Annotated in this window: 55 protein-coding genes (1 of these 55 only partly in view); 40 read left to right on the top strand and 15 right to left on the bottom strand. The window is 61.7% G+C overall.

Translation table 11 applies throughout. The features are described from left to right. Positions 1-947, top strand: a 947-nt coding sequence (locus tag FEZ60_RS28985; RefSeq protein WP_172937685.1) for a thioesterase domain-containing protein, incomplete at its 5' end; no start/stop codon positions are given. Between the two features lie 8 nt (positions 948-955). Here the strand turns inward: FEZ60_RS28985 and FEZ60_RS28980 are convergent. The 5 genes from FEZ60_RS28980 to FEZ60_RS28960 all read right to left on the bottom strand — a co-directional run bounded on the left by FEZ60_RS28980 (position 956) and on the right by FEZ60_RS28960 (position 6,692). Continuing rightward, a complete protein-coding gene (locus FEZ60_RS28980; protein ID WP_092801692.1) occupies positions 956-2,641 on the bottom strand; it encodes an amidase in 1,686 nt (561 codons plus the stop codon). A 153-nt stretch (positions 2,642-2,794) separates the two neighbouring features. Next, a complete protein-coding gene (locus tag FEZ60_RS28975; RefSeq protein ID WP_230589986.1) occupies positions 2,795-3,763 on the bottom strand; it encodes an alpha/beta hydrolase family protein in 969 nt (322 codons plus the stop codon). 216 nt (positions 3,764-3,979) lie between these two features. Then, positions 3,980-4,843, bottom strand: a complete 864-nt coding sequence (locus FEZ60_RS28970; protein WP_033231548.1) for an ABC transporter permease — start codon at positions 4,841-4,843, stop codon at positions 3,980-3,982. Then, positions 4,843-5,706 (bottom strand): ABC transporter permease, encoded by an 864-nt coding sequence (locus tag FEZ60_RS28965; protein ID WP_033231388.1) that lies wholly within the window; start codon positions 5,704-5,706, stop codon positions 4,843-4,845. The genes FEZ60_RS28970 and FEZ60_RS28965 overlap by 1 nt, the downstream gene beginning before the upstream one ends. Beyond that, positions 5,703-6,692: a daunorubicin resistance protein DrrA family ABC transporter ATP-binding protein gene (locus FEZ60_RS28960; RefSeq protein WP_045070838.1), complete on the bottom strand. Its 990-nt coding sequence runs from the start codon at positions 6,690-6,692 to the stop codon at positions 5,703-5,705. The genes FEZ60_RS28965 and FEZ60_RS28960 overlap by 4 nt, the downstream gene beginning before the upstream one ends. 338 nt (positions 6,693-7,030) lie before the next feature. Between FEZ60_RS28960 and FEZ60_RS28955 the strand changes: the two genes are divergently transcribed. Continuing rightward, on the top strand, positions 7,031-7,882 hold the full coding sequence (locus FEZ60_RS28955) for a glycosyltransferase family 2 protein (RefSeq protein ID WP_033231386.1): 852 nt from the start codon (positions 7,031-7,033) through the stop codon (positions 7,880-7,882). 11 nt (positions 7,883-7,893) lie between these two features. Here the strand turns inward: FEZ60_RS28955 and FEZ60_RS28950 are convergent, their stop codons facing one another. From FEZ60_RS28950 to FEZ60_RS28930, 5 genes are all read right to left on the bottom strand, one after another. Beyond that, the gene (locus FEZ60_RS28950; protein WP_172937684.1) at positions 7,894-8,844 is read right to left on the bottom strand and encodes a diiron oxygenase; all 951 of its coding nucleotides are present in this window, start codon (positions 8,842-8,844) and stop codon (positions 7,894-7,896) included. 9 nt (positions 8,845-8,853) lie between these two features. Then, positions 8,854-9,738, bottom strand: a complete 885-nt coding sequence (locus FEZ60_RS28945) for a prephenate dehydrogenase dimerization domain-containing protein (protein ID WP_172937683.1) — start codon at positions 9,736-9,738, stop codon at positions 8,854-8,856. A 6-nt stretch (positions 9,739-9,744) separates the two neighbouring features. Then, positions 9,745-11,844 (bottom strand): aminodeoxychorismate synthase component I, encoded by a 2,100-nt coding sequence (pabB, locus tag FEZ60_RS28940; protein WP_172937682.1) that lies wholly within the window; start codon positions 11,842-11,844, stop codon positions 9,745-9,747. After that, entirely contained in the window at positions 11,841-12,248 is a 408-nt protein-coding gene (locus FEZ60_RS28935; protein WP_258956865.1) for a chorismate mutase family protein, read from the bottom strand. Before FEZ60_RS28935 ends, pabB begins: the two co-directional genes overlap by 4 nt. A 230-nt stretch (positions 12,249-12,478) precedes the next feature. Then, the gene (locus tag FEZ60_RS28930; RefSeq protein ID WP_172937681.1) at positions 12,479-12,967 is read right to left on the bottom strand and encodes a hotdog fold domain-containing protein; all 489 of its coding nucleotides are present in this window, start codon (positions 12,965-12,967) and stop codon (positions 12,479-12,481) included. Positions 12,968-13,469: 502 nt separating this feature from the next. Between FEZ60_RS28930 and rpsJ the strand changes: the two genes are divergently transcribed. From rpsJ to truA, 32 genes are all read left to right on the top strand, one after another. After that, a complete protein-coding gene (rpsJ, locus tag FEZ60_RS28925) occupies positions 13,470-13,775 on the top strand; it encodes a 30S ribosomal protein S10 (protein ID WP_003938093.1) in 306 nt (101 codons plus the stop codon). Between the two features lie 17 nt (positions 13,776-13,792). Then, complete coding sequence (gene rplC / locus FEZ60_RS28920; RefSeq protein WP_033231381.1) at positions 13,793-14,449, top strand: 50S ribosomal protein L3; 657 nt, start codon at positions 13,793-13,795, stop codon at positions 14,447-14,449. Beyond that, positions 14,446-15,126 carry a 50S ribosomal protein L4 gene (gene rplD, locus FEZ60_RS28915; RefSeq protein WP_033231380.1) on the top strand — a complete coding sequence of 227 codons (681 nt, stop codon included), beginning with the start codon at positions 14,446-14,448 and terminating at the stop codon, positions 15,124-15,126. The genes rplC and rplD overlap by 4 nt, the downstream gene beginning before the upstream one ends. Then, positions 15,123-15,428, top strand: a complete 306-nt coding sequence (gene rplW / locus FEZ60_RS28910) for a 50S ribosomal protein L23 (RefSeq protein WP_033231379.1) — start codon at positions 15,123-15,125, stop codon at positions 15,426-15,428. The genes rplD and rplW overlap by 4 nt, the downstream gene beginning before the upstream one ends. A 39-nt stretch (positions 15,429-15,467) precedes the next feature. Beyond that, positions 15,468-16,304 carry a 50S ribosomal protein L2 gene (rplB, locus tag FEZ60_RS28905; RefSeq protein ID WP_033231378.1) on the top strand — a complete coding sequence of 279 codons (837 nt, stop codon included), beginning with the start codon at positions 15,468-15,470 and terminating at the stop codon, positions 16,302-16,304. A gap of 13 nt (positions 16,305-16,317) precedes the next feature. Beyond that, positions 16,318-16,599: a 30S ribosomal protein S19 gene (rpsS, locus tag FEZ60_RS28900; RefSeq protein WP_003940820.1), complete on the top strand. Its 282-nt coding sequence runs from the start codon at positions 16,318-16,320 to the stop codon at positions 16,597-16,599. Next, the gene (gene rplV, locus FEZ60_RS28895; protein ID WP_033231377.1) at positions 16,596-17,000 is read left to right on the top strand and encodes a 50S ribosomal protein L22; all 405 of its coding nucleotides are present in this window, start codon (positions 16,596-16,598) and stop codon (positions 16,998-17,000) included. Before rpsS ends, rplV begins: the two co-directional genes overlap by 4 nt. Further along, positions 17,000-17,806: a 30S ribosomal protein S3 gene (gene rpsC, locus FEZ60_RS28890; RefSeq protein ID WP_033231376.1), complete on the top strand. Its 807-nt coding sequence runs from the start codon at positions 17,000-17,002 to the stop codon at positions 17,804-17,806. The genes rplV and rpsC overlap by 1 nt, the downstream gene beginning before the upstream one ends. Before the next feature lie 3 nt (positions 17,807-17,809). After that, complete coding sequence (gene rplP, locus FEZ60_RS28885) at positions 17,810-18,226, top strand: 50S ribosomal protein L16 (RefSeq protein ID WP_003940899.1); 417 nt, start codon at positions 17,810-17,812, stop codon at positions 18,224-18,226. Further along, positions 18,226-18,462 carry a 50S ribosomal protein L29 gene (rpmC, locus tag FEZ60_RS28880; RefSeq protein WP_033231375.1) on the top strand — a complete coding sequence of 79 codons (237 nt, stop codon included), beginning with the start codon at positions 18,226-18,228 and terminating at the stop codon, positions 18,460-18,462. The genes rplP and rpmC overlap by 1 nt, the downstream gene beginning before the upstream one ends. After that, positions 18,459-18,740, top strand: coding sequence for a 30S ribosomal protein S17 (gene rpsQ / locus FEZ60_RS28875; protein WP_003941020.1), 282 nt, complete (start codon positions 18,459-18,461; stop codon positions 18,738-18,740). The genes rpmC and rpsQ overlap by 4 nt, the downstream gene beginning before the upstream one ends. A 327-nt stretch (positions 18,741-19,067) precedes the next feature. Beyond that, positions 19,068-19,436, top strand: a complete 369-nt coding sequence (gene rplN, locus FEZ60_RS28870) for a 50S ribosomal protein L14 (RefSeq protein WP_003940951.1) — start codon at positions 19,068-19,070, stop codon at positions 19,434-19,436. Next, on the top strand, positions 19,436-19,753 hold the full coding sequence (rplX, locus tag FEZ60_RS28865; protein ID WP_033231374.1) for a 50S ribosomal protein L24: 318 nt from the start codon (positions 19,436-19,438) through the stop codon (positions 19,751-19,753). Before rplN ends, rplX begins: the two co-directional genes overlap by 1 nt. A 1-nt stretch (position 19,754) precedes the next feature. Further along, the gene (gene rplE / locus FEZ60_RS28860; RefSeq protein WP_033231373.1) at positions 19,755-20,321 is read left to right on the top strand and encodes a 50S ribosomal protein L5; all 567 of its coding nucleotides are present in this window, start codon (positions 19,755-19,757) and stop codon (positions 20,319-20,321) included. 4 nt (positions 20,322-20,325) lie between these two features. Next, positions 20,326-20,511, top strand: a complete 186-nt coding sequence (locus FEZ60_RS28855) for a type Z 30S ribosomal protein S14 (RefSeq protein WP_033231372.1) — start codon at positions 20,326-20,328, stop codon at positions 20,509-20,511. A 301-nt stretch (positions 20,512-20,812) separates the two neighbouring features. Beyond that, complete coding sequence (gene rpsH / locus FEZ60_RS28850) at positions 20,813-21,211, top strand: 30S ribosomal protein S8 (RefSeq protein WP_033231371.1); 399 nt, start codon at positions 20,813-20,815, stop codon at positions 21,209-21,211. 15 nt (positions 21,212-21,226) lie between these two features. After that, complete coding sequence (gene rplF / locus FEZ60_RS28845; RefSeq protein WP_033231370.1) at positions 21,227-21,766, top strand: 50S ribosomal protein L6; 540 nt, start codon at positions 21,227-21,229, stop codon at positions 21,764-21,766. A gap of 1 nt (position 21,767) precedes the next feature. Continuing rightward, positions 21,768-22,175 (top strand): 50S ribosomal protein L18, encoded by a 408-nt coding sequence (gene rplR / locus FEZ60_RS28840; protein WP_033231369.1) that lies wholly within the window; start codon positions 21,768-21,770, stop codon positions 22,173-22,175. 31 nt (positions 22,176-22,206) lie between these two features. Further along, positions 22,207-22,878: a 30S ribosomal protein S5 gene (gene rpsE, locus FEZ60_RS28835; RefSeq protein ID WP_033231368.1), complete on the top strand. Its 672-nt coding sequence runs from the start codon at positions 22,207-22,209 to the stop codon at positions 22,876-22,878. Beyond that, complete coding sequence (rpmD, locus tag FEZ60_RS28830) at positions 22,878-23,057, top strand: 50S ribosomal protein L30 (RefSeq protein ID WP_003940751.1); 180 nt, start codon at positions 22,878-22,880, stop codon at positions 23,055-23,057. Before rpsE ends, rpmD begins: the two co-directional genes overlap by 1 nt. Positions 23,058-23,059: 2 nt before the next feature. Then, positions 23,060-23,503: a 50S ribosomal protein L15 gene (rplO, locus tag FEZ60_RS28825; RefSeq protein ID WP_033231367.1), complete on the top strand. Its 444-nt coding sequence runs from the start codon at positions 23,060-23,062 to the stop codon at positions 23,501-23,503. Positions 23,504-23,742: 239 nt separating this feature from the next. Next, entirely contained in the window at positions 23,743-25,062 is a 1,320-nt protein-coding gene (gene secY / locus FEZ60_RS28820; protein WP_033231366.1) for a preprotein translocase subunit SecY, read from the top strand. After that, positions 25,059-25,604 carry an adenylate kinase gene (locus FEZ60_RS28815; RefSeq protein WP_033231365.1) on the top strand — a complete coding sequence of 182 codons (546 nt, stop codon included), beginning with the start codon at positions 25,059-25,061 and terminating at the stop codon, positions 25,602-25,604. The genes secY and FEZ60_RS28815 overlap by 4 nt, the downstream gene beginning before the upstream one ends. Further along, positions 25,604-26,401 (top strand): type I methionyl aminopeptidase, encoded by a 798-nt coding sequence (gene map, locus FEZ60_RS28810; protein ID WP_033231364.1) that lies wholly within the window; start codon positions 25,604-25,606, stop codon positions 26,399-26,401. The genes FEZ60_RS28815 and map overlap by 1 nt, the downstream gene beginning before the upstream one ends. A 355-nt stretch (positions 26,402-26,756) precedes the next feature. Further along, positions 26,757-26,978 carry a translation initiation factor IF-1 gene (gene infA / locus FEZ60_RS28805; protein WP_003418601.1) on the top strand — a complete coding sequence of 74 codons (222 nt, stop codon included), beginning with the start codon at positions 26,757-26,759 and terminating at the stop codon, positions 26,976-26,978. 90 nt (positions 26,979-27,068) lie between these two features. Continuing rightward, positions 27,069-27,182 (top strand): 50S ribosomal protein L36, encoded by a 114-nt coding sequence (gene rpmJ / locus FEZ60_RS28800; RefSeq protein ID WP_003938068.1) that lies wholly within the window; start codon positions 27,069-27,071, stop codon positions 27,180-27,182. 249 nt (positions 27,183-27,431) lie between these two features. Next, positions 27,432-27,806, top strand: a complete 375-nt coding sequence (rpsM, locus tag FEZ60_RS28795; protein ID WP_033231363.1) for a 30S ribosomal protein S13 — start codon at positions 27,432-27,434, stop codon at positions 27,804-27,806. Next, positions 27,806-28,219, top strand: coding sequence for a 30S ribosomal protein S11 (gene rpsK / locus FEZ60_RS28790; protein WP_003940683.1), 414 nt, complete (start codon positions 27,806-27,808; stop codon positions 28,217-28,219). The genes rpsM and rpsK overlap by 1 nt, the downstream gene beginning before the upstream one ends. A 24-nt stretch (positions 28,220-28,243) precedes the next feature. Continuing rightward, positions 28,244-28,849, top strand: coding sequence for a 30S ribosomal protein S4 (gene rpsD / locus FEZ60_RS28785; RefSeq protein ID WP_033231362.1), 606 nt, complete (start codon positions 28,244-28,246; stop codon positions 28,847-28,849). A 119-nt stretch (positions 28,850-28,968) separates the two neighbouring features. Next, the gene (locus FEZ60_RS28780; RefSeq protein WP_033231361.1) at positions 28,969-30,030 is read left to right on the top strand and encodes a DNA-directed RNA polymerase subunit alpha; all 1,062 of its coding nucleotides are present in this window, start codon (positions 28,969-28,971) and stop codon (positions 30,028-30,030) included. Positions 30,031-30,059: 29 nt separating this feature from the next. Then, positions 30,060-30,608 (top strand): 50S ribosomal protein L17, encoded by a 549-nt coding sequence (gene rplQ / locus FEZ60_RS28775; RefSeq protein WP_033231360.1) that lies wholly within the window; start codon positions 30,060-30,062, stop codon positions 30,606-30,608. 5 nt (positions 30,609-30,613) lie between these two features. Then, on the top strand, positions 30,614-31,498 hold the full coding sequence (gene truA, locus FEZ60_RS28770) for a tRNA pseudouridine(38-40) synthase TruA (RefSeq protein WP_033231359.1): 885 nt from the start codon (positions 30,614-30,616) through the stop codon (positions 31,496-31,498). Between the two features lie 70 nt (positions 31,499-31,568). Here truA and FEZ60_RS28765 read toward each other — a convergent pair whose 3' ends face one another. Next, positions 31,569-32,711 (bottom strand): acyl-CoA dehydrogenase family protein, encoded by a 1,143-nt coding sequence (locus FEZ60_RS28765; RefSeq protein WP_033231358.1) that lies wholly within the window; start codon positions 32,709-32,711, stop codon positions 31,569-31,571. 57 nt (positions 32,712-32,768) lie between these two features. Here FEZ60_RS28765 and FEZ60_RS28760 point away from each other — a divergent pair, with 57 nt between their 5' ends. Together FEZ60_RS28760 and FEZ60_RS28755 are read left to right on the top strand one after the other, a co-directional pair. Further along, complete coding sequence (locus tag FEZ60_RS28760) at positions 32,769-33,362, top strand: TetR/AcrR family transcriptional regulator (RefSeq protein ID WP_172937680.1); 594 nt, start codon at positions 32,769-32,771, stop codon at positions 33,360-33,362. After that, positions 33,359-33,916 (top strand): NAD(P)H-dependent oxidoreductase, encoded by a 558-nt coding sequence (locus FEZ60_RS28755; RefSeq protein ID WP_172937679.1) that lies wholly within the window; start codon positions 33,359-33,361, stop codon positions 33,914-33,916. Before FEZ60_RS28760 ends, FEZ60_RS28755 begins: the two co-directional genes overlap by 4 nt. A 5-nt stretch (positions 33,917-33,921) precedes the next feature. On the opposite strand, the gene eccE is transcribed toward FEZ60_RS28755, so the two are convergent. Next, complete coding sequence (gene eccE, locus FEZ60_RS28750; protein WP_172937678.1) at positions 33,922-35,568, bottom strand: type VII secretion protein EccE; 1,647 nt, start codon at positions 35,566-35,568, stop codon at positions 33,922-33,924. A 62-nt stretch (positions 35,569-35,630) separates the two neighbouring features. Here eccE and eccB point away from each other — a divergent pair, with 62 nt between their 5' ends. Beyond that, positions 35,631-37,094, top strand: coding sequence for a type VII secretion protein EccB (gene eccB / locus FEZ60_RS28745; protein ID WP_172937677.1), 1,464 nt, complete (start codon positions 35,631-35,633; stop codon positions 37,092-37,094). Here eccB and FEZ60_RS28740 read toward each other — a convergent pair. Further along, complete coding sequence (locus FEZ60_RS28740) at positions 37,087-37,737, bottom strand: TetR/AcrR family transcriptional regulator (protein WP_033231353.1); 651 nt, start codon at positions 37,735-37,737, stop codon at positions 37,087-37,089. The two genes, eccB and FEZ60_RS28740, sit on opposite strands and share 8 nt — an antisense overlap. 153 nt (positions 37,738-37,890) lie before the next feature. On the opposite strand from FEZ60_RS28740, the gene FEZ60_RS28735 reads away from it, so the two are divergent. Continuing rightward, complete coding sequence (locus tag FEZ60_RS28735; RefSeq protein WP_172937676.1) at positions 37,891-40,014, top strand: ABC transporter permease; 2,124 nt, start codon at positions 37,891-37,893, stop codon at positions 40,012-40,014. Here the strand turns inward: FEZ60_RS28735 and mycP are convergent. Together mycP and eccD are read right to left on the bottom strand one after the other, a co-directional pair. Then, the gene (mycP, locus tag FEZ60_RS28730) at positions 40,011-41,414 is read right to left on the bottom strand and encodes a type VII secretion-associated serine protease mycosin (RefSeq protein ID WP_052683638.1); all 1,404 of its coding nucleotides are present in this window, start codon (positions 41,412-41,414) and stop codon (positions 40,011-40,013) included. The genes FEZ60_RS28735 and mycP overlap by 4 nt on opposite strands. Positions 41,415-41,431: 17 nt before the next feature. Beyond that, on the bottom strand, positions 41,432-42,898 hold the full coding sequence (gene eccD, locus FEZ60_RS28725) for a type VII secretion integral membrane protein EccD (RefSeq protein ID WP_242484889.1): 1,467 nt from the start codon (positions 42,896-42,898) through the stop codon (positions 41,432-41,434). A gap of 243 nt (positions 42,899-43,141) precedes the next feature. Here eccD and eccCa point away from each other — a divergent pair, with 243 nt between their 5' ends. Both eccCa and FEZ60_RS28715 read left to right on the top strand, forming a co-directional pair. Next, the gene (eccCa, locus tag FEZ60_RS28720) at positions 43,142-47,152 is read left to right on the top strand and encodes a type VII secretion protein EccCa (protein WP_172937675.1); all 4,011 of its coding nucleotides are present in this window, start codon (positions 43,142-43,144) and stop codon (positions 47,150-47,152) included. A 20-nt stretch (positions 47,153-47,172) separates the two neighbouring features. Beyond that, a protein-coding gene (locus FEZ60_RS28715) for a type VII secretion-associated protein (RefSeq protein WP_172937674.1) crosses the window boundary here: on the top strand, positions 47,173-47,870 show its 5' portion. Its footprint extends 802 nt past the window's final position; 698 of the gene's 1,500 nt are visible here — the first part of the coding sequence; its start codon is at positions 47,173-47,175; its stop codon lies beyond the right edge, outside the window.

Below are 47,870 nucleotides of genomic sequence, written 5' to 3'. Positions count from 1 at the left end.
ATGATTTCTTCGAGTTGGGTGGTAACTCCCTCATCGCGATGAAGCTGGCGTCCGAACTGAGTGCATCTGTTGGCGCCGACGTCCCCGTGCGCATGCTGTTCGGTGCATCGACAGTTGAATCCCTCTCTGCCCGAATCGAAGACACACTTCGTGGTAGCGCGCCGTCGTCGAGTCAGGCGCTCGATGTTCTATTGCCGATCCGGGATGCTGGATCGTCCGTACCGGTATTCTTCATCCACCCGATGAGCGGGCTGGCATGGAAAGCCTCCGGCCTGGTTCCTCACCTCGACGCGCAGACGCCGCTCTACGGACTGCAGGCACCGGTGATGACGGAATCGTGGCCTCTGCCCACATCAGTCGACGCATTAGCCGAACGCTACGTTCGCGAGATGCTGAGTGTGACTCCGAGCGGCCCGTTCCACATCGTCGGCTACTCGCTCGGCGGGTTCATCGGACACGCGTGTGCAGTTCTATTGCGCTCGAAGGGGTTCGACGTGAAGCTGGCAATGATCGATCCTCGCGGCACTACCGAAGTCGGGGAAAACCAGGCCCGGGACAACGTCTCCGAACTGGCCGCGGGATGGGGGGTCGACGTCGGGGACACCCTGGATCTCAGTGCGTTGGGTCGGGAAGAGATCGTCGCTCTCGGTCGGTCACTCGATTCCCTGTCGTTCCTCTCCGACGATCAACTCGGGTCTCTGTACGATTTTGCGATCTCAGCGGCCTCGATGATCGACGGATACGAGCCGAGCGTCTTCGACGGTGACGCTGTACTTCTCAGCGCCACCGTGGGAGTCGGTTCGACAATCGAACTTGCCGAGGCCTGGAAGCCCTATGTCAACGGAACTTTGACTGAGACAACAGTCGAGAGTTCGCATCACTCGATGATGGAAACCGATCAGCTCGAGCTGATCGGTCCACGATTGGCGGCGTTCTTCAGGAGCTGATCGGAGCGTTAAGAGGACGTCGGCACAAATCTGAACGAGAAGCCGACGTTCTGCGTGTTTGTCGGGTCAGGTCCCGGGCCAGGTTGGGCAATAACCGACGTCGGTATCTGCCTGGCATTTTGGGTCAGAGGTGGCGCTTCCTGCCAAAAAGGCTGGGCAGCTTGGAGTTCCAACGCAATCTGAATGAGACCGGCTTCGTCCCACATGCGACCACCGAGTTGGACTCCGAACGGAAGTCCGGTCTCCTTCGACCTTCCGGCCGGCGTCGTGACAACCGGAGCGCCTGTGTAGTTGGCCCAGGCGACGTCGGCGGTGACTCCGTCGAACAGTGCGATGCCCGCGACCTCAGAACGCTTACTGCCGTCCACACTGGCGCCTGGTACGAGAATGGCGTCGAGATTCTGCTCGGAGAGCATGCGGTTGTAGTCGTGTTGGTAGCGAAGCCTGTTGTGCGCCAACGTCATGTAGTCGGCGACTGGAACCGCCATCGATGCAAGGGCCTGCCCGACGAAGAGTGCTCGCTCCGGTTTGTACAGTCCGATCCGGTCGGAGAACTGCTGGTGATAATGGCCGGCCTCGGCCATATCTCCGGTCAGTAGTCCTGTCGGATAGGTCGGCATCGTCACGTCGACAAGGGTGCCCCCGAGTGCGACGACGGTGTCGGTGAACGCGGCGAACAGTGTGCCCAACGACGCCGGCAATTTGTCGACACCTTTACGGGGGATGCCGAATCGGCGGCCGGCGAGCGGTGACTGTCCACCCTGAGCTGCCAAGGGGTACCCGTCAGCCGGAACCGGGGGACCGGCAGACGTAGTTGGATCGTTGACGTCGACGCCGGCCATGTAACTGAGCAGCAAGGACGCATCGGCCGCACTTCGGGCCATAGGGCCGGTATGGTCACGCGTCCAGTTGAGGGGGATCGTTCCGTACGTGCTGCAACGTCCGAAAGTCGGCTTGACAGAGGTGATTCCCGTTGCGCTTGCCGGCAAGCGGAGCGATCCGCCAGTGTCGGTTCCAGTTGCCAGCGGACTGAAGCGGGCGGCCAGGACTGCAGCACTGCCGCCCGACGACCCACCCGGTGAGTACTCGGCATTCCAGGGGTTGCCCACTTGTGCTGTCGCCACACCGATGGCGAACTCGTCGCAGTGCGCGTGACCCATCAACACCATGCCCGCGTCACTCAGGCGGCGCCATACAGTCGAGTCACCCGCGGCGATGTTCCCTTCGAGGACGCGACTCGAGGCTGTGACCGGTAATCCCGATACCGCAAACATATCTTTCAGAGCGATCGGCAACCCACAGACCAGTGGTGGCGCTTCACCGTCGCTCGTCCGCCCTGCGGTCGAGAGTCGTTGCGCTGCCTTCTCGGCGGCAGCGTACGCGACCTCCGGATAGATCCGGATCCATGAACCGATTCCACCGTCGTACTCGTGACTGCGTGTCAAGCACGCGTCGAGTAGCTCGCGTGGATGAAGGATGCCTTCCTGGAGCAGACTCGCGGCTTCGGTAGCGCTGAGCAGTGCAGGGTCGGTCGCGTCAATTGTGCTCGGAGCCGGCAATTGACTGTGTCGAGACGCCGAACGAATCGGCGTGGCTGCTGCAGGTTGTACGGCAGCGCCAACTGCAGTGGCACCGGCTACTCCGAGTGCCGTTGCGGCGCCGAGGAAACCACGTCGGGAAATGCCTGTGTTCACAAGAGTTGCCTTCGAAAGTGTTGCTGGGGATGATCAGGAGATTTTGTCAGGTCAGGTAAGCGGAACCGCATCTGACGACAAAGGCCACCTGCTCGGACACTCCACAACGGGAGTGTCGCGAGCAGGTGGCCTTCGAGGTGAATCAGAGGCAAATCAGATTCCGAGCGAACCGGCGATGAACGGCCACGACTTGTGGAGATCGTCCTGCCAGTAACCCCACGAGTGGGTGCCCGTCGGGCGGAAGTCGACCACGGCGGGAATGTTCAGCTCGTACAGGCGCTTGGCCATGTTGGAGGTGCACAGGTTGGTAGCAGCTTCGATGACGCCGCCGACGATGATCTGGTTCTCCAGGTTTGCGCGTCCGTCATTCATGCGAGGGTTGAGGCTCGTGTCGTTCGGGAAGCCGGGAAGACCGTTGCCGGTGCTCATGTAGATCGGAGTTCCGCGGAGCTTTTCGGCGTTGACCAGCGGATCGTGATCGCGCCAGCCCTGACCGTCGAGCGGACCCCACATGTTGGTGACGTCGTCGACTCCGCCGATCCATTCGGTGGTGATTCTGACGAACTGCTGGCCGAGCGGGTCACTGGTCTGAGCGCAGCCACTGTACGCGGCAACCGAGTTGTACAGTCCGGGGTGCTCGATAGCGAGGTTCAGAACAGACGTACCGGACATCGAGATCGCGGACAGTGCCTGTTCGCCGTTGCTGCCCAGTTCCTTGTTCAGGAGTGGAGGCAGTTCCTCGCCGAGGAAGGTCGACCACTTGTTGCGTCCGGCCTTCGGGTCGTCCTGCTCCCAATCCGTGTAATAGGAGAGGCGTCCGCCCACCGGCGTCGCGACATTGACGTTCTTGTCACTGAAGAAGTCGACGACGTCGGTCTGACGCTGCCAGGTCGCGGAGTCTTCGCCACCGCCTGCGCCGTTCAAGAGGTAGAGAATAGGACGTGGTTCGGAATTATCGGCCGGGGTGATGACCTGAATGGGCACCATCTTGTCCATCGACGCAGCGTAGACATTGACGACGAGTTGCCGATCATTGATCTTCTGCACGGACTTGACGTACGAACCGTTCGCGGCCACGTCGGATGCGGAATTGCCCGAGTTGTCGGGAGCGGCTTGTGCAATACCGGCGGTGAACAATGAGCAGGCGATTGCCAGAACTCCGACATGTGTGGCGCGACGCCAGGCTGGTTTCGTGTTTCGCGTCAAGACTTCTTACCTCTCGGTTGAAACGGTTGTCGGAAAAGCGGCGGTCTTTGCTTCCCGATTGGATATGTCGACCCGACCGTCGGATACGTTACGGGACGCCCCCGACTCGGTAGATCGATTTTCATTCAGGCGTTAGTCCGATGCAGCCCGACGGTATCCCTGAATTGCCGGATATATGAATATTGCGATCATTCCGAAGGACCAGGCAAATGTTTTGAGCACAGGTTCGAGAACTGGCCCACCAAGCGACATTCCTCGCATCGCTTCCACTGCTACCGACATCGGTTGTGCTGCGATCACCGGTTGCAACCAGACGGGATACGCCATTGTGGGGACAAAACCACTGTTGAAGAACATCAGCAGTGTGCAAACGATGGAGACGATCTCGACGAGTGGAAGATTGTCCGACACTGTAGCGAGAGCCGTCACCATCACGGCAAATCCGATACCGAAGACAATCGGCAGAAGAAGCATTCCGATCGCGGCAACTGGGCCTTGGTTGAATCGGAAACCCGCGATGAAACCGACTCCGATGATCACGATCGTCGTCACAAGGACACGGATGGCCTCGGCGATCATGCGCCCGACCAACCCCGACGCACGGTGGGCCGGCAGCGTCCAGAAGCGGCTGAGCAATCCGCTGGTCTTCTCGGTCCGTAGCCCGACAGCACTCGCAATGGAACCGAACATCGCGCCGACCAGAATGATCAGCGGAACAGTTCCGTAGATACTCGGCTGACCGGTGGCCGCGCTGATCGAATTTCCGAGGACAACGCGGAACATGATGAGCGTCAGAGCCGGGTACAACAGGGCTTGGATCGCGGTGGATGGATCACGCGCCCAACTGACGAGCAGCCGCCGAGCTTGGATCAGGCTGTGAGTCCACAGAGCCTTCGCGGAGTTTTCCGGCAACGCGGCGTTGGGTTCCGGGAAGTTCAGCGTGCGACCGCGTCGTGGCTCGCTCTGGTCGAGTTTGCTCCTGTCGGTACTTGTCATCATGCCCGCCTTGTACTTGCCCAGTAGGCAAGGGGAGCGCAGACGACCAGCAGTCCCAACGACCACATCACAACCGGGAACATCGTGTGCGACGTGACGCCGCCGTGCGCGAGATCGCGCATCGCGAAGGAGAATTGTGAGACTGGCTGATTGCGCACGAAGGGGCGGATCCACTCGGGAAAGCCCGTCTCAGGAGCGAACCCACACGAGAGCATGCCCAGGATCAGCTGGGGAAGGGTAAGGGCCTGGCTGGTTGCCTGCGGGCTCTTCGAGAGTGAGCCGATAGCGTCGGCGCCCAGTGACAAGCAGGTGCTGAACACCAAAGCCAAGCCGCAGAAGAGCGCTGCCTGGCCAAACCCTTCGGTGAATCGAAAACCGATCGCATGTCCGTAGACGAGTGCGGCCGTCAACGACACCACGGAACGGACGAATCCGCTGCTCATCCGGGACAGCAAGGGGACCGGTCCGTACACCGGCATGGTCTGCATGCGCGAGCTGAATCCGGTGATCTTCTCTTTTGCCGACATCTGCGCGGCCGAAATCGACGTGAAGGCCATCGCCTGCAACACGATGATCGGCATCAGGAACTGCGCGTAGTCGATGCCTTGGAGCTGCATCACGAACTTCAACGGCAGGTAGAAACCCACAGTGAAGATCAGTGGAGCGATGACGGCGATAACCAACTCGTAGCGTCGAACCATCGCCCGCAACGTGCGACCCGTGAGAACCCACCACTGCATGAGCGCCGACGGATTCGGGCGACGGTGACGTCCCACTCGCGTGGCAGCCGGAACCGAGATCTCACGGCGACCGGTCTTCTGCAGCGTCAGGTTCGGGGTTTGGTACTTGGTCGTAGTGGTCATGCAGGCTCACCGGCCTTGCCGGGTTCGGCAGCCTGAGGGCGTCCGGTCAACGAGAGGAAAACATCGTCGAGTGACGGGCGCCGCAGCGCGATGTCGGCAAGAGGAATTCTTGCGTGATCGAGGCGGCGCAATGCTTCGGCAAGCGTCGCGGAACCGCGCGGTGCCGGGATTGCGATCTTTCCGTTGTCCTTGGCGATATCGAAACGGAAGTCCGGCGGAAGTAGGTTGCCCAGAGCGTTGGCCGCGGGGCCGAGCAACTCGGCGGACAGTGGAACGATCTCGCAGAAGCTCGCTCCCGTACGGGCCTTGAGCTGATCTGCGGTTCCCTCGGCGATAACCGAGCCCTTGTCGATCACGATGATGTTGTCGCTGAGAAGGTCGGCTTCCTCGAGGTACTGCGTAGTCAGCAGAACCGTGATGCCTTGTTCCTTCAGCGTTTGAACGAGATTCCACACGCTCTGACGGCTGCGTGGATCCAATCCGGTGGTCGGTTCGTCGAGGAATACGACCTCGGGACGAACGACGAGCCCGCAGGCGATGTCGATGCGACGACGCATACCGCCCGAGTAGTTGGCCACCGTGCGAGCGCCGGCCTCGACCAGGTCGAACTCCTCCAGGAGGTCAGCGGCCCGCTGCTTCGCCGACGCACGATCCAGTCCCATCAACTGTGCAAACAGTTCGATGTTCTCGCGGCCGGTCAGTGCATTGTCGAGTGCCGCGAACTGCCCCGTCATCATGATCGAACGACGAACTTCCGGGGCATTTCGTACCGCGTCGTATCCGGCGATCATCGCGCGTCCGCTGTCGGGGCGGATCAGGGTCGACAGCACCTTGACCGTGGTGGTCTTGCCTGCACCGTTGGGTCCGAGAATGCCGAGAACCGATCCTTTGGGGGCCTGGAAGTTGATACCGCGCAGAGCGTGGACATCTTTGAAGGACTTGTGAACGTCCTCCACGACTACAGCCGCGTCCGTGGGAAAGGGCATCAATTCTCCGCTGTCTACATGGATGTGGTGGGGCTACCTTTGGGTGGCCTGGTTGTGCCGATCCGGCTTGTGGTGAGGCCGGAGGGCGCAGCCGCGGATGACCCACACGGATTGCGGGAACCTTGGTTGTCTATCTCCGAACGCACTGAGCATGTTACCGGAGGTGACACGTGCAACTTTGGCCTCAGACGGGGTGATTCGGTCGCTTTGCCTGGATAAGGCAAGCAAGCACGCAGTTGGGCCAGGACTAATTTGTGTGCCATCGCACACTCGGTTGCTCCGTGTCGGATACCTGACCGCATCGGTCGAATATCGTGCGTGGTGATAGCGTGCCGTCCATGGGCGTCCAGTTGTCGGTTGTTGTTCCGGTGTACAACGAAAAAGAATATCTTTCGGAATGCCTGGAATCCTTGTTGGAACAAGGCGACGATATTTCCGAGATAGTGGTTGTGGACAACAACTCGACCGACGGAACAGCTGAGATAATCAAAGAATTCGAACGGCGGTCGCCGAAGATTCGCTATTTAGTGGAAACTCGGCAAGGTGTTGTTTTTGCCCGAAATCTGGGATTCAATTCAGTGCAGGGAGAATTGATCGGCAGAGTGGATGCCGATACCCGGGTACTACCTGGCTGGGCTCGCGAAATACATGATCTGTTCACGGATCGGGAATTCGATGCCGTCACCGGATTCTCGTTGTTCTACGAATCGCCGTTCGCAACCGCGCAGCGCAACGCAGTTGCAAAGCAGGACAATCTCGGAAATCTCGGTGGCCTCAAAGATGCGCCTTCCCTGACCGGGTCGAATATGGCGATCAGAAAATCTGCTTGGCTGTCCGTGCAGGGATCGGTCAGTGATCGCAAGGATTTCCACGAAGACGTCGATCTGTCGTACTGCCTTCTCGGAAATGGCATGAAAATAGTCCAGAACCTTGCCATGCGAGCAGAAGTGTCCGGGCGCCGCGGGGAAACCGGTCCGATCGAGTTTCTGTCCTACAACAAAGCGTCTATCGCAACACTGAAACACCACGGCGCAATGAACCGTCGACTTCGCTTCATGATTTTCCGTAGTTCGATACTTCACACGGTTCTGTGGCCCGCATATCGCATGTACGACAAGAACACCGACGCAATGTCCGTGAAGCGACTGTTCTTCAGGCCCGCCGCCCGTCAGATGCCGGTCGAGGCCTGAAGGAAGGATCCCTACGGTAGAGGGCGGTCGACACCGAGCGCGTCGTACAATTTTTTGATCCCACTGAAGTCCTGCACGAGTAAGCCGGATTCGGGAGAGTGCTCGACGTCGTCGATCATCCGGTGACCGCCGGCGATGCCCTCGGTATCCATGATCGCCCGCCACGCGCCGAAATCATTGCCGGCAAATGCTGCCATCGCGTCAGCCGCGCCGTCGACGAACCGTCGACGCTCATCCGAGTCGAGAGTGTCGAACACTGAGACAGCCAGAGCGTCGGCGATCGACGCGTGACAAAGTTCGTCGCGATTGTGAAGTCGGACCGTCGCACGATTGACCGGCTGAATGTCCTCACCGTCGATGATCACGTCCAGGTACGAGCTGATCGAGATCTCGGCGACGGTCATATATGCCAGTGCGACCACTGCGTGGGAACGCTCATCGGAGCATTCCGACAGTGCTTGCGCGCGAGCACGCACAGTCAGAACGTCCGGGAGAGACTTCGTCGGCAGCGACCATCCCCGTCCGCGACGGGTCGAGGAACTCGCGTTCAGATGCATCAGCGTGTGGTATTGCTCGTCGACCATGGCCTGATTGACAGCGACCGCGACGGAATCGGCGAACCCGACATCGAACGCGTCCACCGCGAGTAGCTCGAACCCGGGATTCACCACGGACCGCTCGATATCCATGACGTTCTTGTTGAAAGCAATCCAGGCCCACGCGCGGAGTCGTTCTTGCTGCTGCGGCGTGAGAGCCACGTACAGAGGGTGCTGGGCAAACGGCAGCAACGAGTCCGGATAGTCGAGTTTTGTGTGGTCGAAGAGATCGTCCAGATCAGGTTCGGGCTTCTTGACGGCGGCGCGACGAGGCCAGTTCTCGGCAAGTCGGCGCACGATTGCGCTCTCGACGGGATCCTCGGCGTCGAAGCCGGGAAGCGCAGGTGGTGCCACTCGATTGTGCATTGGTCCCTCCTACTCTCGGTTGCGCTCGGCTTCGTGGGAGCCGAGGTCCTCGAAGAGCGTCGCGGCGACCTCGTTCAGTTCCTCCGTCTGATTACCCAGCGCACCGGCCGCCGACGCTACGAGATCCGAAAAGTCGTCGAAATTTCCTGTTGCCGCCTCCAACCGGGCAGCCGCAGCAGTCAACGCTTTGCGCGCAGTCGCGGCATAGGGATTGCCCGATTGAACATCCCAGTACACCTCGGGCTCGCCCGTGACGATTCGGGCAAGCAATGCGGAGAGTGTTCGATGGGGCGGCGGTCCGACATCGAGGGCGAGCTCCGGTGCCACGTCGAGTTCCGTCAACGCCAGACCGAAAGCCAACACCGAAGCATGGGTCAGGGCCTGGGTGGCAGCGGCCAGCCGATCATGACGGTCCGGATCCATGACAGGCGTCGACGCACCCCATGATCTGACCTCGTCGAGGAATTCGCGACACCGGGGGCCGTCGACGTAGGGAACCGCGATGACAGCACGACCACGCGGGCCGAGGGAAGGCCGGAACATCGGGTTGAGTCCGAGGAATTCACCGGCGCGACCGGATTCCTCGACGGCAACGGCAATGCGGGATTTGACCGACAAGGTGTCGACGATCAGCGTGTCGGCGCGTGCGGCACGCGTCAGTGTCGGCAATGCTGCGAGTGCGGTTTGCTCGGCTACGGCCAGGACAATCAGTTCCGCCTGCTCGAGGGCGCCCAGTACCGGCCCGTCGGGGCAGGAGATGTCGCCGACGAGATCGCTGCCGCGCGTCCGGTCCAGAACCGTCACGGATCTGCCGTCGTCGCGCAGGAGATCGACGAACATGGATCCCACCGCGCCGGCGCCACCCACTACGATCACATCACCCTGCGCCGGCATCGTGGGCTACCTTCCTATGCCCTTCTGGTGGCTCGGAGCTACATCGAGTGCGCGGAGCATCGTCGACGCCTTGACCGTTGTCTCGTCGAATTCCTCCTCCGCGTCCGACAGCGCGGTGATAGCGCCGCCGATACCGAAGCTCACTCCGGAAGACGTCGAAACCAGGGAGCGGATAACGATCGACAGATCGGCAGCGCCGCCGAGCGCAAAGTATCCGATCGAGCCGGAATACACTCCGCGAGGACCTGATTCGAGTCGGTCGATGATTTCCATCGTGCGCACTTTGGGTGCGCCCGTCATCGATCCGCCGGGAAACGCCGCTCGAACGCAGTCGACCGCTGACGAGTCGCCGCGCAACATTCCGCGCACCGTCGAGACCATCTGGTGAACGGATGAATACGATTCGATCCCGAACAAACGTGGCACGTGGACGCTTCCCGGAACGCAGACTTTCGCCAGGTCGTTTCGGGTGAGATCAACGATCATCAGATTCTCTGCTCGGTCCTTCTCACTGTCGAGGAGGTCTTGCCGCAGTGCCGCGTCCCGCGCCCGAGTGACGCCACGGGGGCGAGTGCCTTTGATCGGTTTGCTCTCCACCTTGCCGTTGGAATCGACTCGTAGGAATCGTTCCGGAGACGCTGAGATGACCGCAATTCCGGTGAAATCGAGCAGTGCGCTGTAGGGAGTGGGGTTGATTGCGCGCAGATACTCGAATGTGCGCAGGGAGTCGATTGCCCCGTCGACAGCGGCCATATTGGTCAGGCACACCTCGTACGATTCACCGACGCGGATCTGTTCGAGCGCGTCCTCGATCAACGACAGGTACCGAGCCCGGTCGTGACGCAAACGTGCTTGTGCCCAAACGGTTTCGCTGATCAGGGGAACCGGAATTCGCTCCTCGTCAGCGGCGCCGACTGCGGCAAGGACGTTGACGGCATGCGCGAGCCAATCGTCACGATCGTCTGCCTGCTGTGTTTCACGTACCGGCGTTTCACGTAGTCGCAATACATGGGTTCGGCCGGCGGTGTGATCGATGACAATCGCACGATCCGCGAAAACCATTGCCGCGTCGGGCGCCTCGGACGAGTGTGCACGGTGACCACCGGTCTGCGCCTTCAATTCGTATCCGAGGTAGCCGACATATCCGAGGTTGAAGTCCAGTTCCGGATCTGCGGGAATGTAGCGCGTCGCGAGTTGTCCGTCGAGATAGTCGAAAAACGGGACGTGAATGTGCTCGTCAGGCAGCCCCTTTCGCGTCACGGTGAGAACTCCGGTGTCTACGTCGTAGGTGATGAACTCCGCCAACGGGCCGGAAGAGTCGCCCATGATCGTGAACCGCGCATCGGGTTCCGACGTGGCGGCTCGATCGAGCCAGTAAGCGTTGGGTCCTTCGGCGAAGAGAGCGGCGTATGCGGCGGACGGATCCACGGCAAAATCGAGCTGAACCTTGTCGACCTGGTACGACGACGCGGGCCGCAAACTTGGTGCCCGGGGAGTTGGATCCGGGCGCATCACGGACTCGAGAGTTCGGCCGACCGACAGATCGCGGAAGTTCGTGAGCAGTTCCACTCCGAATTCGGTGCTGATCGACTCGGGATGGAACTGAACTCCCCACATCGGCTTCGTCCGATGCCGCACTCCCATGATCACGCCATCCGGCGTCCATGCCGTCCGAACGAACTCGTCGGGAAGATTCTCGACGGCCAGTGAGTGGTAGCGGACTGCACGGAACGGAGAGGGCAGGCCGGCAAATACTCCGGACCCGTCGTGATCGACAAGAGAAATCCGCCCGTGCATGGGTGCCGGCGCGAGTACGACATCAGCGCCGAGCAGCTGACACAGTCCTTGATGTCCGAGGCACACACCGAGAAGGGGGAGCGGACCTTCCTCGATGAACCTGCGGCTGATCCCGAAATCCCGTTTCCGATCCGGTCGACCTGGCCCGGGTGAGATCACCACGTTGTCGAACTCGGCGAGATCGAGGGATTCCCACTCGGCGTCGTTGGTCACCACGGTGGGCACCACGCCGTTGACCTTGGTCAAGAGGGTGAAAAGGTTGTACGTGAACGAGTCGTAATTGTCCACGAGGAGCGTGCGGGAACTCATCTCGTTAATCCTGATCTCGGGCCGACTGATTCCCGCACATTTTCCACGTTGGCTTCCGGCCCGTCGATCACCAGGTCCTCGAGGCGGCATGTTTCCGCGATCAGGAGCTCGTAGAGGGAGCTGAAGAACTCAGGTGACAGGTTGTGCTGGCGGGCGAATTGACGCGCGCGTTCCTGCACGACATGGACGCGAGATGGCTGCATCATCGGAACGTGACTCGTCCGCTTCCACTCGCCGATCTGCAGGCATAACAGGAGTCGTTCACGCACGGTCTCGAGCAGGGTGGCGTCGATGGCGTCGAGTTGGCGCCGGAATTTCTCCAGGTCGTCGCCGGGATTACGGTCGTGGGTCTGCGGGATCTCCCCGTGCGCGTCGGTGCCGGTCGAGTGCTGGAAGTCTGCCACGGTGCCTCCTGCTGCTGCGCTGTCGGAGGCGACGCCTACCCGTGACCGACGCGTTCAGCTGGCGCCGGCCACCGGTACCCCGACCGATCATCGCCGTTCGGGAAGGTGTTCCACCAATCCGGCGACTCGAAACCCTGGACATTCGTTCCTGCGAAGGCCACCTCTCGGTGTCGTGGACGATGTCGATGATCGTGAATCGTCCTGTTGCCCAAATGTATTCGTACTAGTTGTTACTTCTTTGTCACCCAGGTGGTGATTTCGGCGCGGACGACTTCCTGGCCGGCGCGATCGACGATCGTGATCGGCACGACCAACTCGGTGCCGGCGGCGATAGCGCTGAAATCCGGCATGGGTGAAAGTTGTGCCACGGCGCGCAGGCCGGTTTCGGCCTTGGCCAGGTACTCGACGTTCATCGATTTCGGAATCCACCGGTGGGTGCCGGGAACGGTAGCCTCGCACAACATCCCCATTGCGACCTCGGCGAGGTTGCAGGCCGCTATCGCGTGGAAAGTGCCGAGATGGTTGTGTACGCCCCACCACTTCGGGGCTCGCACCTCGCACAGGCCTGGTTCCAAGGTTGTGACGCGGGGGAGAATGGACGCGAAGTAGGGAACGCGCACCGACATGGCAAGTGAGAAGACTGCCTGACCGAAGGTGTTGTCCGGAAGCTTCTGCCAGGCGCGATAGGTGGGAGTCGCGGTACTCGTACTCGAAGTCATGACGCGATCTTACTTGGGAGTAAGATCGTTGTCGCCCACATCACGATCAGAACGTGAGCACCCGGAGTTGAGTAATTCGGACGCCTACGGCATACTAGTCGGGTTGCCTTGTCTGGGACTGGGTCGCTTGCGGCCAAGAGCAGTCAAGGGTGAAGACGTCACGAACAGCGTGTTGGGGTAACCCGCCGATGATCGTGGCCAAGTAAGACGAGATGTAAAGCAAGACGGAAGCAGTACCTACTTTGTGTTCGACTTCGAACACGTCCGGTACACATCAAGCGCCAGATGGTCGAAAGATCATCGGCGCAGGATGAGTGAGAGAGCGACACGCCCGACCGCGTGTACCGGAGAACAATGACAAACGAACAGCGGCAGCGGATCTGGATGCGTCCCGATCGCTTAAGTGTTCGTCGTGTCATCGTCCAGGCAAGGACTGTGCAGACGAGGTAGCTCGAGCCTGACCAGGTGGGCTACGAAACGCGGCAAGAAAAGGACACTAAGCGTGGCGGGACAAAAGATCCGCATCAGGCTCAAGGCCTACGACCACGAGGCGATCGACGCGTCAGCGCGCAAGATCGTCGAGACGGTAACCCGTACGGGTGCCCGCGTCGTTGGACCTGTGCCGTTGCCGACCGAGAAGAACGTATATTGCGTCATCCGCTCGCCGCACAAGTACAAGGACTCGCGCGAGCACTTCGAGATGCGTACTCACAAGCGGCTGATCGACATTCTCGACCCGACGCCGAAGACGGTTGACGCGCTTATGCGCATCGACCTTCCGGCCAGTGTCGACGTGAACATTCAGTGACGGCGGAGACAAAAACAATGACTGATACCAAGATCAAGGGAATCCTGGGCACCAAGCTCGGCATGACCCAGGTCTTCGACGAGAACAACCGGGTTGTCCCGGTCACCGTCGTCAAGGCTGGGCCGAACGTCGTAACCCAGATTCGTACCGAAGAGCGTGACGGCTACACGGCTGTTCAGCTCGCGTTCGGCGCAATCGACCCGCGCAAGGTGAACAAGCCGGTTTCCGGTCAGTTCGCCAAGGCTGGTGTGACCCCGCGTCGCCACGTCGTCGAGTTCCGCGTTGCGGATGCCTCCGACTACGAGGTCGGCCAGGAACTCACCGCTGAGGTCTTCGAGGACGGCGCATTCGTCGACGTCACCGGAACCAGCAAGGGTAAGGGATTCGCCGGAACCATGAAGCGTCACGGCTTCAAGGGACAGGGTGCATCGCACGGTACCCAGGCCGTTCACCGTCGCCCCGGCTCCATCGGCGGCTGTGCAACTCCCGGCCGCGTGTTCAAGGGCATGCGCATGTCCGGACGCATGGGTAGCGACCGCATCACGACGCAGAACCTCTCGGTCCACAAGGTGGATGCCGAGAACGGCCTGCTGCTGATCAAGGGTGCGATCCCCGGCCGCAAGGGCGGCCTCGTGATCGTCAAGAGTGCAGTGAAGGGTGGTGCACGAGCATGACCAGCACCGAGACCAAGTTGACCCTGGACGTCAAGGTCGCCGGCGGCAAGACCAACGGCACCGTCGATCTCCCCGCTGAGATCTTCGACGCTCCGGCCAACATCGCGCTTCTGCATCAGGTTGTCGTCGCGCAGCTCGCCGCTGCTCGTCAGGGAACCCACTCCACCAAGACCCGCGGTGAAGTCCGCGGCGGTGGCAAGAAGCCGTACCGCCAGAAGGGCACCGGCCGCGCACGCCAGGGCTCGACTCGCGCACCTCAGTTCGTCGGTGGCGGAACCGTTCACGGCCCGCAGCCGCGTGACTACAGCCAGCGCACCCCCAAGAAGATGAAGGCAGCCGCTCTCCGCGGAGCCCTCTCTGACCGCGCACGCAACGAGCGCATCCACGTCATCACCGAACTGGTTGCAGGGCAGACGCCTTCGACCAAGAACGCAATCGCGTTCCTCGGCGAGATCTCGGATCGCAAGAAGCTGCTGCTCGTCGTGGGTCGCCAGGATGTAGCCGCTTGGAAGAGCGTGCAGAACCTGGAAGGCGTGCATCCCATTGCACCCGACCAGCTCAACACCTACGACGTGCTCAATGCGGATGACGTCGTGTTCAGCGTCGAGGCGCTCAACGCGTTCATCCACGGGCCCGCCGAGACCGCCCAGGAAGAGAACAAGGAGGAGGCCAAGTGACGACCATCGCTGACCCCCGCGACATCCTGCTGGCACCGGTCATCTCCGAGAAGTCCTACGGACTTATCGAGGAAGGCACCTACACCTTCCTGGTGCACCCGGACTCGAACAAGACGCAGATCAAGATTGCCGTCGAGAAGGTCTTCGGTGTCACTGTGACCAGCGTCAACACCGCCAACCGTCAGGGCAAGCGTAAGCGGACGAAGTTCGGTTACGGAAAGCGCAAGAACACCAAGCGCGCTCTCGTGACTCTCGCCGCCGACAGCAAGCCCATCGAGATCTTCGGAGGACCGGTCGCGTAAGCGCCGGGACTTGACGAGACATAGAGGACGAGAAGACTCATGGCAATCCGTAAGTACAAGCCGACAACACCGGGCCGTCGTGGCTCGAGCGTCTCGGACTTCGCCGAGATCACTCGGTCGACCCCCGAGAAGTCGCTGGTTCGCCCGCTGCACGGCCGTGGTGGCCGTAACGCACACGGTCGTATCACCACCCGTCACAAGGGCGGCGGGCACAAGCGCGCCTACCGACTGATCGATTTCCGTCGCAACGACAAGGACGGAATCCCGGCCAAGGTCGCTCACATCGAGTACGACCCCAACCGCACAGCAAACATCGCACTCCTGCATTACGCAGACGGTGAGAAGCGCTACATCATCGCCCCCAAGGGTCTGGTGCAGGGTTCACCGATCGAGTCCGGTGCAGGCGCCGACATCAAGCCGGGCAACAACCTGCCGCTGCGCAACATCCCGACAGGTACCACCATCCACGGTGTGGAACTGCGTCCCGGCGGCGGAGCCAAGATGGCCCGTTCCGCAGGTGCCAGCATCCAGCTCCTCGGTAAGGAAGGCTCCTACGCCACGCTGCGTATGCCGTCCGGTGAAATCCGTCGCGTCGACGTGCGCTGCCGCGCATCCGTCGGCGAGGTCGGCAACGCCGAGCAGTCGAACATCAACTGGGGCAAGGCCGGCCGTATGCGTTGGAAGGGCAAGCGCCCGACCGTTCGTGGTGTCGTGATGAACCCGGTCGACCACCCGCATGGTGGCGGCGAGGGCAAGACCTCCGGTGGTCGCCACCCGGTCAGCCCGTGGGGTAAGCCGGAAGGCCGTACCCGCAAGAACAAGGCAAGCGACAAGATGATTGTTCGTCGCCGCCGTACCGGCAAGAACAAGCGCTAGGAGGGAGTGAAGGATGCCACGCAGCCTTAAGAAGGGCCCGTTCGTCGATGACCACCTCCTCGCGAAGGTGGATGTACAGAACGAAAAGGGAACCAAGCAGGTCATCAAGACCTGGTCCCGTCGTTCGACCATCATCCCGGACTTCATCGGCCACACGTTTGCGGTTCACGACGGCCGTAAGCATGTCCCCGTGTTCGTTTCCGACTCCATGGTCGGACACAAGCTCGGAGAGTTTGCACCGACCCGTACGTTCAAGGGTCACATCAAGGATGATCGGAAGGCGAAGAGGCGATGAGCAACACCGAAACCGCCAACCCGACTGCCAAGGCAGTAGCGCGCCACGTGCGCGTTACACCGATGAAGGCACGTCGTGTTGTGGACCTGGTCCGCGGGCGCTCGGTTGAAGACGCCCTGAACATTCTGAAGTTCGCGCCGCAGGCAGCGAGCGAGCCGGTCGCCAAGGTGATCGCCTCCGCAGCAGCCAACGCCGAGAACAACCTCGACCTCGACCCGAGCACGCTTGTCGTTGCGACGGCGTTCGTGGACGAGGGCGCGACCCTCAAGCGGTTCCAGCCGCGTGCACAGGGACGTGCGTTCCGTATTCGCAAGCGCACCAGTCACATCACCGTGATCGTGGAGAGCCTGCCGAAGTCCGGAACATCGACCCGTAATCGCCGGAAGGGAAGTGCTCAGTAGTGGGCCAGAAAATCAACCCGCACGGCTTCCGTCTCGGCATCACCACCGACTGGAAGTCTCGCTGGTACGCAGACAAGCAGTACGCGGAGTACGTCAAGGAAGACGTCGCGATCCGTAAGCTCCTCGCCACCGGCATGGAGCGCGCGGGAATCGCGAAGGTCGAGATCGAGCGCACCCGTGACCGTGTTCGCGTGGACATCCACACGGCACGTCCGGGCATCGTCATCGGCCGCCGCGGCGCCGAAGCCGATCGCATCCGTTCCGAGCTCGAGAAGCTGACCGGCAAGCAGGTTCAGCTGAACATCCTCGAGGTCAAGAACGCAGAAGCTGAAGCACAGCTCGTCGCACAGGGTGTGGCCGAGCAGCTCTCGAACCGCGTTGCTTTCCGTCGTGCAATGCGCAAGGCCATTCAGTCGGCCATGCGTCAGCCGAACGTCAAGGGAATTCGCGTTCAGTGCTCCGGTCGTCTCGGCGGCGCCGAGATGTCCCGGTCGGAGTTCTACCGCGAAGGCCGTGTGCCGCTGCACACGCTTCGTGCGGACATCGACTACGGCCTCTACGAGGCCAAGACCACCTTCGGTCGCATCGGCGTCAAGGTCTGGATCTACAAGGGCGACATCGTTGGCGGCAAGCGTGAGCTCGCAGCCACCGCCGCCGCTCCGGCCGGGGATCGCCCGCGCCGCGAGCGTCCGAGCCGTCCCCGTCGTTCCGGCGCAACCGGCACCACCGCGACTAGCACCGAGGCCGGCCGCGCAGCGACCGCAACCGCCGATGCTCCCGCAACTGATCAGAATCAGGAGGGCTGACGCATGTTGATCCCTAGGCGGGTCAAGCACCGCAAGCAGCACCACCCGAGCCGTTCGGGTGCCGCCAAGGGCGGTACCCAGGTGACATTCGGTGACTACGGCATCCAGGCTCTCGAGCCTGCCTACATCACCAACCGGCAGATCGAGTCCGCTCGTATCGCCATGACTCGGCACATCAAGCGTGGCGGCAAGATCTGGATCAACATCTTCCCGGATCGCCCCCTCACGAAGAAGCCGGCCGAAACCCGAATGGGTTCCGGTAAGGGTTCGCCCGAGTGGTGGATTGCCAACGTCAAGCCCGGACGCGTTCTGTTCGAGATGACATACCCCAACGAGGAGATCGCTCGTGAGGCCCTGCGCCGCGCGATGCACAAGCTCCCGTGCAAGTGCCGGATCGTGACCAGAGAGGAGCAGTTCTGATGGCTACTGGAACCCCAGCAGCAGAGCTCCGCGAGCTCAGTGAAGACGAGCTGGTCACCCGGCTCCGCGAAGCGAAGGAAGAACTTTTCAACCTTCGTTTCCAGATGGCCACAGGCCAGATGGACAACAACCGACGACTGCGCACCGTTCGTCACGAGATCGCGCGCATCTACACCGTCCTGCGTGAGCGTGAGCTCGGACTCGCTGTGGGTCCGGATGCAGGTGACGCGGCATGAGTGAGGAAAAAGCAGTGAGCACAGAAGAGCGCGCGAGCCGTAAGGTCCGTGTCGGATACGTAGTTTCCGACAAGATGGAAAAGACGATCGTGGTCGAGCTCGAAGACCGCGTCAAGCACAAGCTCTACGGCAAGATCATCCGCCGTACGACCAAGGTGAAGGCGCATGACGAGAACGGCGTTGCCGGCGTCGGCGACCGCGTTCAGCTGATGGAAACCCGTCCGCTGTCCGCGACGAAGCACTGGCGTCTGGTCGAGGTCCTCGAAAAGGCCAAGTAAGCCTGATCGTGATCTCGAGCTGATCGAGCACAACCGAATGGCCCGCTTCCCGTTGGGGGAGTGGGCCATTCGGCTTTCGGTCAGGAATGCAGATGGTGGGCAAGGTGCGCTGATTTGGTAATCGGTGAACCCTTCCCTACAATAGAACGGTTGCCTGTGGCAGAGGTGTGTCTTCACGTGCGCAGCTCGACCGGTGCTTGCAGTGATCGCCTTCATCGATGAACTTCGGTGGGGCAGCAGCTCAGACACGACGCAGGTGGCAACAATGACCGCGCGCACCGGGTCGGTAATCCGTTGCGCACGAAATTCCAGGTCTAGGGAGATCAAGTGATTCAGCAGGAGTCGCGAGTTCGCGTCGCTGATAACACGGGTGCCAAGGAAATCCTTTGCATCCGCGTTCTCGGCGGTTCGTCACGTCGCTACGCCGGGATCGGTGACGTCATCGTCGCCACCGTCAAGGACGCAATCCCCGGTGGAAACATCAAGAAGGGTGAGGTCGTCAAGGCCGTCATCGTTCGCACGACCAAGGAGCGCCGTCGTCCGGACGGTTCCTACATCAAGTTCGACGAGAACGCAGCAGTGCTCATCAAGGCTGACAGCGATCCCCGTGGAACCCGCATCTTCGGACCCGTCGGCCGTGAGCTGCGCGAGAAGAAGTTCATGAAGATCGTTTCGCTCGCCCCGGAGGTGCTGTGATGAAGGTGCACAAGGGTGACACCGTTCTGGTCATCGCCGGTAAGGACAAGGGCGCGAAGGGCAAGGTCATTCAGGCTTTCCCCGCGACCGACAAGGTCCTCGTCGAAGGCGTGAACCGAATCAAGAAGCACACCGCGGTTTCCGCGAACGAGCGCGGAGCATCCTCCGGCGGCATCGTCACGCAGGAAGCTCCGATCCACGTATCCAACGTTGCAGTCGTCGACTCGGACGGAAACCCCACTCGCGTGGGCTACCGCACCGATGAAGAGACCGGCAAGCGCGTTCGGGTTTCCCGGAAGAACGGGAAGGACATCTGACATGACCTCCACCGAAAACAAGGTCCAGCCGCGCCTCAAGGCACGCTACCGCGCTGAGATCAAGGACGCGCTCAACAGCGAGTTCGACTACGCCAACGTCATGCAGATCCCCGGTGTTGTCAAGGTTGTCGTCAACATGGGCGTCGGCGACGCTGCCCGTGACGCCAAGCTGATCAACGGCGCTGTCCACGACTTGTCTCTCATCACGGGCCAGAAGCCCGAGATCCGTAAGGCACGTAAGTCCATCGCGCAGTTCAAGCTTCGCGAAGGCATGCCCATCGGCGCACGCGTCACCCTCCGTGGAGACCGTATGTGGGAGTTCCTGGACCGCCTCGTGTCTGTCGCGCTGCCCCGTATCCGCGACTTCCGCGGTCTCTCGGGCAACCAGTTCGACGGCAACGGCAACTACACGTTCGGCCTCAACGAGCAGTCGATGTTCCATGAGATCGACGTGGACAAGATCGATCGCCCCCGCGGTATGGACATCACCGTCGTGACCACCGCAACCAACAACGAAGAAGGCCGTGCACTGCTCAAGCACCTCGGCTTCCCGTTCAAGGAGAACTGAGCGCATGGCTAAGAAGGCATTGGTCAACAAGGCCAACAAGAAGCCCAAGTTCGCGGTTCGCGCCTACACCCGCTGCCAGCGCTGCGGTCGCCCGCACGCTGTGTTCCGCAAGTTCGGCCTGTGCCGAATCTGCTTGCGCGAGATGGCACACGCCGGCGAGCTTCCCGGAGTTCGCAAGAGCTCCTGGTGATCTGAGACCTTCGGGTCTTGTCACTTCACGCTTGTGAATGGGCGTGGGTTCCTTCGGGAATCCACGCCCATTCGGCATTTATCGGGTATTTCCCAGATATGGGGACGCGCTGTTTGGACAGGACGGCCAAAGTTCCCTACACTAGAGCGGTTGCCGTGGCTGACGCATGCGTTCAGCTCGGTGCGGTAACTTACGCCGTCTGACATAAGTCGGACGGCCCAGCCGAATTGCTGGAGGCCCACGACCGGACTCGTCCGGTGTTGCATGGGAACCACAGCGAGAAAGGTGTCGAGGTCGACCTATGACCATGACTGACCCCATCGCAGACTTCTTGACGCGTCTGCGCAACGCCAACACGGCGTACCACGATGAGGTGAAGCTTCCCCACTCGAAGATCAAGGCGAACATTGCCGAGATCCTCAAGCGCGAGGGCTACATCTCCGACTTCCGTACCGAAGACGCCGAGGTCGGCAAGACCCTCGTCGTCGATCTGAAGTACGGCCCCAGCCGCGAGCGTAGCCTCGCCGGCGTGCGTCGCGTTTCCAAGCCCGGTCTCCGGGTTTACGCGAAGTCCACCAACCTGCCCAAGGTCCTCGGAGGCCTCGGCGTGGCGATCATCTCCACGTCGTCCGGTCTGCTCACCGATCGCCAGGCGGCCAATCAAGGAGTAGGCGGGGAAGTCCTCGCCTACGTCTGGTAGAGGGAGGCCACCACAATGTCGCGTATTGGAAAGATTCCGGTCAACGTCCCCGCGGGCGTCGACGTTACGATCGCCGGCCAGGACGTCACGGTCAAGGGGCCCAAGGGCACCCTGGCACTGACGATCGCCGAGCCCATCGAGATCGCCAAGGCTGAGGACGGCTCCCTGAGCGTCACTCGCCCCGACGACGAGCGTCGCAGCCGTGCGCTGCACGGTCTGTCGCGGACCTTGGTTGCGAACATCATCACCGGTGTCACCGAGGGTTACACCAAGAAGATGGAAATCCACGGTGTCGGTTACCGCGTGGCGCTGAAGGGCAAGGACCTCGAGTTCGCGCTCGGCTTCAGCCACCCGGTCCCGATCGAGGCTCCCGAAGGCATCACCTTCGTCGTCGAGTCGCCCACCCGGTTCTCGGTGTCAGGCATCGACAAGCAGAAGGTCGGGCAGATCTCGGCCAACATCCGTCGTCTCCGTCGTCCGGACCCGTACAAGGGTAAGGGCGTGCGTTACGAGGGTGAGCAGATCCGCCGCAAGGTCGGAAAGACGGGTAAGTGATATGAGCCAGACTGCAAACCAGAAAGCCAAGCGGATTCCGCTCGGCAAGGATGCGTCCACGAAGCGTCGTCTCTCGAAGACACGTCGTCACTTCCGTCTCCGCAAGAAGGTCTCCGGCACGCCCGAGCGTCCCCGCTTGGTCGTCAACCGGTCCTCACGCCACATCCACGTCCAGCTCGTGGACGACCTGGCAGGCCACACTCTGGCTGCTGCGTCGACCATCGAAGCCGACGTGCGCGTGGCCGAAGGCGACAAGAAGGCTGCGAGCGCGAAGGTCGGTCAGCTGATCGCCGAGCGCGCAAAGGCTGCCGGCGTGGAAGCTGTGGTCTTCGACCACGGCGGACACGGCTACCACGGTCGCATCGCGGCCTTGGCAGACGCAGCTCGCGAAGGCGGGTTGAAGTTCTGATGACCAACATTTTCAACGGAAGGACAGCCTGATGCCGGGACGTCAAAGGCGTGACGGCGGAAGCGGACCCGCCGGACAGAATGGCCCCAACAGCGGCGACAACAGCAACGCTCGTGGGGACAACCGTGGTGGCGGCCGTGACCGTCGCGACGGTGGCCGTGGCGGAAACGCTGCGGAGAAGTCACAGTTCATCGAGCGCGTTGTCACGATCAACCGCGTCTCCAAGGTCGTCAAGGGTGGTCGTCGCTTCAGCTTCACCGCTCTCGTGATCGTCGGAGACGGCAACGGACTGGTCGGCGTCGGCTACGGCAAGGCCAAGGAAGTTCCCGCGGCCATCCAGAAGGGTGTCGAGGAGGCTCGCAAGAGCTTCTTCCGCGTCCCGATGATCGGCAACACCATCACTCACCCCGTTCAGGGTGAGGCTGCTGCCGGCATCGTCATGCTTCGCCCGGCAAGCCCCGGTACCGGTGTTATCGCCGGTGGCGCGGTGCGTGCCGTGCTGGAGTGCGCTGGTATCGCGGACATCCTGTCGAAGTCGCTCGGTAGCGACAACGCCATCAACGTCGTGCACGCGACCGTTGCCGCGCTCAAGGGTCTGCAGCGTCCCGAGGAAGTTGCGGCTCGCCGCGGCCTCACCCTCGAAGAGGTTGCACCCGCCGGCATGCTGCGCGCACGCGCACAGGCTGCTGGGAGTGTGAAGTAATGGCAGATCTCAAGGTCACTCAGATCAAGAGCATCATCGGGACCAAGCAGAACCAGAAGGATTCTCTGCGCACGCTCGGTCTCAAGGGCATCCGTCAGACCGTTGTTCGTGAGGACAACGCACAGAACCGCGGTCTGATCAACGTGGTGCGCCACCTCGTAACAGTTGAGGAGGTCTAACCATGACCATCAAACTGCACCACCTGCGCCCCGCTCCCGGATCCAAGTCCAACAAGATTCGTGTTGGACGCGGCGAGGGCGGCAAGCGTGGTAAGACCGCAGGTCGCGGTACCAAGGGCACCAAGGCACGTAACACCGTGCGCGTGGGCTTCGAGGGTGGACAGATGCCGCTTCACATGCGTCTGCCCAAGCTCAAGGGCTTCAAGAACCCCTTCCGCACCGAGTACCAGGTCGTCAATGTCGGCGACATCGCCCGTCTGTTCCCCGAAGGTGGAGCAATCTCGGTCGAGGATCTCGTTGCCAAGGGCGCAGTCCGCAAGAACCAGCTCGTCAAGGTTCTGGGCGACGGCGAACTGACTGTTGCCGTTCAGGTGACCGTCGACAAGTTCACCGGTTCCGCCAAGGAAAAGATTGCTGCTGCCGGTGGTTCCGCAACCGAGCTGTGAGTAATCACGCGTAGCTAGTCCGATGGCCGCAGCGCAGCATTTGCTGTGCTGCGGCCATCGGCGTCTGTGCTGTTCGTCCCGAAAGTGTGGCCCCGTCGACCGGGTCAGGCACACTGGTTGTATCTTCGGCTTACCCGAGTTTCGTGGTCGGCTCGTTTAGTTCCCATAAATTGACTGTTAGAGTTCTGAAGTTCGGCAGGTCAAAAGATCTGCCCCCAACCGTCGTGCCAGGAGGATCTTTGCTTTCCGCCTTCGTTTCGGCCCTCAGGACACCCGACCTGAGGCGGAAGATCCTATTCACCCTCGGCCTGGTAGCCCTCTACCGGGTCGGCGCAGTGCTTCCGTCACCTGGTGTCGACTACGCCAGAGTGCGTGAGTGCATCGACATAGCTAACTCTGGTGACTCGGCGGGCATCTACTCGCTGATCAACTTGTTCTCCGGTGGTGCGCTACTCCAGTTGTCGGTGTTTGCGATCGGCATCATGCCGTACATCACCGCCAGCATTATCGTTCAGCTGCTGACCGTGGTCATCCCGAAGTTCGAGGAACTTCGCAAGGAGGGCCAGTCGGGTCAGGCCAAGATGACGCAGTACACGCGCTATCTCTCCATCGCTTTGGCTGTGCTTCAGTCGACGGGCATCGTTGCGCTCGCAGCTAGGGGACAGCTACTGCAAGGCTGTGACGACATCATCGCCGACAAGTCGATCTTCGGCTTGATCATTCTTGTCCTGGTCATGACGGCCGGCGCCGCACTCGTCATGTGGTTCGGTGAGCTCATCACCGAACGGGGCGTCGGTAACGGCATGTCGCTCCTCATCTTCGCCGGTATCGCCTCGCGTATCCCGTCCGAAGGCAAGGCCATTCTGGACAGCCGTGGTGGCCTCGTCTTTGCACTCGTCTGCTTTGCAGCGCTCTTGATCATTGCCGGCGTCGTCTTCGTCGAGCAGGGCCAGCGTCGAATTCCCGTCCAGTACGCCAAGCGCATGGTGGGACGCAAGATGTACGGCGGCTCGTCGACGTACCTGCCGCTCAAGGTCAACCAGGCCGGTGTCATCCCGGTGATCTTCGCGTCGTCGCTGCTGTACCTGCCCAACCTGATTGCGCAGCTCACGTCGGCTAGCACTGCGGTCGACCCCAGTTGGTGGCAGCGAATCATCAACACCTACTTGGTCAATCCCGCCAACCCGGTGTACATCCTGATCTACTTCGGTCTTATCGTGTTCTTCACGTACTTCTACGTCGCGATCACCTTCAATCCAGAAGAGCGCGCCGACGAGATGAAGAAGTTCGGTGGATTCATTCCAGGTATCCGTCCCGGTCAGCCGACCGCGGACTATCTCAACTACGTGCTGAGTCGCATCACCCTTCCGGGTGCGATCTACCTTGGCACCATTGCTGTTCTGCCCAATCTGTTCCTCGACATCGGGAATGGCGGCGGCGCGCAGAACCTGCCGTTCGGTGGCACCGCGGTGCTGATCATGGTCAGCGTCGGTCTGGACACCGTGAAGCAGATCGAGAGTCAGCTAATGCAGCGCAACTATGAAGGGTTCCTCAAGTGAGACTTGTCCTCCTTGGTCCTCCCGGTGCCGGCAAGGGCACCCAGGCCGCGATCCTGTCCGAGAAGTTCGGTGTTCCCCATATCTCGACGGGTGACCTCTTCCGAGCCAACATCGGTCAGTCCACCCCGCTCGGCGTGGAAGCGAAGAAGTTCATCGACGCCGGTGAGCTTGTTCCCAGCTCGATCACCAATGACATGGTGAAGGCACGCGTTGCCGAGCCGGACGCCGCCAACGGATTCCTGCTCGACGGATTCCCGCGCTCGGTCGATCAGGCGGAAGCCCTCGAAGGCATCCTGAAGGATCTCGATACGAAGCTCGACGGTGTGCTTTCCTTCGTCGTCGACGAAGACATCGTGGTGGAGCGAATGCTCGCCCGTGGCCGTGCAGACGACACCGAGGACGTGATTCGCAACCGCCTCCGGGTCTACCGCGACGAGACCTCGCCGCTGTTCGACTACTACAAGGACAGCATCGTTTCCGTCGACGCGATCGGCGAGGTCGAAGAAGTCAACGCTCGCGCACTGGCAGCGCTGGGTAAGTAATGGTTTTCGGGCGTAAACGCAAGGTTGTTCCGTTCCGCTCCGCGGGCGAACTCGACGCAATGGCTGCGGCCGGCGCAATCGTGGGTTCGGCGTTGGTGGCGGTACGCGCTGCGGCAAAGCCCGGTGTCAGCACCCTGGAATTGGATGCGGTCGCCGAATCTGTCATCCGCGATGCGGGTGCGGTGCCGTCCTTCCTCGGCTACAACGGTTTCACCGGTTCGATCTGTTCTTCGGTCAACGACCGGGTTGTTCACGGAATCCCGTCGGCGCAGGACGTCCTCGCCGAGGGTGACCTGGTGTCCATCGACTGCGGCGCGATCCTCGAGGGTTGGCACGGAGACTCCGCGTGGACGTTCGGTGTCGGTGAGATCAGTGCAGCCGATCAGGATCTGAGCGAAGCAACTCGATTGTCCATGGAAGCCGGCATTGCGGCGATGATCGCAGGCAACCGTCTGACAGACGTTTCGCACGCCATCGAGCTCGGCACCCAGGCCGCCGAGAAGCTACACGGCCGTTCATACGGAATCGTCGACGGCTACGGCGGTCACGGTATCGGGCGTGAGATGCACATGGATCCGTTCCTGGCCAACGAAGGTGCCCCGGGCAAGGGGCCCGAGTTGGTGATCGGATCTTGCCTGGCAATCGAGCCGATGTTGACGCTCGGGACCACGGATACCGTGATTCTCGATGACGACTGGACTGTGGTGACCACCGACGGTTCGCGTGCTGCTCACTGGGAGCACACTGTTGCTGTCACGGCGGACGGCCCGCGAATTCTGACGCTGCGACCGGAGTAGTTTTCGGCTCCAACGCTCGACAAGTGTTGACAGCAAGAGTGATTCGCTCTTCGAGAAGTCCCGGTCCCGCAAGGGGTCGGGACTTTTTCGGTTGCTGGTTCGGTGGCCGCGGAGGCATGGATTGCCGCCCAGATGCGCTGCCGTAGGGGAGGCGCATTTGGCCTGGTCGTTCTCTTCGCGTAACATAGCTAGGCGGTGCGCCATGCGTGTCGACAGCTTGTGTGTGTAGGACTGCCGCTACGGGGAACAACGCACCGAGTCGATGTAAAAATCATGTCGATGAAGAAACCATTGCGTGCCAATGTAACGGAAGCCGATGCACGAAGCATGCCAAACCAAACGGATCGCGGAGGATATGGCTAAGAAAGACGGGGCCATCGAGGTCGAAGGACGAGTAGTCGAGCCGCTGCCCAATGCGATGTTCCGCATTGAGCTCGAGAATGGCCACAAGGTCCTCGCCCACATCAGCGGAAAGATGCGTCAGCACTACATTCGCATCCTCCCGGAAGATCGCGTTGTCGTAGAGCTCTCGCCCTACGATTTGTCGCGCGGACGCATCGTTTACCGCTACAAGTAACGAACTTCCCGGATCTGACCTGGGTCAGGGAGAAGTACGTCTGCCGGGGTTCGCTTTGGCAGGCTGCGACAAAACAGGAGATCAGAAGACGTGAAGGTTCAGCCGAGCGTCAAGAAGATCTGCGAAAAGTGCAAAGTGATCCGCCGTAACGGTCGGGTCATGGTGATCTGCGAGAACCTGCGTCACAAGCAGCGTCAGGGCTAGATCTAGCTTTTCGAAGATCTGCTTGGCAACAAGCAAAGAAGACCTTCCAGTACCAGCCATTGTTGACGAGACCCCACGCGATCGTTTACCGATCGACAGGGTCGGACAATGGTTCACCCCCGGCACGGAGGCCGGGGCCCCACTGAGTTAGTTGATGAGACCAGCCACGTTCTCGGACGTGGTTACTCGGCAAGAGGCACAGGGGATGGGCTGGGAGCAGACCTCCGCACACCGATAGGAAATGCCAACATGGCACGTCTCTCTGGTGTTGATCTTCCTCGCGAAAAGCGCATGGAGATCGCACTGACATACATCTACGGCATCGGCCGTACCCGCTCCAAGGAAATCCTTGACGCCACCGGCGTCAACCCGGACCTCCGGAGCAAGGACCTCTCGGACGAGGACCTGGCAAAGCTCCGCGAGTACATCGAGGAGTCGCTCAAGGTTGAGGGTGACCTTCGCCGCGAGGTTCAGGCCGACATCCGTCGCAAGATCGAGATCGGCTGCTACCAGGGCCTGCGCCACCGTCGTGGTCTGCCCGTGCGTGGTCAGCGCACCAAGACCAACGCCCGTACCCGTAAGGGTCCGAAGCGCACCATTGCCGGCAAGAAGAAGGCGAAGTAATGCCCCCGAAGTCACGTAGCACCGGTCCGAAGAAGACCCAGAAGACGCGTCGCAGGGATAAGAAGAACATCCCGCACGGCGCCGCTCACATCAAGAGCACCTTCAACAACACCATCGTGTCCATCACGGACCCCGCCGGAAATGTCATTTCCTGGGCGTCTTCGGGACACGTCGGCTTCAAGGGTTCGCGTAAGTCGACTCCCTTCGCCGCTCAGCTTGCTGCTGAGAGCGCTGCCCGCAAGGCGCAGGAGCATGGTGTCAAGAAGGTTGACGTCTTCGTCAAGGGACCGGGTTCGGGTCGCGAGACCGCGATTCGTTCGCTCCAGGCCGCAGGCCTCGAGGTCGGCACCATTTCCGATGTAACTCCCCAGCCGCACAACGGCTGCCGTCCGCCCAAGCGGCGTCGGGTATAAGCGGGAAGGAATAGGTAGAAAATCATGGCACGTTATACCGGACCCATCACCCGCAAGTCGCGTCGTCTGCGCGTCGACCTCGTTGGAGGCGACCAGGCATTCGAGCGTCGCCCGTACCCGCCCGGACAGCACGGCCGCGCGCGTATCAAGGAGAGCGAGTACCTGCTCCAGCTGCAGGAGAAGCAGAAGGCTCGCTTCACCTACGGCGTCATGGAGAAGCAGTTCCGTCTGTACTACAAGGAGGCGAACAACCGCCCCGGTAAGACCGGCGAGAACCTGCTCACCATCCTGGAGTCGCGTCTCGACAACGTCGTGTACCGCGCAGGCCTCGCTCGCACGCGCCGCCAGGCACGTCAGCTGGTCACGCACGGTCACCTTCTCGTGAACAACAAGAAGGTCGACATCCCGAGCTACCGCGTCTCGCAGTACGACATCATCGATGTCAAGGAGAAGTCGCTCGCAACGCTTCCGTTCCAGGTTGCCCGTGAGACCGTCGGCGATCGCCCGGTTCCCGCGTGGCTGCAGGTTGTCGGCTCGCGTCTGCGGATCCTGGTTCACCAGCTTCCCGAGCGTGCGCAGATCGACATTGCTCTGCAGGAACAGCTCATCGTCGAGTACTACTCGAAGTAAGGTGCTCCGCGCCCTGTGCGCCTTTCCGGTAGTTCCGACTACCGGAAAGGCGCACGGGGCCGCAGGCCCTTTCCCATCGTGGGCGTCAAATAGTGGACGTCCGTACAGGAGGAAATACCATGCTCATTTCTCAGCGACCCACGTTGACCGAAGAGGTCATCGCTGATAACCGCTCGAAGTTCGTCATCGAGCCCCTGGAGCCAGGTTTCGGGTACACGCTCGGCAATTCGCTGCGCCGCACGCTGCTCTCGTCGATCCCCGGCGCTGCTGTCACCAGCATCCGCATCGACGGCGTTCTCCACGAGTTCACCACGGTCCCCGGAGTGAAGGAAGACGTCACTGACATCATCCTGAACCTCAAGGGCCTCGTCGTGAGCTCCGAAGAGGACGAGCCGGTCACCATGTACGTCCGCAAGCAGGGCCCCGGCGCTGTTACCGCAGGCGACATCGTGCCCCCGGCCGGCGTCATCGTGAACAACCCTGATCTGCACATCGCCACCCTGAACGACAAGGGCAAGCTGGAGATCGAGCTCGTAGTCGAGCGCGGTCGTGGCTATGTCCCCGCCGTCCAGAACAAGGCGTCCGGCGCAGAGATCGGCCGCATTCCGGTCGACTCGATCTACTCGCCGGTGCTCAAGGTCACCTACAAGGTGGAGGCCACTCGCGTCGAACAGCGCACCGACTTCGATCGGCTCGTTCTCGACGTGGAAACGAAGAACTCCATCACCGCACGGGACGCGCTCGCTTCTGCGGGCAAGACCCTGGTTGAGCTCTTCGGCCTGGCCCGTGAGCTGAACGTCGAAGCAGAAGGCATCGAGATCGGACCCTCGCCCGCCGAGGCCGATCACATCGCTTCCTTCGGACTCCCCATCGAGGATCTGGACCTCACGGTCCGTTCCTACAACTGCCTCAAGCGCGAAGGTGTTCACACCGTCGGTGAGCTTGTCGGCCGTACCGAGTCCGATCTGCTCGACATCCGCAACTTCGGACAGAAGTCCATCGACGAGGTCAAGGTCAAGCTGCATTCGCTCGGCCTGTCCCTCAAGGACAGCCCCGCATCCTTCGATCCCACGACCGTTGCAGGCTACGACGCCGCCACCGGAACGTGGAGTGACACCGATGCCGGTTCCTTCGGCGATGCCGACGGTACCGAGGACTACGCCGAGACCGAACAGCTGTAGCAGCTCAGGTCCTTTACTAGGAGATCATCATGCCCAAGCCCAAGAAGGGTGCCCGCTTCGGCGGGTCGGCTTCCCACCAGAAGGCGATTTTCGCCAATCTGGCTACCGCGCTCTTCGAGCACGGTCGTATCACCACCACCGAGTCCAAGGCCAAGGCACTGCGCCCGTACGCCGAGAAGCTCGTCACGCACGCGAAGGCCGGCACGCTGGCTCACCGTCGTGAGGTGCTGAAGGTCATCCGTAACAAGGATGTCGTTCACACCCTGTTCGCCGAGATCGGCCCGTTCTACGCGGACCGTAACGGTGGATACACCCGCATCATCAAGACGATCCCCCGCAAGGGCGACAACGCGCCGATGGCAATCATCGAGCTCGTCAAGGAAAAGACCGTCACCTCCGAGGCTGACCGCGCACGTCGCGTCAAGGCTTCGCAGGATGCTCCCGCCGCAGAGAACGTCGTCGAGGCCGTAGAGGCCGACGCGACCGAGGCTGAGGTCGAGAACGCTGATGCAGTTGTCGAAGCTATCGAGGACGAGACCGCAACTGCGGCCGACGCCCCCGAGGCCAAGAAGGACTAGTTCCCTTGGTTTCAGCACACGCTGAATCGAACGAGCCCGCCGCCCCCCTCGGGGACGGCGGGCTCGTTCGATTGCGGCTCGATATCTCTTATGACGGCACCGACTTCTCTGGTTGGGCCAGGCAGACCGATCTACGCACGGTGTGCGGTGAGATCGAAGACAAACTGGGAACTGTTCTACGGCAACCCGTTCAGTTGACCGTCGCCGGTCGGACGGATGCCGGCGTCCATGCGAGTGGTCAGGTTGCGCACGTCGACGTGCCGGCTGATCTCCTGCCGGACGATCCGTCGCGATTGGTTCGGCGGCTCGCTCGGTTCCTGCCGAAAGATGTTCGAGTCAAGAGTATTTCCGTCGTCCCGGCTGATTTCGACGCGCGTTTCTCTGCGATGCGACGCTATTACGAGTACCGGGTGTCCAACGCGATGTTCGGTGTCGAACCGCTTCGTGTGCGTGACATGGTTTCCTACCCGAAGGCTCTTGATCTGGCCGCGATGCAGGAAGCGTCGCAGCGACTCTTGGGACTTCATGACTTTGCCGCGTTTTGCAAGCGCCGCGAAGGAGCGACGACCGTACGCGAACTTCAGCGGTTCGACTGGACACAAGAGGGCACAGTGTTCACGGCCTACGTGAATGCCGACGCGTTTTGTTGGTCGATGGTGCGGAGTCTTGTCGGCGCCGTGCTGTCCGTCGGTGAGGGGCGTCGTACGTCGGATTGGCTTGCCGGGTTGCTCGACGAATCCTCACGGTCGAGTTCCATCCTGGTGGCACCGGCCCATGGTTTGTCGTTGGTGCGAGTCGATTACCCGGATTATTCGGAGTTGGCGGCCCGCAACGCGATTACCCGTGAGACCCGCGAATTGCCGTCGGCCGGCGGTTGCTGCGGCGACTGAAGGCGCTCATGCGACATTGCCCTCCCACCATTGCCCTCCCACCACTGTGGGAGGGCAATGTCGTATCCGGCTATCCCGCCAATTGGCGCGCGATGACCAGACGCTGAATCTGGTTGGTGCCCTCGAAGATCTGAGTGATTTTGGCTTCACGCATGTACCGCTCGACCGGGAAGTCCTGGGTGTACCCGTAGCCGCCGAATACCTGCACGGCGTCGGTCGTGACCTTCATCGCGGCGTCTGTGGCAATGAGCTTGGCGACGCTGGCGTTGCGGGAGTACGGCACTCCGGCGTCGCGGCGACGGGCCGCATCGAGGTACGTGGCACGAGCGGAGTCGACGGCTGCGGCCATGTCGGCGAGCACAAAGCCGAGGCCCTGATGGTCGATGATCCGCTTGCCGAAAGCCTTGCGTTCCTTGGCGTAGGCAACCGCGTCGTCGAGTGCGCCCTGGGCGATGCCGACGGCAACGGCCGCAATTCCCAACCGACCGGAGTCGAGGGCGCTGAATGCGATGGGAAGTCCCTGACCGCGCTGGCCGATGAGGCGCTCGTCCGGGATGAAGGCGTCGTCGTAGTTCGCAGAGGCGGTGGGAACAGCGCGCAGTCCCATCTTTTCCTCGGGCTTACCGAAGCTGAGGCCCTCGGTGTCCTTGTCCACCAGGAGGCAGGAGATGCCGCGTGAGCCGTCGTCGCTGGTGCGGGCGAAGAGGTTGTAGAAGTCTGCCTTGCCGCCGTTCGTGATCCAGGCTTTGCTGCCGTTGATGCGGTATCCACCGTCGACGGGTGCAGCCTTGCAGGACAACGCTGCTGCGTCGGATCCCGCCTGGGATTCGGAGAGGCTGTAGGCGCCGATGGTGTTGCCGCCCAGCATGTCCGGCAGCCACTTGTTCTTCTGTTCGTCGGTGCCGAAGGTGAAGAGTGGGAAGCAGGAGAGGCTGTGAACGCTCACTGCGACGGCAACTGCAGCCCACCGTGAGGCGATCTCTTCGAGAACTTGCAAGTAGACCTCGTACGGCTGATCGCCGCCGCCGAACTCCTCGGGGTACGGCAAGCTCAGGAGCCCGGCTTGTCCGAGAGCGGGGAAGACTCCATCCGGGTACTTCTCGGCCTTCTCGTACTCGTTGACCTTGGGGGCGAGGACCTTGTCTGCCACGTCTCGGGTCAGTTCGATGAGATCGCGAGCTTCTTGGCTGGGCATCAGACGTTCGACCGGCACTGTCGACTCCTGTTTCTGTAGTAGTACTGACAACGATACTGCAGTACTGTTTTCAGTATGGCAAGAGTGACGGCACGCAGAGTGCAGCTATTCGATCAGTTGGTTGCGCTTTTTCTCGACGAAGGATTCGCGCATCTCACTCTCGACGAGATCGCCGCGCGCCTGCATTGCTCCAAGAGCACCCTGTACACCGTCGCAGCCGGCAAGGACGATCTCGTGCGCGCCGTCACGGTCCATTTCTTTCGTACCGCGACCGATGCCGTCGAAGACGCGGTTGCAGCTCACGCGGATCCGTTGCAGCAAGTGAGCGCGTACCTCGAGGCCGTCGGCGATCAGCTTTCCGCCGCATCGCACCAGTTCATGGAGGACCTCGCGGCGTCCACGTCGGCGCGTCAGGTGTACGAGAAGAACACGTCGATCGCTGCGAGTCGGGTACGCGAGATGATTGTTCGAGGCGTGGAGGCCGGCGTGTTTCGCGAAGTACACGCGTCGTTTGTCGCTGACGCAGCCTCGAGCACGATGGTGCGCATACAGCAACGTGACGTCTACAAGGCGACCGGACTGGACGACGCGCAGGCGTACCGGGAACTTGCCGCCCTCATCACCACCGGGATTGCTGCGACGGGCGCGCCGTTACCATCAACGACATGACCGATCTGTTCGTCGAGGTAATTGTCGGTTCCGTGCGCGAGGGACGAATCGGCTTGGCTGTCGCCGATTGGTTTGTTGCGCGCGCCGTGAATCAACCGAATTGGTCTGTCTCGGTCATCGACCTCGCCGAATTGATGCTTCCAACCGATTTCTCGCCGTCGGAGGCCGCCGAGGAATTGCGTCGACGCATCAAGCGCGCCGACGCCGTTGTTGCGGTCACACCCGAATACAACCATGGATATTCTGCTGCTCTGAAGACGGCACTCGATTCGGTGAAACACGAATGGCGCGCGAAACCGATCGGTTTCGTGTCGTACGGAGGAGTGTCGGGAGGGTTGCGTGCGACGGAACAATTGCGGCAGGTTGTTGCCGAACTGCACATGGTCTCCGTGCGTCAAAGCGTGAGTATTCACCAGGCCCGCAAGCAATTCCGGTCGCCGAATCCTACGGTGGACGCTATCGCAACCGATGCCGCCGACCGGATGATCGGTCAATTGGACTGGTGGGGAAGAGGACTGCGCGAGCATCGCGGCCGGAAGTCGTATCCCGGGTGACTCCGCTACGGTGACATCGGGAACTCGGCCCCTGCGCGCGGTCGTCCGATGAAGGATGTTTCGGCGGCGATGGTCACCAGCGTGAGTTCGACGCTTGTCTTTTCGGTCGCGACGACAATCCGATCGCCGAGGGCATTCGGCTGGACGATCGTGAGATCGGGTTCGATCTCAGGCCACTGCGCCGGGTCGCCGTACACGTAGACCGCGGTGACACCGGCGCGCGGGGGAAGAGCTCGAACACCGTCGAAGACAACGGCGTTGAAGGTTCCTTCCGGTCCTTGCCCGTGGCCGGAAACTCGGAGGCGATCGGGGACACCCATCGAGTCGATCAAGGGTGTCCAGGTCTCGGGCCGATCCGTGTGGATCAGAACCCGGGTTCCGGTGGCGACGGCACGGAAGATCAATTGTTGGGCGAGATAGAGTTCCCCGGCCACGAAGACGGTATTCACGCCGGTCCCCGCAACGAGGGCAGCAACGCCTTGGCCTCGATCGTCGGATCCGAGGAGTTGTCCGCATCCCGCCAGTGGGAGCTCGAGCGCAGTCAGGTCGGCAGCGTCCATCGTTCGGGTAGGCGAGATGGCGTCGAGCGAGGTGAGCGCGGTCGGCACGTTGGTCAGCAGGGCATCGCGTTGACGGCCACGCATGGATACCAGCCCGGCGACCGGGGCAGCTTTCGGGAGATGCCGAGTCGTGAATCGACAGGTAGCGCTCACTGCCGTCAGTCCGGTTTCTGGACGTGGCCGGAGCCGAACGGTGACCGAGGTGCCCAGTGTCGCGGCCGCCCACACCTGCGCGAGACTACCTTTGGTAATTGCCTTCGGCTCGATTCCGTAACCGAGATTCGATACACCGGGAAGTGGTGTGGAACGCCATGTTTCGGCCACGTCTGCGACTTCCACACCACGACTGACCTGTGCGATCGACGAGGAGATCTCGGGTGCTGTCAAGATGCGGGCCCGTGCGCCGGCAGCTTCGAGAACCCGCACCACTCGGCTTGTTGCGACGGAGATGCTCCGCGCCGCTCCGTCGCCGCCGCCACCGCCGCGGCGGTCGACGGCATCGGAGCCTTCGATTCGGTCGAATCGTAGTGCAAGCCAGACGATTCTGGTGGCCGTAGCGGGTAGTGGGCCGATAAGACGGTCGTACACCTCGGTTGCCGGTGTTCCGGATGCCACCCGAAAACCGTGGCTGACGATGTCGATCCCGGTGAGCGAAATGTCGTGTTGGTGAAGGCAATCTGCGAGTTCCGCAGTGGGAAGGGTATGCGACGCGTCGAATGACGTTCGGCCGATTCGGGTCAGGTAGTCGTGCGGCGCCATGATCTCGACGACGCTCACCAGCGTCGAACCGTCGACGCGTAGGCCGATGGATTGCTCGCTGGGCGTCTGGAAGCTCACGATGGTACCGCTGGAGGTCTGGCACCGTCGCATGTATCGAACGGCGGTCCGAATCCACGTCGTGATCGATCGACCGCCGATATGCAGCAGCAGGATCACCGCGACGGCGGCTGCGATCGCGATTGCCCACCGCAATTCGAGTCCGGCAAACAGGGCGAGACACGCTGCGCTGATACCCACGGCCTGTGCACTGACGACCTCGCGCGCCGAGATCCTGTGCGACGACGGCCAGTACTTCAAACGTGATCTGTCCACGGTTCCACCCCCGGGGGAACTGTACTGTGTCATCTCAGGGGATGACAGGTACGGGGGGAAATATGGCTGCTACACCTACAACTCGGTGGCAGGTCAACGGATACCGCTTCCTGGTTCGGCGCATGGAACATGCACTGGTCAGGCGGGATGTGCGGATGCTGCACGACCCGATGCGATCGCAATCGCGGGCCTTGATCGTCGGTATCGTGCTGGCGTCGTTGGGTCTTGCGGGGTGTGGTGTGCTTGCGCTTTTTCGGCCTCAGGACAAGATTGCCGATGCAGCCATCGTGGTCGGAAAAGACTCGGGTGCAATGTTTGTCGCAATGGAGGGCACATTTCACCCGGTTCTGAACCTTGCATCTGCGAGGTTGATCATCGGTTCGCCTGACAAGCCTTCGATCGTGAAGGAATCCGAAATCGATGGCAAGCCTAGGGGAGCGCTGGTGGGGATACCAGGTGGGCCGTCGGCACTACCGGAGGCGGCAGATCCGACAAATGCGCCTTGGGCGGTGTGTGACACCGTAGGTGCCGACGGCAATCGGTCCGTGGCCTCGACGGTGCTGGTCGGCGAGCCGAAGTTGCGGGAAGTCGCGTCGTACTTGCCTTCTGATCACGCGCTTCTCGTGCGTTCGGGTGCTGATCATTTTCTCGTCTACGACGGGAAACGGGCTGCTGTCGACATCGGTGATCCGGCGATCACGCGGGCATTGGGACTTGAAGGAATCGAGCCGCGGCCGATCAGCGTCGGCATGCTCAATGCGATCCCGGAGGTTCCGCGGCTACAGGCTCCGGCCATTCGTGGTCTTGGCACAGTGCCGCAGTATCCGTTGGCGGACAAAACAGTCGGATCCGTTGTTCAAGTCTCCACGGGCTCCGAGATGATGTACTACGTCGTTCTCGAGGACGGTATACAGAAGGTCAGTTCAGCTGTGGCGCAACTGATCTACTTCTCCGACTCTCAAGGTGACTCGGGAATGGCCACTGTGACGCCGGATGCGATCAATCGCATTCCCTCGGTGAACGAACTTGCCACGGCCGCACTCCCGGCTGTGGCTCCGACCGTGGTGAACGAAGACGTAGCTCCGGTCAGTTGTCTTGTCTGGAAACCGGATCCGGTTTCGGTTGCAGCGCAGCGTAGCTCTGCGAGCGTGAGTGTGGTCGTGGGTAGCGACCTGCCGATTGCCGCCGACGCCAGGGTGGTTGCGCTGGCGCAGGCGGACGGGTCGGGGGATCGGTTGGATTTTGCCTACGTCGCGCCGGGTAAGGGGGGATTTGTTCAGGCGACCGGGATCGAGACGGAGAGTACTCGGCGCGACAGCGTGTTCTATGTTGCCGATACCGGCGTGAAATACGGAGTGCCGAACGAAGATTCGGCGAAGGCGCTCGGACTCTCGAGACCTCCGGATCGCGCGCCTTGGCAAATGTTGGAGTTGTTGGCTTCGGGACCGTCACTCGACAAATCGAATGCCCTTGTTGCACATGACGGAATGACGCCAGACCCGTTTCCGGCGGCGCCGGTCAATTAGCGCTCGTGCGTGCGCTGAGAAAGTCCCCGACGCTGGTGACGGGGGCCGAAAGTATGCCAACGGCCGCGTCGATGATGAAGTAGGCCAAGCCCGTCCAGTCGGGGTCGATCGAGTCTTGCTGAACCAGTGACTCGTACCGGGCGCAGACGTCCGTGACCATGCGACCCATGATCCAGGCCCTGCCGGCCAGTACGGGTGGTGGCACGTCCGCGAGGAAGGCCCTCGTTTGCTGGATGAGGTCGTCTTCCAGCGGGTCCGACATCATGGAGATGAGTTCCATTCCGGATGGCACTGACCTCAATTGTTGGAGCAGGCGTGCCCGCCAGCTGGGCCGCGGCATCGATGCGAGCTGATCGGTCCACGGAAGGATGAGGCAGCTCAACAAGTCTCGGAGATCGGGGTTCTCGCCCAAGACGGCGACGAGTTGTGTGCGGCGCAGCTTGGTCTCGGTCGCGTGACGCTCCAACAAAGCGCGGATAAGTTCGTCGCGTCCGCCGAAGTGATAGGCCACGGCGGAGTGATTGGCGTTGCCTGAGTGTTCGGCGATGTGACGGTTCGACACCGCGTCGATGCCGTGGGTGGCAAAGAGTTCCTCTGCCGAGTCCAGCAATGACTGCCGCACCCGATCTCCGTGTTGTCCCATGCTTCCTCCGTTTGCTGGTTCCCTGACTGGTCTTCCGGCGCGACGCCGCGGAAGTGGGATCAACGTCACGACTCTACCGATTGCCATTTTAAGTCATGCGGCGTAATTTTTTTAAGACGCGCAGCGTAATTTTTGATATTTAGGAGTTCGACTATGACCACCACCGCATCGCCGGAAACCGAGCATCCGCCAGGCGAGCCCACGGAAGTCGAGGCTGCTGCTGCTCGAGCCCGAAAAGAGCAGATCGGCCGATATGTCGCGATGATCCTGCTGCCCTTCCTGATGGTCGGCATGATGATCACGGGGTATCTGGCCGCGATGCACGCGCCTTCCCCGAACAACATGCCGATTGCGGTGGCCGGGCCGATCCAGCAGGCTGATCAGTTTGCTGCTGCGCTCGAGGCGTCCGATCCGTCGGCCGTCGATGTGCGAGTAGTCAGTAGCGAGGACGAGGCACGTCAACTCCTCCTGGGCCGTGAGGTATCCGGCGTCGTGTCGTTGCCCGCTACGGGAGGCGACACAGCAACGGTCTACACCGCGAGTGCGGCCGGTGCTGCTCAAGTCTCGACGGTCACCGGACTTGTCGCCCCACAGGTGCTGGAGCAGGGGCTCAACGTGACGGTCGAGGATCTGGCTCCATTGCCTGCCCACGACACCGCTGGTCTGGCGGCGATGTTCATGGCCACGGCGCTCATGCTTGCGGGCTACATGCCGCTGAGTATCACGCTGTCCAACTCGCCGGAGCTGCTGCGATTCCGCCGAGTCGTACCACTTCTTGCCGGATGGTCTGCGCTGATCGCAGCGCTCGTGTGGTTGGTCACCGGCCCGATTCTCGGTGCAGTCGAGGGCCATACGGCGGCAGTTCTCGGAATCTCCTGGCTCGCTGTCTTTTCCGTCGGTTCCGTGCAGTTGTTCCTTACCCGGATATTCGGGCCGATGGCGGTTCTGGTCGGCATGCTGTTCATCATGGTGCTCGGCGTCCCGGCCTCGAACATGGGAATGTCGGTCTACACCCTGCCGTCGATCTATGCGACGCTGCACGGGTTCCTGCCCACTGCGGCAACGGGTGAGGCGCTTCGATCAGTGCTGTACTTCGGCGGCGACGGTCTCGGCTCGCACCTGATCGTTTTGGCGCTCGGAGCAGCGCTTGCGCTTCTCGCGACCTTGGGCGTCGACGCGCTCAAGCGTCGTCGCAGTCCTGACGGTGGAGCGCCTGAGGTTTCCATGGCGTCGCTGACTGCTGGGCCACGTCCGACCAGCAACAAGGTTCGGTACGCGACTCTCGCGTTCTTCCCGTTTGCCATGGTTGTGCTGATGCTTTCGGTCATGCTCGGAGCGATGTATCAGCCGGCGCCCCGTGACATGCCGGTCGCTGTGGTTGCCGCTTCGAGCGAGCAAGCTGAGCAGGCCGTTGTGGGACTGGAACAGAACTTGGGCGGATTGTTCGATCTGCGTGCAGTCGATTCGGTGGACGAAGCCCGCCAGCTCGTTCAGGACCGCACGGTTGTCGCAGCATACGTACTGCCCTCCGCCGATTCGCCGACCGCGACTCTGATCACCAGCCAAGCTGCCGGCATGAGCCAGCAGCAAGCCGTGGCAGCTGTTTTCACGCAGGTTGCCCAGGGCCAGCAGGTGCCGCTGACCACGCAGGATCTTGCGCCGCTTGCCGATTCCGATTCCAGCGGCACGGTCAGTATGTACATTGCGATGGGCTGGATCATGTCCGGCTTCATGATCATCGTCGTCGCGAGCAGTGCTGCGCCCACGGTGATGAAGTTGCGGACTCTGCTCCCGGTGCTAGCCGGGTGGTCGGTCTTCATGTCCGCCGTGATCTGGGCAATTGCCGGACCTGTAGTCGGAGCGATCGACGGCCACTTCTGGCAGCTCTTCGGAACCGGAATCGTCGCGATCTTCTGTACCGCGCTGTTCACGACGGTGTTCGCACGGCTACTCGGGCTCCTCGCAGTCATCCCGGCGGTCGCAATCTTGATGTTCCTCGGGGTTCCGGCGTCTGGTGGTGCGATGTCGGTCTACATGGAACCAGAGATATTCCGAGTGCTCCACGGCATCCTGCCGATGCCTGCTGCCGTGGAATCGGTACGGTCGATTCTGTACTTCGGCGCGGACACAGTCGGGTCGCATCTGATCACGTTTGTGATCTGGGGCGTTGTCTCCTTGCTGTGCGTCATGGTCATCGACAAGGTTCGTTCCGCTCGGGCCGAAGATCTGCCCCCGGAGCACGCGGATCTGCCCCATGCTCAGCTGTCTGCTGTTTAGGGACGACGTGAACGGTGTCCTCGCTCTGCAAACACACGACGTATCGGAAACGATGACAGCAGGGCGAGGACACCGAGCGAACCTACGGCCGCGACGCCCAGGAGAGCCGCGTCGCGCGCGCGGTTGTCGGGCGGCGGCGGTACGGGCAGCGCAGCCAGAGTCGAGGTGTGGTGACCGAGCGGATAGGTTTCGACATCGCTCGGCAGCGCGGTGACGGCTGCCAACGGATCGACCACCCCATGCCCGACGTAGGGGTTCCAGCCCTCGGCCGGGGCGTGCGCCGTCGACTCGATGCGCTGAACTACCTGTGCAGCAGTGAGATCCGGGTATCGGGATCGAACCAGCGCCGCGGTTGCCGCGACGTACGGCGCCGCAAAACTTGTCCCGTTGATTGCTTGAACGGAGCCGTCCGGGCCGTACGTTCCGTTGGTCAACCCAGGTTCGGTGGGATGGAGTGACACTACTGCGGTACCGGGAGCGGCCACATCGACCCAGGGACCACCGAGGCTGAACGAGCTTGCCGCCCCGTTGGGATCGACGGATCCGACGGTCAGTACGAAGTCGTCGTACCAGGCGGGGCTGGCGAGCGTGTTGACCGAATTCCACAGGTCAGCATGGGGTGTCAGCGGGCTAGGAGTGGGATTCTGGGTCTTGCAGCCGCCGGATCCGACATTTCCTGCCGCGGCCACGACAACGATGTCCTTGACGAGCGCGGCGTATTGGATTGCGGCACCGAGGCGTTGATCGTTGATACCCTCGGCTGCCGACTTGCACGCAACTTCGGAGATGTTGATGACGGTGGCTCCCATGTCGGCGGCGTGACGGACAGCCATGGCCATCGTGTCGACATTTCCGTACCCCGACGAGTTCTCGGCGATGTTCGGGTCGCCTTGGCTGCCGGCAAGGGAGTACGCCGAACTGGACTGTCGGATCGTAATGATTGTCGCGCCGGGTGCGGCGCCGGAGAAGCCTGACCCAGTCACAGGTTGAGCGCCGATCAACCCAGCGACGACGGTACCGTGGGCGTCGCAATCCTCCGTTCCGTCGGCAGCTCCCACGTAGTCGCCACCGGGTTCCAGATTGGGAAGTCGGGGATGACGGCTGACTCCGGTATCGATCACCGCGACACGCTGCCCTGCGCCGGTCGTGATCGGCCAGACCGCATCGAATGCCAAGTCCAGCTGGGCAGGAGGGACATTGGCACCGTCGCCGCCCGACACTGCCGGGACGCACAGAGTGCGCTGTTGCGTGGCTTGCGGTGGCGCCGCGGGGCCGTCTTCGGGAAGCATCAACGGATCGACGGGTGGCGGCATCGCGCCGACAGCTACGCCTTGCCCCGCACATAGTGCGAGTGCGGCGATGGCGAGGAGTGTCGAAGTCCAGGATATTCCACGGTTCATGCGTGTATGTCCGACGCTCAGAGTCCGCGCATGACCGAAAATAGATCGGTCACCCAACAGATCAGAGGCACGATCAGCGCGATTGCAGCCAAGTCGACCAACTCTGCAACCCGTCGCATCACCGGGCTGAACACCCGGTTCGGTGCGAGGATGCCGAGCACGAGTGCCAGGATGAGAACGGCCATGGCGAGGGCAAATATGACGACGGCGTCGTCCTTGTGTGACCAGATCTGGGCGCCCAGAACAACTAGCACGATGGCAGCCCCACACGCGATGAGGGGAACCGCCTGGGCGGTACCGGCAAATGTGCGTCCGCGGAGCATCAGAACGCCTGCGGTGACTCCGGCAAGGGCAAGGCCGGACCAGACGATTCCGTCGTCGGTATGGACCGCGGCCACGCTCAGCGCACCGGTCATCGCCGTCACGGATGTCGCGACCACCAAACCGGTCAGGTAACTGCGGGCGCGTCCGGTTCGCTCGGTCAGTTCGTCGAAATTCGGCATGTCGGGTTCGGCGGCAAGATCACGAGCTTCGTCCAAGGGATTTGCCGGTACCGGCACTGGTGGCAACGGAAGCTTGGCAAGAATCATCGATAGCCGGGCCGAGTAGGCGAGGGTGATCAGCGCGAGTGCGATGGCGACTGCGCTGATCGTTTCCAGCGAAACGCGCGGCAGCAGCGTTGCTGCCGCAGTAGCTACGGTTGCGGCCAACGAGATGCCGAAAAGGGCTGTGAATGTGGCTAACCCGACGCCGCAGAGGCGCAGGCATAGTAAGGCGACCGATGCGACGAGCACGGAACCCATGAGAAGGTGTGGCGCCTCTAGGTCGTCGGGCACGGCAAGGAGACCAGCCGTGAATGCAAGTGGAACGCCGGCGCAACCGAGGACCAGTGCGCTTCCACTGTCGTGGTAGACGCGGGCTGTCACGATCGACGCAATGGTCAGTAGAAGGGACGTGATGAAAGCGCAAGTGGCACCCGATATTCCGGTTGCGCCGACAATCAGCGCGGCGGAGCCGAGCATCGATGCGAGGACAGCGATCACAGAGCCGGTGATCCGTGCGGCCAGTGGTGTCCACCGCCGGTAGGTCTGCGCGTCGGTGGCGGCGACGGTGTACATGATGTCGTCGAACAACGGCGGTGGAGCGGCAGCGTCCGCGGCTTCGAGAACGAGTAGTTCTCCGTCACGGATTCCATGCTCGTGAAGGGAGAGCGTGCCCGACAGCGGTGCGCGGCCAACCTTGGCCAGTGTCCAGTCCGTCGGTTCGAATTGTTCGGATACGGTGTCGAAATCGTTGGAGCCGCTGTGGCTTCGAATAGTGTCGACTATGCCGGGAATGACCAGTACGAGCGGAATGCGCAGCGGCACTGCGAGATCGACCTGCGAATGTGCCGACAGAACTGTCAGTCGACACAGCTCTGCCGACGGTGCGCTACGACGATCACCTGGCACCGCCGGCGCCGTGTCGGTTGTCGACATGCTCATGAATCAACCCCACTGTTCACTGTCGAACCCCACCCTTCGACGCGATTCCCCGTTCGCGTCCCCCTTCTTTATCGGAACCATACGACACCGGACTGGGAATTGCTGCCGCCACTGCTCCAGTGGAACGGTTGCGCTCGAAGGTCTTGTCGGCCCGATGGGTTAGTGTCTTCTCGTTGCGTGGACTTTGTGCCGTGGGGGCGGTCCGGTTGATGTCGGACACATCGCAGCGCTGTAGGGGGCGAAGTGAGTACAGTCAGATTTTTGCGTCGGGCTCGGCGTGAGGCGCCGCGGGCGCCAGGCGGCGAGGTGACGTTGCAGGCGCCGCCCGAGATCCCTCGTGCGACTCCTGGCAATCTGCTGACCAAATTGCTGCCGGTGGTGATGGTGGTGGCAATGATCGGCATGGTCGCGTTGATGTTCACGTCGGGAATGGCGCGAAATCCCATGTCCCTGTTGTTTCCGATCATGATGACGGTCTCGATGCTCGGGATGCTGGCCGGTGGGGGCCGTAGTGGTGGCGCGCGGACCGCCGAGGTCAACGAGGACCGTAAGGACTATCTTCGTTATCTCGATCAGTTGCGTCGTGATGTCGACGAGACCGGGCAGGCGCAACGTCGGGCACTCGAATGGAGTAGTCCGCAGCCGTCGTTGCTGTGGACCCTGGCAGGCACGTCACGCATGTGGGAGCGTCAGATAACGGACCCCGATTATTGTCACGTGCGTGTCGGTCTCGGCAGTCAGAGGCTGGCGACTCGTCTGATCTCGCCGGAGACCGGACCGGTTGAAGACCTCGAACCGGTTGCATCCGTGTCGCTTCGACGATTTGTCCGTTCCCATTCGGTGGTCGAGGATCTTCCGACTGCGGTATCGCTGCGGGGGTTCGCCTCGATAGCCCTCGAAGGTCAGCGGGACGCGGCGCGGTCGTTGGTCAGGGCGATGTTGATGCAGTTGTGTACTTTTCACGGTCCTGACATATTGCAGATCGCTGTGGTGCGTGGCCCCGATACTCAGGTCGAATGGGAATGGGTCAAGTGGTTGCCGCACACGCAGCACCCGGAGGCATATGACGGGGCGGGCGCGGCGCGGATGGTGTACGGCTCCTATCTCGAGTTGGAAGGTGCTCTGGGTGAGCAACTTTCGATGCGAGGCCGCTTCTCGCGTAACGCGCCCGCATCGTCAGGTGTGCCGCATGTCGTCGTTGTCGTCGACGGCGGATTGCTGGAAGGCGATTCCGGTCTGTTGACGGGAGCGGGTCTGGATTCGGTGACGATCCTGGACCTGTGTGGTTTCTCGTCGTCGTTGTCGGCCAGTCGTGGTTTGCGTCTGGTGGTCGCTCCCGATCAAGTGGGCGCGGTCAGTAGTGCCGGCGTCGAGAAGTTTGCGCGCCCTGATTCCGTCTCCACGACTACCGCCCAGACCTTCGGCCGACGGATGGCGCCGTACCGTGCTGCTTCACAGAACGCTGTCGATTCGGGGGACGACGACACGGCGTCGCGCTCGTGGAGTCAGATGCTGGGCATCGGAAACGCTGCGCGGTTCAACCCGGAGCATGCGTGGTTGCCTCGCCAGGGACGTGATCGACTGCGGGTGCCGATCGGTGTCGGTGCCGACGGTCAACCTGTCGAACTCGACCTCAAGGAATCCGCTGAGAACGGAATGGGGCCGCACGGTTTATGTATCGGGGCAACAGGTTCGGGAAAATCGGAGTTTCTTCGGACGCTTGTGCTCGGTTTGATCGCGACACACTCGCCGAACGCCCTCAATCTTGTCCTCGTGGATTTCAAGGGTGGGGCAACCTTCCTCGGTCTCGAAGAGGCACCGCACGTTGCGGCCGTCATCACCAACCTTGCCGAAGAACTGGCCATGGTGGACCGAATGCGCGACGCACTTGCCGGTGAAATGAACCGTCGTCAAGAACTCCTCCGAGCGGCGGGAAACTTCGCAAATGTGTCGGACTACGAAAAAGCGCGGATGGCGGGTGCCGCACTCGACCCGCTGCCTGCCCTGTTCGTCGTAGTGGACGAGTTCTCCGAATTGCTCAGTCAACAACCGGAATTCGCTGACCTCTTCGTGGCGATTGGCCGGCTAGGCAGATCGCTGCACATCCACCTGCTGCTTGCCAGCCAACGTCTGGACGAAGGGAAACTGCGTGGACTCGACAGTCATCTGTCGTACCGAATCGGCTTGAAGACATTCTCCGCCAACGAGTCTCGGACCGTGTTGGGGGTCCCCGACGCATACTATCTACCCGGAAATCCAGGCGCCGGATATGTGAAAGCGGATTCTGCCGAGATCGTGCGCTTTCAAGGCGCGTACGTCTCCGGACACTATGAGGGTGCGAGGATTGCGCCGACGCGACTTGCGACGGAACAATCCGTCGGTCTCGCTCCGGTGTTGTTCACCGCTGCGACGGTGATCAGTGATCACCTCCCGGAGGATGTGGTGGAGCCGGACTTCGTAGATATGGGGGAGGCAGGTGACGAATCACGAACGCTCATGGGAGTTCTCGTCGACAGGATCAAGGAGTACGGTCCGCGCGCGCACGAAGTGTGGCTTCCTCCGCTCTCCGAGTCTCCGACGCTCGATCAGCTTCTTCCGCGCGCCGTGTCGCGTGATCCGAATCTGCCCCGTGGGAATTTGAGTGCAGCGTTCGGAATTGTCGACAGGCCGTTCGACCAGCGGCGCGACCCACTTGTCGTCGACCTCAACGGGTCGACCGGAAATGTAGCGATCGTCGGCGGCCCGCAGTCGGGGAAATCGACGGCACTGCGGACCCTGATCATGGCGTTTGCTCTGACGCATACCGCGGAGCAGGTGCAGTTCTATTGCCTCGATTTCGGCGGCGGAACCTTGCTGGGACTGCGGGACCTTCCGCACGTCGGTTCGGTGGCAAATCGTCTCGACCAGGACAGGGTCCGGCGAACAGTGGCGGAGGTTTCGACGGTAGTGCAGCAACGGGAGCGACTCTTCCGTGAACTCGGTATCGACTCGATGGTCGAATTCCGGCGACTGCGCACTGCAGATCCCCGCGGAGTTGGTGTCGCCGCCGGCCTCGAACGCGACAGGTTCGGCGATGTCTTCCTGGTGATCGACGGGTGGCCAAGCGTTCGTTCCGACTTCGAATCTCTGGAAGGGCCGATCAGTATCCTTGCGGCGCAGGGATTGTCATTCGGGGTTCACGTCATGGTCACCGCGCCGAGGTGGGCAGATATTCGGCCGGCATTGAAGGATCAGCTCGGCACGCGGATTGAACTTCGCCTGGGTGACCCAGGAGACTCCGACGCGGGGCGCCAGAAAGCGAATCTGGTTCCGGAACGTCATGCGGGGCGCGGTATCACTCGTGAAGGCCTGCACTTGTTGACCGGGCTTCCGCGTATGGATGGTATCTCCAGCAGCGTAGAACTGAGCGCCGCGGTATCTGATTCGGTGATGCGCATCGCGGCTATGTCGACGTCCCGACCCGCTCCACCAGTTCGGATGCTCCCTGAATCATATACGCGTGCAGAGCTTCTCGCGTCCGTTGGAGACAGGTGGCCGCAGGCGAGCGCGGGTGACGGTCGGTGTCTGCGGGTACCTGTCGGGCTGGGTGAAACCGACCTCGAACCTGTCTACATGGACTTCGCGGAGCATCCGCACCTCCTGATATTCGGCGATACCGCCTGCGGGAAAACGTCGCTGCTCCGCGGCATAGCCGAAGGGATCATGGCGTCGAACACACCGGCGCAGGCGAAATTGATCATCGGTGACTATCGCCATTCGATGTTGGGTGTGGTCGACGGCAATCACCTCGGTGGATACTCGGCCTCAGCGGCGACATTGGGTGAACTGATGGCGGACCTTGCTCGGATCGTCGGCGGAAGAATGCCGAATTCGGATACGACGCAACAACAACTGCGAGAACGCTCGTGGTGGTCGGGACCGGAAATCTACGTGATCATCGACGACTACGACCTGGTGGCAACATCCACCGGCAACCCGGTGGCGGCATTGCTCGAGTTCATTCCCCACTCGAAGGACGTGGGGCTGCATCTGGTGATCGCCCGACGATCCGGCGGGGCAGGGCGCGCACTGTTCGAACCGGTGATTGCCCGGATCCGCGACATGGCACCTGCCGGCGTCGTGATGAGTGGCAGCCGCGACGAGGGGAATCTGGTTGGCGCCGTGCGTGGTTCCGAGATGCCGCAGGGGCGGGGTACGTACGTGTCTCGGTCGCAGACCCAGCTGGTGCAGCTACCGTGGATGCCACCGCTGTGACATCGGGTCACACGTTGTCGGTGTCTGTTCATATAGGTTCGTCCAACGCGTGGTCGGCAACCGGGCAACGCGAATTCTGTTGCAGAGTCGACACCGAGCAGCATTCGTCGCCGGCCGCCGCGTTGCCTGCAGTCAATCCGCTCGATTTCATCGACGACAACTACATGGAGATCGGTGGACGAATCGCGCCTACCGATCTCGAACTGGTGCACTTGATTTTGCACACCGTGCAAGGTTGCGGTCTGGCAGATGCGGATGTGCTGTACCTGAGCTATCCGACCGAGTGGGGAAATACCCGAAAGGGACGGTTGCTCGACGCTGCGCGTCAGGTCGGGTACGACGTTGTCCTGGTCCCGACCGCGATTGCGATTGCGCGCGCCACCCGGGGGAGCTGGCGAGCGAGGTGCATCGTGGTGGAGATCCGCGGTGGTGACGTTGTCGTTTCGTGTGTGCGCGATTTCGACGGAGACGTCACGCTCATGAACACCCAGCGCAGAGCACTGTCGGAATTGCCGCAACTATTCGGTGAATTCGAGGAACTGACAGTTCGGGACTCTGTAGTAGTTGTCGGGCGACATTCGCATTCGATTGCGTCGTCCTTGGAGCGTGGGTCGCGAAGCATTCACGGCTACGCGAGCGTGCGTGTTCTCGACGAGAGTCGGATCGTGCGAGCGATCGTTGATCCGCGGGTGCGTCTGGAGTCGGTCACAGCAGAAAA

It is taken from the genome of Rhodococcus sp. MS16 (assembly GCF_013277795.1).
GTDB lineage: Bacteria > Actinomycetota > Actinomycetes > Mycobacteriales > Mycobacteriaceae > Rhodococcus_F > Rhodococcus_F globerula.
This window is presented reverse-complemented; position numbering and strand designations above follow the sequence as displayed.

Excerpts from the sequence above, each read along its gene's own strand:
- rpsD (WP_033231362.1), top strand. The coding sequence starts at position 28,244 with ATGGCACGTTATACCGGACCCATCACCCGCAAGTCGCGTCGTCTGCGC.
- rplO (WP_033231367.1), top strand. The coding sequence starts at position 23,060 with ATGACCATCAAACTGCACCACCTGCGCCCCGCTCCCGGATCCAAGTCC.
- FEZ60_RS28955 (WP_033231386.1), top strand. The coding sequence starts at position 7,031 with ATGGGCGTCCAGTTGTCGGTTGTTGTTCCGGTGTACAACGAAAAAGAA.
- FEZ60_RS28930 (WP_172937681.1), bottom strand. The coding sequence starts at position 12,967 with ATGACTTCGAGTACGAGTACCGCGACTCCCACCTATCGCGCCTGGCAG.
- rpsQ (WP_003941020.1), top strand. The coding sequence starts at position 18,459 with ATGAGTGAGGAAAAAGCAGTGAGCACAGAAGAGCGCGCGAGCCGTAAG.
- rplE (WP_033231373.1), top strand. The coding sequence starts at position 19,755 with ATGACCTCCACCGAAAACAAGGTCCAGCCGCGCCTCAAGGCACGCTAC.
- FEZ60_RS28735 (WP_172937676.1), top strand. The coding sequence starts at position 37,891 with ATGACCACCACCGCATCGCCGGAAACCGAGCATCCGCCAGGCGAGCCC.
- rplD (WP_033231380.1), top strand. The coding sequence starts at position 14,446 with ATGACCAGCACCGAGACCAAGTTGACCCTGGACGTCAAGGTCGCCGGC.
- FEZ60_RS28855 (WP_033231372.1), top strand. The coding sequence starts at position 20,326 with ATGGCTAAGAAGGCATTGGTCAACAAGGCCAACAAGAAGCCCAAGTTC.
- FEZ60_RS28950 (WP_172937684.1), bottom strand. The coding sequence starts at position 8,844 with ATGCACAATCGAGTGGCACCACCTGCGCTTCCCGGCTTCGACGCCGAG.
- eccD (WP_242484889.1), bottom strand. The coding sequence starts at position 42,898 with ATGAGCATGTCGACAACCGACACGGCGCCGGCGGTGCCAGGTGATCGT.
- map (WP_033231364.1), top strand. The coding sequence starts at position 25,604 with ATGGTTTTCGGGCGTAAACGCAAGGTTGTTCCGTTCCGCTCCGCGGGC.
- FEZ60_RS28965 (WP_033231388.1), bottom strand. The coding sequence starts at position 5,706 with ATGACCACTACGACCAAGTACCAAACCCCGAACCTGACGCTGCAGAAG.
- rplF (WP_033231370.1), top strand. The coding sequence starts at position 21,227 with ATGTCGCGTATTGGAAAGATTCCGGTCAACGTCCCCGCGGGCGTCGAC.
- FEZ60_RS28760 (WP_172937680.1), top strand. The coding sequence starts at position 32,769 with ATGGCAAGAGTGACGGCACGCAGAGTGCAGCTATTCGATCAGTTGGTT.
- rplV (WP_033231377.1), top strand. The coding sequence starts at position 16,596 with ATGAGCAACACCGAAACCGCCAACCCGACTGCCAAGGCAGTAGCGCGC.
- rplR (WP_033231369.1), top strand. The coding sequence starts at position 21,768 with ATGAGCCAGACTGCAAACCAGAAAGCCAAGCGGATTCCGCTCGGCAAG.
- FEZ60_RS28780 (WP_033231361.1), top strand. The coding sequence starts at position 28,969 with ATGCTCATTTCTCAGCGACCCACGTTGACCGAAGAGGTCATCGCTGAT.
- rpsE (WP_033231368.1), top strand. The coding sequence starts at position 22,207 with ATGCCGGGACGTCAAAGGCGTGACGGCGGAAGCGGACCCGCCGGACAG.
- rplX (WP_033231374.1), top strand. The coding sequence starts at position 19,436 with ATGAAGGTGCACAAGGGTGACACCGTTCTGGTCATCGCCGGTAAGGAC.
- rplQ (WP_033231360.1), top strand. The coding sequence starts at position 30,060 with ATGCCCAAGCCCAAGAAGGGTGCCCGCTTCGGCGGGTCGGCTTCCCAC.
- rplC (WP_033231381.1), top strand. The coding sequence starts at position 13,793 with ATGACTGATACCAAGATCAAGGGAATCCTGGGCACCAAGCTCGGCATG.
- rplB (WP_033231378.1), top strand. The coding sequence starts at position 15,468 with ATGGCAATCCGTAAGTACAAGCCGACAACACCGGGCCGTCGTGGCTCG.
- FEZ60_RS28755 (WP_172937679.1), top strand. The coding sequence starts at position 33,359 with ATGACCGATCTGTTCGTCGAGGTAATTGTCGGTTCCGTGCGCGAGGGA.
- rpmC (WP_033231375.1), top strand. The coding sequence starts at position 18,226 with ATGGCTACTGGAACCCCAGCAGCAGAGCTCCGCGAGCTCAGTGAAGAC.
- FEZ60_RS28960 (WP_045070838.1), bottom strand. The coding sequence starts at position 6,692 with ATGCCCTTTCCCACGGACGCGGCTGTAGTCGTGGAGGACGTTCACAAG.
- rpsS (WP_003940820.1), top strand. The coding sequence starts at position 16,318 with ATGCCACGCAGCCTTAAGAAGGGCCCGTTCGTCGATGACCACCTCCTC.
- FEZ60_RS28945 (WP_172937683.1), bottom strand. The coding sequence starts at position 9,738 with ATGCCGGCGCAGGGTGATGTGATCGTAGTGGGTGGCGCCGGCGCGGTG.
- rpmD (WP_003940751.1), top strand. The coding sequence starts at position 22,878 with ATGGCAGATCTCAAGGTCACTCAGATCAAGAGCATCATCGGGACCAAG.
- rpsM (WP_033231363.1), top strand. The coding sequence starts at position 27,432 with ATGGCACGTCTCTCTGGTGTTGATCTTCCTCGCGAAAAGCGCATGGAG.
- rpsK (WP_003940683.1), top strand. The coding sequence starts at position 27,806 with ATGCCCCCGAAGTCACGTAGCACCGGTCCGAAGAAGACCCAGAAGACG.
- infA (WP_003418601.1), top strand. The coding sequence starts at position 26,757 with ATGGCTAAGAAAGACGGGGCCATCGAGGTCGAAGGACGAGTAGTCGAG.
- FEZ60_RS28740 (WP_033231353.1), bottom strand. The coding sequence starts at position 37,737 with ATGGGACAACACGGAGATCGGGTGCGGCAGTCATTGCTGGACTCGGCA.
- mycP (WP_052683638.1), bottom strand. The coding sequence starts at position 41,414 with ATGAACCGTGGAATATCCTGGACTTCGACACTCCTCGCCATCGCCGCA.
- FEZ60_RS28970 (WP_033231548.1), bottom strand. The coding sequence starts at position 4,843 with ATGACAAGTACCGACAGGAGCAAACTCGACCAGAGCGAGCCACGACGC.
- rpsH (WP_033231371.1), top strand. The coding sequence starts at position 20,813 with ATGACCATGACTGACCCCATCGCAGACTTCTTGACGCGTCTGCGCAAC.
- pabB (WP_172937682.1), bottom strand. The coding sequence starts at position 11,844 with ATGAGTTCCCGCACGCTCCTCGTGGACAATTACGACTCGTTCACGTAC.
- eccB (WP_172937677.1), top strand. The coding sequence starts at position 35,631 with ATGGCTGCTACACCTACAACTCGGTGGCAGGTCAACGGATACCGCTTC.
- rplP (WP_003940899.1), top strand. The coding sequence starts at position 17,810 with ATGTTGATCCCTAGGCGGGTCAAGCACCGCAAGCAGCACCACCCGAGC.